The organism is uncultured Friedmanniella sp., assembly GCF_964244005.1.
Classification (GTDB): Bacteria; Actinomycetota; Actinomycetes; order Propionibacteriales; family Propionibacteriaceae; genus Microlunatus.
In genome coordinates, this window is record NZ_CAXTHG010000009.1 from 57,672 (window position 1) to 115,342 (window position 57,671).

At 71.5% G+C, this 57,671-nt stretch carries 47 protein-coding genes and 2 pseudogenes (2 of these 49 cut by a window edge); 37 read left to right on the forward strand and 12 right to left on the reverse strand.

The window, feature by feature from the left end:
* A protein-coding gene (locus tag ACFE76_RS07730) for a proline--tRNA ligase (RefSeq protein WP_375431240.1) crosses the window boundary here: on the forward strand, positions 1-433 show its final stretch. It extends 1,343 nt beyond the left edge of the window; only the last 433 of its 1,776 coding nucleotides appear in the window; its start codon lies beyond the left edge, outside the window; the stop codon is at positions 431-433.
* Positions 434-442: 9 nt separating this feature from the next.
* Positions 443-1,249, forward strand: a complete 807-nt coding sequence (locus tag ACFE76_RS07735) for a sulfite exporter TauE/SafE family protein (RefSeq protein ID WP_375431160.1) — start codon at positions 443-445, stop codon at positions 1,247-1,249.
* Positions 1,250-1,378: 129 nt separating this feature from the next.
* Here ACFE76_RS07735 and ACFE76_RS07740 read toward each other — a convergent pair whose 3' ends face one another.
* Positions 1,379-2,392, reverse strand: a complete 1,014-nt coding sequence (locus ACFE76_RS07740; protein WP_375431161.1) for a DUF4439 domain-containing protein — start codon at positions 2,390-2,392, stop codon at positions 1,379-1,381.
* 112 nt (positions 2,393-2,504) lie between these two features.
* Here ACFE76_RS07740 and rimP point away from each other — a divergent pair, with 112 nt between their 5' ends.
* From rimP to ACFE76_RS07785, 9 genes are all read left to right on the forward strand, one after another.
* Entirely contained in the window at positions 2,505-3,050 is a 546-nt protein-coding gene (gene rimP, locus ACFE76_RS07745; protein ID WP_375431162.1) for a ribosome maturation factor RimP, read from the forward strand.
* Positions 3,050-4,045, forward strand: coding sequence for a transcription termination factor NusA (gene nusA / locus ACFE76_RS07750; protein ID WP_375431163.1), 996 nt, complete (start codon positions 3,050-3,052; stop codon positions 4,043-4,045). The genes rimP and nusA overlap by 1 nt, the downstream gene beginning before the upstream one ends.
* Positions 4,046-4,059: 14 nt before the next feature.
* The gene (locus tag ACFE76_RS07755; RefSeq protein WP_375431164.1) at positions 4,060-5,232 is read left to right on the forward strand and encodes a glycerate kinase; all 1,173 of its coding nucleotides are present in this window, start codon (positions 4,060-4,062) and stop codon (positions 5,230-5,232) included.
* Between the two features lie 9 nt (positions 5,233-5,241).
* Entirely contained in the window at positions 5,242-5,511 is a 270-nt protein-coding gene (locus ACFE76_RS07760) for a YlxR family protein (protein ID WP_375431165.1), read from the forward strand.
* Positions 5,512-5,709: 198 nt separating this feature from the next.
* Positions 5,710-8,799, forward strand: coding sequence for a translation initiation factor IF-2 (infB, locus tag ACFE76_RS07765; protein WP_375431166.1), 3,090 nt, complete (start codon positions 5,710-5,712; stop codon positions 8,797-8,799).
* 229 nt (positions 8,800-9,028) lie between these two features.
* Positions 9,029-10,102 (forward strand): Fic family protein, encoded by a 1,074-nt coding sequence (locus ACFE76_RS07770; RefSeq protein WP_375431167.1) that lies wholly within the window; start codon positions 9,029-9,031, stop codon positions 10,100-10,102.
* A gap of 37 nt (positions 10,103-10,139) precedes the next feature.
* Entirely contained in the window at positions 10,140-10,610 is a 471-nt protein-coding gene (rbfA, locus tag ACFE76_RS07775; protein ID WP_375431168.1) for a 30S ribosome-binding factor RbfA, read from the forward strand.
* 35 nt (positions 10,611-10,645) lie between these two features.
* A complete protein-coding gene (gene truB / locus ACFE76_RS07780; protein WP_375431169.1) occupies positions 10,646-11,509 on the forward strand; it encodes a tRNA pseudouridine(55) synthase TruB in 864 nt (287 codons plus the stop codon).
* Positions 11,510-11,596: 87 nt separating this feature from the next.
* Complete coding sequence (locus ACFE76_RS07785; protein ID WP_375431170.1) at positions 11,597-12,490, forward strand: bifunctional riboflavin kinase/FAD synthetase; 894 nt, start codon at positions 11,597-11,599, stop codon at positions 12,488-12,490.
* Between the two features lie 14 nt (positions 12,491-12,504).
* Here the strand turns inward: ACFE76_RS07785 and ACFE76_RS07790 are convergent, their stop codons facing one another.
* Together ACFE76_RS07790 and ACFE76_RS07795 are read right to left on the reverse strand one after the other, a co-directional pair.
* Positions 12,505-13,014 (reverse strand): hypothetical protein, encoded by a 510-nt coding sequence (locus ACFE76_RS07790; protein ID WP_375431171.1) that lies wholly within the window; start codon positions 13,012-13,014, stop codon positions 12,505-12,507.
* The gene (locus ACFE76_RS07795) at positions 13,011-13,397 is read right to left on the reverse strand and encodes a PadR family transcriptional regulator (protein ID WP_375431172.1); all 387 of its coding nucleotides are present in this window, start codon (positions 13,395-13,397) and stop codon (positions 13,011-13,013) included. Before ACFE76_RS07795 ends, ACFE76_RS07790 begins: the two co-directional genes overlap by 4 nt.
* 113 nt (positions 13,398-13,510) lie before the next feature.
* Here ACFE76_RS07795 and ACFE76_RS07800 point away from each other — a divergent pair, with 113 nt between their 5' ends.
* From ACFE76_RS07800 to ACFE76_RS07825, 6 genes are all read left to right on the forward strand, one after another.
* Entirely contained in the window at positions 13,511-14,431 is a 921-nt protein-coding gene (locus ACFE76_RS07800) for an acetamidase/formamidase family protein (RefSeq protein WP_375431173.1), read from the forward strand.
* A 187-nt stretch (positions 14,432-14,618) separates the two neighbouring features.
* Positions 14,619-14,888, forward strand: a complete 270-nt coding sequence (gene rpsO / locus ACFE76_RS07805) for a 30S ribosomal protein S15 (RefSeq protein WP_375422848.1) — start codon at positions 14,619-14,621, stop codon at positions 14,886-14,888.
* A 312-nt stretch (positions 14,889-15,200) separates the two neighbouring features.
* Positions 15,201-17,396: a polyribonucleotide nucleotidyltransferase gene (locus tag ACFE76_RS07810; protein WP_375431174.1), complete on the forward strand. Its 2,196-nt coding sequence runs from the start codon at positions 15,201-15,203 to the stop codon at positions 17,394-17,396.
* An 82-nt stretch (positions 17,397-17,478) separates the two neighbouring features.
* On the forward strand, positions 17,479-18,726 hold the full coding sequence (locus ACFE76_RS07815; RefSeq protein ID WP_375431175.1) for a M16 family metallopeptidase: 1,248 nt from the start codon (positions 17,479-17,481) through the stop codon (positions 18,724-18,726).
* A gap of 23 nt (positions 18,727-18,749) precedes the next feature.
* Positions 18,750-19,490, forward strand: a complete 741-nt coding sequence (gene dapB, locus ACFE76_RS07820; RefSeq protein ID WP_375431241.1) for a 4-hydroxy-tetrahydrodipicolinate reductase — start codon at positions 18,750-18,752, stop codon at positions 19,488-19,490.
* Positions 19,490-20,224, forward strand: coding sequence for a DUF2993 domain-containing protein (locus ACFE76_RS07825; protein ID WP_375431176.1), 735 nt, complete (start codon positions 19,490-19,492; stop codon positions 20,222-20,224). The genes dapB and ACFE76_RS07825 overlap by 1 nt, the downstream gene beginning before the upstream one ends.
* Positions 20,225-20,287: 63 nt before the next feature.
* Here ACFE76_RS07825 and ACFE76_RS07830 read toward each other — a convergent pair whose 3' ends face one another.
* Positions 20,288-20,845: a GNAT family N-acetyltransferase gene (locus ACFE76_RS07830; protein ID WP_375431177.1), complete on the reverse strand. Its 558-nt coding sequence runs from the start codon at positions 20,843-20,845 to the stop codon at positions 20,288-20,290.
* 221 nt (positions 20,846-21,066) lie between these two features.
* Here ACFE76_RS07830 and ACFE76_RS07835 point away from each other — a divergent pair, with 221 nt between their 5' ends.
* Complete coding sequence (locus ACFE76_RS07835; protein ID WP_375431178.1) at positions 21,067-22,752, forward strand: ribonuclease J; 1,686 nt, start codon at positions 21,067-21,069, stop codon at positions 22,750-22,752.
* Between the two features lie 83 nt (positions 22,753-22,835).
* Here ACFE76_RS07835 and rpmB read toward each other — a convergent pair whose 3' ends face one another.
* Positions 22,836-23,021 carry a 50S ribosomal protein L28 gene (rpmB, locus tag ACFE76_RS07840; RefSeq protein WP_375422841.1) on the reverse strand — a complete coding sequence of 62 codons (186 nt, stop codon included), beginning with the start codon at positions 23,019-23,021 and terminating at the stop codon, positions 22,836-22,838.
* A gap of 145 nt (positions 23,022-23,166) precedes the next feature.
* On the opposite strand from rpmB, the gene ACFE76_RS07845 reads away from it, so the two are divergent.
* The 13 genes from ACFE76_RS07845 to ftsY all read left to right on the forward strand — a co-directional run bounded on the left by ACFE76_RS07845 (position 23,167) and on the right by ftsY (position 37,477).
* The gene (locus ACFE76_RS07845; protein ID WP_375431179.1) at positions 23,167-24,822 is read left to right on the forward strand and encodes a DAK2 domain-containing protein; all 1,656 of its coding nucleotides are present in this window, start codon (positions 23,167-23,169) and stop codon (positions 24,820-24,822) included.
* Positions 24,819-27,137: an ATP-dependent DNA helicase RecG gene (locus ACFE76_RS07850; RefSeq protein WP_375431180.1), complete on the forward strand. Its 2,319-nt coding sequence runs from the start codon at positions 24,819-24,821 to the stop codon at positions 27,135-27,137. Before ACFE76_RS07845 ends, ACFE76_RS07850 begins: the two co-directional genes overlap by 4 nt.
* Positions 27,134-27,838 carry a 16S rRNA (guanine(966)-N(2))-methyltransferase RsmD gene (rsmD, locus tag ACFE76_RS07855; protein ID WP_375431181.1) on the forward strand — a complete coding sequence of 235 codons (705 nt, stop codon included), beginning with the start codon at positions 27,134-27,136 and terminating at the stop codon, positions 27,836-27,838. Before ACFE76_RS07850 ends, rsmD begins: the two co-directional genes overlap by 4 nt.
* A gap of 34 nt (positions 27,839-27,872) precedes the next feature.
* Positions 27,873-28,370 (forward strand): pantetheine-phosphate adenylyltransferase, encoded by a 498-nt coding sequence (coaD, locus tag ACFE76_RS07860; protein WP_375431182.1) that lies wholly within the window; start codon positions 27,873-27,875, stop codon positions 28,368-28,370.
* Between the two features lie 69 nt (positions 28,371-28,439).
* Positions 28,440-29,009 (forward strand): hypothetical protein, encoded by a 570-nt coding sequence (locus ACFE76_RS07865; RefSeq protein ID WP_375431183.1) that lies wholly within the window; start codon positions 28,440-28,442, stop codon positions 29,007-29,009.
* A gap of 122 nt (positions 29,010-29,131) precedes the next feature.
* Positions 29,132-29,713 carry a DUF177 domain-containing protein gene (locus ACFE76_RS07870; protein ID WP_375431184.1) on the forward strand — a complete coding sequence of 194 codons (582 nt, stop codon included), beginning with the start codon at positions 29,132-29,134 and terminating at the stop codon, positions 29,711-29,713.
* A 40-nt stretch (positions 29,714-29,753) separates the two neighbouring features.
* Complete coding sequence (gene rpmF / locus ACFE76_RS07875; protein ID WP_375431185.1) at positions 29,754-29,945, forward strand: 50S ribosomal protein L32; 192 nt, start codon at positions 29,754-29,756, stop codon at positions 29,943-29,945.
* 59 nt (positions 29,946-30,004) lie between these two features.
* Entirely contained in the window at positions 30,005-30,685 is a 681-nt protein-coding gene (rnc, locus tag ACFE76_RS07880; protein ID WP_375431242.1) for a ribonuclease III, read from the forward strand.
* A 22-nt stretch (positions 30,686-30,707) separates the two neighbouring features.
* The gene (gene mutM, locus ACFE76_RS07885) at positions 30,708-31,568 is read left to right on the forward strand and encodes a bifunctional DNA-formamidopyrimidine glycosylase/DNA-(apurinic or apyrimidinic site) lyase (RefSeq protein WP_375431186.1); all 861 of its coding nucleotides are present in this window, start codon (positions 30,708-30,710) and stop codon (positions 31,566-31,568) included.
* Between the two features lie 41 nt (positions 31,569-31,609).
* The gene (locus ACFE76_RS07890) at positions 31,610-32,227 is read left to right on the forward strand and encodes a GtrA family protein (RefSeq protein ID WP_375431187.1); all 618 of its coding nucleotides are present in this window, start codon (positions 31,610-31,612) and stop codon (positions 32,225-32,227) included.
* Between the two features lie 92 nt (positions 32,228-32,319).
* The gene (gene smc, locus ACFE76_RS07895) at positions 32,320-35,889 is read left to right on the forward strand and encodes a chromosome segregation protein SMC (RefSeq protein ID WP_375431188.1); all 3,570 of its coding nucleotides are present in this window, start codon (positions 32,320-32,322) and stop codon (positions 35,887-35,889) included.
* Between the two features lie 152 nt (positions 35,890-36,041).
* Positions 36,042-36,233 (forward strand): hypothetical protein, encoded by a 192-nt coding sequence (locus ACFE76_RS07900; RefSeq protein WP_375431189.1) that lies wholly within the window; start codon positions 36,042-36,044, stop codon positions 36,231-36,233.
* Positions 36,234-36,295: 62 nt separating this feature from the next.
* Positions 36,296-37,477 carry a signal recognition particle-docking protein FtsY gene (gene ftsY, locus ACFE76_RS07905; protein WP_375431190.1) on the forward strand — a complete coding sequence of 394 codons (1,182 nt, stop codon included), beginning with the start codon at positions 36,296-36,298 and terminating at the stop codon, positions 37,475-37,477.
* A gap of 80 nt (positions 37,478-37,557) precedes the next feature.
* Here ftsY and ACFE76_RS07910 read toward each other — a convergent pair whose 3' ends face one another.
* The 5 genes and pseudogenes from ACFE76_RS07910 to ACFE76_RS07930 all read right to left on the reverse strand — a co-directional run bounded on the left by ACFE76_RS07910 (position 37,558) and on the right by ACFE76_RS07930 (position 40,723).
* The gene (locus ACFE76_RS07910) at positions 37,558-37,989 is read right to left on the reverse strand and encodes an organic hydroperoxide resistance protein (protein ID WP_375431191.1); all 432 of its coding nucleotides are present in this window, start codon (positions 37,987-37,989) and stop codon (positions 37,558-37,560) included.
* 111 nt (positions 37,990-38,100) lie between these two features.
* Positions 38,101-39,060, reverse strand: a complete 960-nt coding sequence (locus tag ACFE76_RS07915) for a hypothetical protein (RefSeq protein WP_375431192.1) — start codon at positions 39,058-39,060, stop codon at positions 38,101-38,103.
* An 84-nt stretch (positions 39,061-39,144) separates the two neighbouring features.
* On the reverse strand, positions 39,145-39,726 hold the full coding sequence (locus ACFE76_RS07920; protein WP_375431193.1) for a type 1 glutamine amidotransferase domain-containing protein: 582 nt from the start codon (positions 39,724-39,726) through the stop codon (positions 39,145-39,147).
* 35 nt (positions 39,727-39,761) lie between these two features.
* Positions 39,762-40,502: pseudogene (locus ACFE76_RS07925) on the reverse strand (SDR family NAD(P)-dependent oxidoreductase).
* Positions 40,503-40,579: 77 nt separating this feature from the next.
* Positions 40,580-40,723, reverse strand: coding sequence for a hypothetical protein (locus tag ACFE76_RS07930; protein ID WP_375431194.1), 144 nt, complete (start codon positions 40,721-40,723; stop codon positions 40,580-40,582).
* Between the two features lie 355 nt (positions 40,724-41,078).
* Between ACFE76_RS07930 and ACFE76_RS07935 the strand changes: the two genes are divergently transcribed.
* The 5 genes from ACFE76_RS07935 to drmB are packed head-to-tail and all read left to right on the forward strand — an operon-like array spanning position 41,079 to position 55,297.
* A complete protein-coding gene (locus ACFE76_RS07935) occupies positions 41,079-42,554 on the forward strand; it encodes a Fic family protein (RefSeq protein ID WP_375431195.1) in 1,476 nt (491 codons plus the stop codon).
* Positions 42,551-45,694 (forward strand): DISARM system SNF2-like helicase DrmD, encoded by a 3,144-nt coding sequence (gene drmD, locus ACFE76_RS07940; RefSeq protein ID WP_375431196.1) that lies wholly within the window; start codon positions 42,551-42,553, stop codon positions 45,692-45,694. The genes ACFE76_RS07935 and drmD overlap by 4 nt, the downstream gene beginning before the upstream one ends.
* A complete protein-coding gene (locus ACFE76_RS07945; RefSeq protein ID WP_375431197.1) occupies positions 45,691-49,695 on the forward strand; it encodes an Eco57I restriction-modification methylase domain-containing protein in 4,005 nt (1,334 codons plus the stop codon). The genes drmD and ACFE76_RS07945 overlap by 4 nt, the downstream gene beginning before the upstream one ends.
* Positions 49,695-53,435 carry a DISARM system helicase DrmA gene (drmA, locus tag ACFE76_RS07950; RefSeq protein WP_375431198.1) on the forward strand — a complete coding sequence of 1,247 codons (3,741 nt, stop codon included), beginning with the start codon at positions 49,695-49,697 and terminating at the stop codon, positions 53,433-53,435. Before ACFE76_RS07945 ends, drmA begins: the two co-directional genes overlap by 1 nt.
* Positions 53,432-55,297 carry a DrmB family protein gene (drmB, locus tag ACFE76_RS07955; protein ID WP_375431199.1) on the forward strand — a complete coding sequence of 622 codons (1,866 nt, stop codon included), beginning with the start codon at positions 53,432-53,434 and terminating at the stop codon, positions 55,295-55,297. The genes drmA and drmB overlap by 4 nt, the downstream gene beginning before the upstream one ends.
* A 20-nt stretch (positions 55,298-55,317) precedes the next feature.
* Here the strand turns inward: drmB and ACFE76_RS07960 are convergent, their stop codons facing one another.
* Positions 55,318-56,049, reverse strand: coding sequence for a hypothetical protein (locus ACFE76_RS07960; RefSeq protein WP_375431246.1), 732 nt, complete (start codon positions 56,047-56,049; stop codon positions 55,318-55,320).
* A gap of 54 nt (positions 56,050-56,103) precedes the next feature.
* Positions 56,104-56,373, reverse strand: a pseudogene (locus ACFE76_RS07965) (HIRAN domain-containing protein); the annotation flags it as partial.
* 119 nt (positions 56,374-56,492) lie between these two features.
* Between ACFE76_RS07965 and ffh the strand changes: the two are divergent.
* A protein-coding gene (ffh, locus tag ACFE76_RS07970; protein WP_375431243.1) for a signal recognition particle protein crosses the window boundary here: on the forward strand, positions 56,493-57,671 show its 5' portion. The gene runs 399 nt beyond the window's last position; the window shows 1,179 of its 1,578 coding nt (coding positions 1-1,179); its start codon is at positions 56,493-56,495; the stop codon falls past the right edge of the window.

Genomic DNA, 57,671 nt, shown 5'->3' on the forward strand with positions numbered 1-57,671 from the left:
CGTCACCGTGACCATGGGCTCCTACGGGGTCGGGGTCTCCCGGGCCGTCGCCGCGGTCGCGGAGAACACCTGCGACGAGCAAGGCCTCGTCTGGCCGCGCGAGCTCGCGCCGTTCGACGTCCAGCTGCTGGCGACCGGCAAGGACAGCGCCGTGCTCGAGACCGCGACCAACCTGGCCCGCCAGCTCGACGAGGCCGGCGTGAAGGTGCTGCTTGACGACCGCAAGGCGAGCCCGGGGGTCAAGTTCGCCGACGCCGAGATCATGGGCATGCCGACGATCGTGGTGGTCGGTCGCGGCCTCGCCGACGGCGTGGTCGAGCTGCGCGACCGGCGCAGCGGCGAGCGCCGGAACGTGCCCGTCGAGGACGCGCTGGGCGAGGTGGTCGCGGAGGTGCACGGTCGGCCCGACCTCGGCCGGCCCGACCTGGGCTAGCGCCCCCACGTGCCGGTCGTCGACCTGGGCGCGGTCGACCGGCCGCTGCTCACCGTGTTGGCGCTCGTCCTGGTGGCGTTCGCGGCCGGCTGGGTCGACGCAGTGGTCGGCGGCGGCGGGCTGATCCAGCTGCCCGCACTGCTGATCGGGCTGCCCAGCTCGGCGCCGCCGGCGTCGGTGCTCGGCACCAACAAGCTCTCGTCGGTCTTCGGCACCGCCGCCAGCTCGCTCACCTACGCGGTCCGGATGCGACCCGACTGGCGTACGGTGCTGCCGCTCGTGGTCGCGGCCGCCGCCGGGTCGGCCGGGGGAGCGGAGCTGGCCAAGCTCCTCCCGAAGGACGCGTTCACCCCGATCGTGCTCGTCGCTCTGGTCGGGGTCGGGCTGTACACCTGGCGCCGGCCGCAGCTCGGCCTGACGTCGGCCCGCAAGCACGCAGGCTCGGCCCACTACGGCCGGACCGCGGTGATCGGGCTCGGCGTCGGCGCGTACGACGGCTTCCTCGGCCCGGGCACCGGCTCGTTCTTCGTCATCCTGCTGGTCAGCGTGCTCGGCTACGGCTTCCTCGAAGCCAGCGCGAAGGCCAAGATCGCCAACCTCGCCACCAACCTGTCCGCCATCACCGTCTTCGCCCTGCACGGCTCCGTGCTCTGGACCCTCGGGCTGATGATGGGGGCCGCCAACCTGCTCGGCGGCCTGCTGGGCGCGCGGACCGCGCTGCGGCACGGCAACGCCTTCGTCCGCCGCGTGTTCCTGCTCGTCCTCGCCGGCCTGATCCTCAAGCTCGGCTACGACACGGTCCGCCAGCTCAGCTGACCGCGCTCTGAGCCTGGTCGTTGACACGCAACTCGGGTCGCTACCTCGTGGGGCATCTCCTTCCAGTGATCGATCCTGACGGGTAGTCGCGTCAGGATCGATCAGTCTGTGGGCCAGTCTCTCTACCGCTCAGTCGCGCCAGCCCGGCCACGGCAGCACCTCGGCCCCCCAGCGCTCGCTGCGGGCGACGGTGTCGGTGAGGACCTCCAGGGCCCGCCGGCGGTCGGCGGCCCGGGCGGCCGCAGCAAGCCAGAGCCCGCCGAAGGGCACCAGCGCGAGCTCGAGGTTGCGGATCAGCCGGGCGGCGGTCTTCGCGTCGCGCGGGGTGGGGTCGGGCACGTACGCCGGCTTGGCCGCTGGGACGTCGGCGCCGGCGGCGTCCAGCCGTTCGACGAGCTGTCCGAGCAGCAGCCGTCGGTCGCGCAGGCCGTCCACCGCCCGGTCGTGGGTGGCGCTGCCTGGCTCCAGCCGGCCCAGGGCCAGCTGGTAGCCGTACACGGCGGCGTGCAGCCCGGCCACCAGGTCGGCGACGGCGGTGGTGTCGGGCACGAGGGCCATCGGCTGGTGCCTGCGCGGCGCGGCCGCAGTGGGGGTGTCCGCCGCCGCGAGGGCCGCGGCGTAGCGGCTGCTCGCGACCGCCATCGAGCCCCAGAGCAGCGCCGTCAGCCCGCTCGAGCTCTCGGCGGCGCGGCGGTACTGGGCCGCCGCGGCGCGTTCGGCCGTGACCAGCCGCGCCAGGGTGGCCTTGCCGGTGGCCGCGACCGCCGGCGGCGGCTGGCCGACCGGTCGGCTGGCCGGGTCGGCGGCGGCCAGCGCGGTCGCGCGTTCGAGATGGGTGGCCCCGACGACGCGCAGCAGCGCGCGCCGGGCGGCGGACGGTTTCGGCGAGCCGGTGCGGACGCGCTCGGCGAGGTCGGCCAACCGCCGCTCGGCCACGGCCGCGACGGCCGACGCGCTCGGCTTGGCCGGAGTGGTCGGGCTGGCCGTGCCGCTACTCGACGGCGAGACCGGAAGACTGCCGCCCCGGATCGCCGGGTCGCTCAAGGTGCAGCCGGTGGTCAGCACGGCCAGGCCCGCGGCCAGCAGCGATCGCCGCGACCAGGAGTGCCCCAGCGAGTCGTCGTCCGCACGCGGGCTGAGCACCCGCCGACGGTATCCCACCGGCCGTAGCCGGTATGCTGGCGAACTGCGTTTCCCCGTCACGGGTCAGCGCACCACAACCGCTCGACACAACCGGATCGAAGGACGAGGACCCATGAGAGAGAGCCAGATCGCGGAGTTCGTGACGCCGATCCTGGCCCACTACGGCCTCGACCTCGACGCCGTCGAGGTGGTGCCGGCCGGCAAGCGACGACTGCTACGGATCGTCGTGGACGGCGACGGACCCACCGGGACCGGACCGCTGCTGGACGACATCGCCGAAGCCACCCGGGCGGTCTCGGCCGGTCTGGACGAGACGCCGGTGGTCGGCAGCGCGGCGTACACCCTCGAGGTCTCGTCCCGGGGCGTGAGCCGGCCGCTGGAGCTGCCGCGGCACTGGCGACGCAACGTCGGGCGACTGGTCGCGGTCACCACGACCGCGGGCGAGAAGCTCACCGGCCGGGTCACCTCGACCACGGAGACCAGCGCGCTGCTCGACGTCGAGGGCACTCCCCGCGAGGTCGCTCTGGCCGACGTGAGCAAGGCCCTGGTGCAGGTGGAGCTCAACCGACCGAAGAACCTCCTCGCCGCGGGCGAAGACGAGACCGCGGACGAAGACGAAGACCCCGAGCACGACGACGAGATCGAGGACGAGAACTGATGGACATCGACATCTCCGTGCTACGGCTGCTCGAGCGCGAGAAGGAGCTGCCCTTCGAGGTACTGGCTTCGGCCATCGAAGAGGCGCTGCTCACCGCCTACGACAAGACCGACGGCGCGGTCCCGGGCGCGCGCGTCGAGCTCAACCGCAAGAGCGGGCACGTCGGGGTGCTGGTGCCTGAGACCGACGAGCACGGCAGCCGGGTCGGTGAGTACGACGCGACCCCGGACGGCTTCGGCCGGGTCGCCGCGGCGACGGCGCGGTCGGTGATCTTCCAGCGGCTGCGCGACGCTGAGGACGAGCAGAAGTACGGCCACTTCGCCGGCGTCGAGGGCGACATCGTCTCCGGCATCGTCCAGCAGGGCCGCGACAGCCGTACGGTGCTGGTCGACCTGGGCAAGATCGAGGCGATCATGCCGCTGGCCGAGCAGGTGCCGGGGGAGCGCTACAGCCACGGCACCCGGCTACGGGTCTACGTCGTCGCCGTCCGCAAGGAGCTCCGTGGACCGCAGGTCGTCGTCTCCCGGACCCACCCCGGCCTGGTCGAGAAGCTCTTCGCCCTCGAGGTGCCCGAGATCGCCGACGGGACCGTCGAGATCAAGGCCGTGGCCCGCGAAGCCGGCCACCGCAGCAAGATCGCCGTCGTCAGCCACCACCGCGACGTGAGCGCCAAGGGCGCCTGCATCGGCCCGATGGGTTCCCGCGTCCGCGCGGTGATGCACGAGCTGAACGAGGAGAAGATCGACATCATCGACTTCCACGAGGACCCGGCCCGCTTCGTCGGTCAGGCCCTCTCGCCGGCGAAGGTCAGCTCGGTGACGGTCGTGGACGCAGCCGCGCGCGCCGCCCGGGTCGTGGTGCCCGACTACCAGCTCTCGCTGGCCATCGGCCGGGAGGGTCAGAACGCCCGGCTGGCTGCCCGGCTGACCGGGTGGCGGATCGACATCCGCTCCGACACCGAGGCCGTCCCGGCCGAGGCTGGGACCGAGGCCTGAGGGCCGGCCCGGCGGTGCCCAGCCGACGGTTCCGCGTCCTGGTCTGCCCAGACAAGTTCAAGGGCAGCCTGACCGCCGTCGAAGCGGCGGGTGCGATCGCGACCGGGCTGCGGCGGGCGATCCCGGACGTCGAGGTCGTCACCCTCCCGGTCGCCGACGGTGGGGACGGCACGGTGGCTGCGGTGGTGTCCGCGGGGTATGGGTACCGACAGGTCCGGGTGACCGGCCCGACCGGGGAGCCGGTCGACGCAGGGTTCGCGATCCGCGGCGGTACGGCGGTGCTGGAGATGGCCGAAGCGTCTGGACTGCGCCGGCTGCCGGGCGGCCGGCTCGCTCCGCTGACGGCGACCACGTACGGGACCGGTGAGCTGATCGCGGCGGCGGTGGACGCCGGCGCCGCCGAGATCATCCTGGGCCTCGGCGGCAGCGCCACGACCGACGGCGGCAGCGGGATGGCCCAGGCGCTCGGGGTCCGGCTGCTCGACCCGGACGGCGCCGAGCTGTCGGCCGGCGGGGCAGCGCTGGCGCGGCTGTCCCGGATCGACGTGTCCGGTCTGGACCCGCGGCTGGCCCGGGTCGCCGTCGTGCTGGCCAGCGACGTCGACAACCCGCTGACCGGTCCGAACGGAGCGGCTGCGGTCTACGGGCCCCAGAAGGGGGCCTCTGCCGAGGACGTGGCCGTGCTCGACGCCGCGCTCGCGCACTTCGCCGGCTGCGTCCAGCGTGACCTCGGGGTGGCCGTCAGCGAGATTCCCGGCGCCGGGGCGGCGGGCGGGACCGGCGCCGGCGCCCTCGCCTTCCTCGGAGCACACGCCGAGTCCGGCATCGGGCTGATCCTGCGGGCCGTCGGGTTCACCGGAGCACTGGCGGGCGCCGACCTGGTCGTGACGGGGGAGGGGTCGCTCGACGAGCAGAGCCTGGCCGGCAAGGCGCCCGTGGGGGTCGCGGCCGCGGCGAGCGCGGTGGGCGTCCCGGTGGTGGCCCTCGTCGGCCGGCTCCAGGTGTCTGCCGTCGAGCTGCACGCGGTCGGCATCCGGTCCGCCGCCGCCCTGCTCGAGCTGGAGCCCGACCTGGCGGTCGCCCAGCGCGACGCCGCGCCGCTGCTCAGCGACCTGGCCGAACGGCTCGGCCGGACGCTCGCCCCGCCACCGGCTGAGGACGACACCGCCTCCGCGACCGGCCACTAACCTGGGTCGGTGGCAACTCCGCGACGGACCTGCGTCGGCTGCCGGACCACCGAGGACAAGGACCGGCTCGTCCGGTTGGCCGCGGGACCGACGGTGGTGCTCGACCTCCGGCAACGGGCCCCCGGTCGAGGGGCGTACCTGCACCCCGGGCCGACGTGCCTCGCCCAGGCGATCCGCCGGCGGGCCCTGCCGCGGGCGTTGCGGCTCAGCGGATTCGACCCCGACCAGCTCGTCGGTCAGTGGGAGGCGGTCGCGGCGGTGGACGGCGACGCCACTTAGGCGATCAGGGCAGAAGTGGCTAGAGTTGACCACTGATCGCGCCGGTGAGGTGTGGTCACGCATGTCCAGCGTTCCTCGCGGACGCCGAACCAGAAAGTGGGCTCGCCCCATGACCACTCGATGAGATTCCCTCAGTGAGCATGCACGACAACTAACTGGTCCGGCGACGAATGACCCGGACCGCCTACAAGGAGAGCAGTGGCAAAGGTCCGCGTCTATGAGCTCGCGAAAGAGCTCGGAGTCGAAAGCAAGACCGTCCTCACGATGTTGAAGGACATGGGCGAGTTCGTCCGTTCCGCTTCGTCCACGGTGGAACCCCCCGTGGAGCGGCGGCTGAAGGAAAAGCTGTCCACCCCCGCGGCTGGCAAGGAGTCGGCCCGCCCGACGCCTGGCCCCTCGCGTGGTCCGGAGACCCGTCGTCCGACGGTGCCCTCACCTGGACCGTCCCGGCCGGTGCCCACCGCGGCACCCGCCACCCGCTCGGTGCCCACCGCGGCACCCGCCACCCGGCCGGCACCCGTTCCGACCGCCGCCGCGGCTCCGGCCGCTCCGGCCACGGCCGCCCCGTCCGAGGCTCCGCGCCAGCCGGCTCGTCCGGCCGCGAGCACCCCGGCCCCGGGTCCGGCCAGCCGGACGACGCCCGCCCCGGGTCCCCGTCCGTCCACCCCCCGCGCACCCGGCCAGCCCTCGGCCCGTCCCCAGACCAACGGCGACCGGACCAACGGCGACCGGACCAGCAGCGACCGGACCAGCAGCGACCGGACCCGCAGCGACCGGACCACCGGTCCGGCGACCGGCAGCCCGAGCGCCGGGACCCCGAGCGCCGGCACTCCGGCCAGCCAGGCCGCGTCCGCCACCCCCGCCGCTCCCACCCAGCGGCCCACCGACGGTCAGACCGGTACCCCCGGCCCCCGGCCCCGGCCGGGCTCGACCGGCGGCCTCCCCGGTGCTGGTGCACCCGGCAACCGCCGTCCCGGCGGAGCGCCGCGTCCGGGCAACAACCCGTTCTCGGCCTCCCAGGGCATGGGTACGGCCCGTCCGGCCCGGCCCACCGCTCCGGGCGCAAGCCCCGACGCCGCCCGTCCGGGTGGTCCTCGGCCGCCCGCCGGTCGTGGCGCCCCCATCCCGGGCAGTCGTCCGGGTGTGCCCGGCATGCCGCGCCCCAACCCGGCGATGATGCCGCGTCAGAGCTCGGGCCAGCTGAGCTCGCCCGGTGCCGCCGGCCCTCGTGGTCGCGGTGCACCCGCAGGTCCGGGCGGCCGTGGCCGTCCCGGTGCCGGTGGCCCTCCCGGCCGTAGTGGTCCCGGTGGCGGCCCTGGTGGTCCGCCGCCGAGCGGCCGCGGTGGCCGTGGTGGCCGCGGTGGTACCCAGGGTGCGTTCGGTCGCGCCGGAGGTCCGGTGCGTCGTGGCCGCAAGTCCAAGCGTCAGCGTCGGCAAGAGTTCGACCAGATGCAGGCGCCGGAGATCGGTGGCGTCCGCGTCCGCCAGGGTGACGGTCAGACCGTCCGGCTCGCTCGTGGCGCGTCCCTGACCGACCTGTCCGAGAAGATCAATGTCGACGTGTCGTCGCTGGTCCAGGTGCTGTTCAACCTGGGCGAGATGGTGACGGCCACGCAGACGGTGTCCGAGGACACCCTCGCGGTGCTCGCGACCGAGCTCAACTACAAGATCGAGGTCGTCTCCCCCGAGGACGAGGACCGCGAGCTGCTGGAGAGCTTCGACATCGAGTTCGGCGAGAACGAGGGTGGCGAGGACGAGCTCGAGGCCCGGCCGCCGGTCGTCACGGTGATGGGTCACGTCGACCACGGCAAGACGAAGCTGCTCGACGCGATCCGCAAGACCAACGTCGTGGCGGGCGAGGCCGGTGGCATCACCCAGGCCATCGGTGCCTACCAGGTCGCGACCGAGGTCGACGGCAACGAGCGCGCCATCACCTTCATCGACACCCCCGGCCACGAGGCGTTCACCGCCATGCGGGCCCGTGGGGCGAAGTCGACCGACATCGCCGTGCTGGTGGTGGCGGCTGACGACGGCGTGATGCCGCAGACGATCGAGGCGCTCAACCACGCGCTGGCTGCCGACGTCCCGATCGTGGTCGCGGTCAACAAGATCGACCGCGAGGGTGCTGACCCGACCAAGGTCCGCGGTCAGCTCACCGAGTACGGCCTGGTGCCGGAGGAGTACGGCGGCGACACGATGTTCGTCGACGTCTCCGCCGTCACCCGGGTCGGCCTGGACGAGCTGCTCGAAGCGGTCATCCTGACCGCGGACGCGGCGCTCGACCTGCGCGCCAACCCCGAGATGGACGGTCAGGGTGTGGCCATCGAGGCCCACCTCGACAAGGGTCGTGGCCCCGTGGCCACCGTCCTGGTCCAGCGCGGCACGCTGCACGTCGGCGACTCGATCGTGGCCGGAACGGGGTACGGACGCGTCCGGGCCCTGCTCGACGACCACGGCCAGAACGTCACCGAGGCGCCGCCGTCGTTCCCGGTCCAGGTGCTCGGTCTGACCGCCGTCCCAGGCGCCGGCGACAGCTTCATCGTCGTCGACGACGACCGGATGGCCCGGCAGATCGCCGAGCGGCGTGCGGCCCGGCTGCGGATGGCGGCCCAGGCGGCCGGCACCCGGCGCAAGACGCTGGACCAGCTGTTCGACTCGCTCGAGAAGGGCGAGGAGCAGGAGCTGCGCCTCATCCTCAAGGGCGACGGTGCTGGTTCGGTCGAGGCGCTCGAGGACGCGCTCGCCAAGATCGACGTCGGCGACGAGGTCAGCCTGCGGGTCATCGACCGCGGCGTCGGTGCGATCACCGAGACCAACGTCAGCCTGGCGGCGGCGTCGAACGCGGTCATCGTCGGCTTCAACGTCCGTCCGCAGGGCAAGGCGACGGAGCTGGCCGACCGCGAGGGTGTGGACATCCGGTACTACTCGGTCATCTACGCCGCGATCGACGAGATCGAGGCTGCGCTGAAGGGCATGCTCAAGCCGATCTACGAAGAGGCCCAGCTCGGTCAGGCGGAGATCCGCGAGATCTTCCGCTCGTCCCGCGCCGGCATCATCGCCGGTTGCATGGTCATCGGTGGCTCGATCCGGCGCAACGCCAAGGCCCGTCTGCTGCGTGAGGGTGTGGTCATCACCGAGACCACGATCAGCTCGCTGCGCCGGGAGAAGGACGACGCCACCGAGGTCCGGGAAGGGTTTGAGTGCGGCCTCACGCTGCACAACTACTCCGACATCCGGACCGGCGACATCGTCGAGACGTACGAGATGCGCGAGAAGGCTCGGAGCTAGTCAGCTGAGGACGGGCGGGGCCGCCGATGGGCGGCCCCGTTCGTTACTTCCGACCGTAGTTCTTATCACTTAGCAAATCAGCTGATAATTTCGCTGCATGAGCTTCTCAGGTCCGCCGGCATCGACGTGGCCCGCGATTGGCTACGAGAAGCTGTGGGACAGCAGGAGCTCGAACCTCGCCGTCAGCCGGTCCGATCAACGACGGGCGTACGGGACGTACGAGGCTGCTGTGCCAGCCACCATCGCCCAGCTCGACTACCGTGCGCCGGCCGAGCTCGCGGCCGCCGTCGAGGACGCGGCTGCCGAGCTCGCCCGGTACGACGCCGAGATGGCCACGGGCCCCACCCCTCTCGACGCGATCCTGCTGCGGAGCGAGTCGGCTGCGTCGTCCCAGATCGAAAACCTCACCGCCTCCGCCCGGAGCATCGGGCTCGCCGAGCTCGGTGATCCCAGTCGGGTCAACGCGAGTCTGGTCGTGGCGAACGTGCAGGCCATGCGGTGTGCACTCGAGCTGGCCCAGGACCTGACCCCCGACACGGTCATGGCGATGCACCGAGCCCTGCTGGTGGAAAGCGCGCCAGACATCGCCGGTGCTTGGCGGGCCGAACCGGTCTGGGTCGGCCGGTCCGGACTGAGCCCGCTCGGCGCCGAGTACGTGGCGCCGGACGCAGGACGGGTCCCGGGCTTGATGGAGGACCTGATGAGCTACGCGCGCCGGGTCGACCAGCCGGTCCTGGCCCAGGCCGCTCTGTCCCACGCCCAGTTCGAGACCATCCACCCGTTCCCTGATGGCAACGGGCGTACTGGCCGGGCGCTGCTGCACTCGATGCTGCGGCACCACCGGCTCAGCCGGCACGTCACGGTGCCCGTCTCCGCGGGTCTGCTCGCCGACGTGTCCGGCTACCACGACGCGCTGACGGACTACCGTGCCGGCAACCCGGACACCATCGTGCAGCTGACCGTCGACGCGACCTTTCGGGCCATCAGCAATGGCCGCGTCCTCGCCGCGCAGCTCGCGACGGTCCGCGCGAACTGGCGGGCAGCGATCATTGCGCGTCGCGACTCGGCGGTCTGGGTCGCGGCCGACCTCTTCCTGGACCGACCCGTGCTCGACGCCGTCGAGGTTGCCCAGGCGCTGGGCATCGCGGTACCCAACGCCCACCGTCACCTTGCGCGGCTGACCGAGGCAGGGGTGCTCACCCCGTTTTCCCTCTACCGGCGGGGTCGGGCGTGGCGCGCGGATGCGGTACTGGAGGCCTTGGACGCCTTCGCCGCCCGGGCTGGGCAGCGCAGCCGGTCCTGACTGGCACAATAGAAGGCTGTCGTCTGAGGAGGAAGTCATGGCATCGCCACGCGTGCTCAAGCTCGCCGACCAGATCAAGGTGATCGTGGCGGAGATGCTGGAGCGCAAGATCAAGGACCCCCGCCTCGGTTTCGTCACCGTGACCGACGTCCGGCTCACCGGCGACAGCCGCGAGGCGACCGTGTTCTACACGGTGCTCGGCTCCGAGGAGGACCGCGTCGGTACGGCCGCCGCGCTCAAGTCGGCCAGCGGGCTGATCCGCTCCCAGGTCGGCAAGCAGCTGGGGATGAAGTTCACCCCGACCGTGGCCTTCATCGCCGACGCCATCCCCGAGACGGCTCGTCAGCTCGACGACCTGCTCGAACGGGCCCGCGCCGTCGACGCCCGGGTCGCCGAGGTCGCCAACGGCAAGACCTACGCCGGCGACGAGGACCCGTACAAGCACGACGAGCCCGAGACCGACGACCTCGCCGAAGGCGTCCCCGACAGCAGGGACCTCGACCGCTGAGCAGCCGCAACAGTACGGGGCCGTCCGGGCTGGTCGTGGTGGACAAGCCGGCCGGCCTGACCTCCCACGGTGTGGTCGCCCGGGTCCGCCGGATCCTCGGCACCCGCAAGGTCGGCCACGCCGGCACGCTCGACCCGATGGCCACCGGCGTGCTGCTGGTCGGGGTCAACCGCGCCACCCGGCTGCTCGGCCACCTGATGCTGACGACGAAGACCTACACCGCCACCCTCAGGCTCGGCGTCGGCACTCTCACCGACGACGCCGAGGGGGAGGTCGCGGCGACCCCTGGCGTCGGGGACGTCTCGCCGGACCAGCTCGAGGCCGCCATGGCGATCTTTCGCGGCGCCATCGCCCAGGTCCCGACCGCGGTGTCGGCGATCAAGGTCGACGGCGTCCGCTCCTACGCCAAGGTGCGGGCCGGCGAGAGCGTCGAGCTGACGGCCCGACCCGTCACGGTGCACCGCTTCGCCCTGCTCGACCGCCGCGCCGTCACCGTCGACGGGGTCGCCTGCCTCGACCTCGACGTGGTCGTGGTCTGCAGCTCGGGCACCTACATCCGCGCCCTGGCTCGCGACCTCGGCGCCGCCCTCGGCTCGGCCGGCCACCTGACGGCGTTGCGCCGGACTCAGGTCGGACCGTTCGGGCTGGACGAAGCCTCGACGCTGACCGACCAGACCGAGACCCTCGAGCTGCTCAGCATGACCGAGGTCGCGCGTCGCTGCTTCCCGGTGCTCGTGGTCGACGCGGCGGACGAGGCGTCGGTCCGGGTGGGCCGGGCGCTGCCCGACCGTCCGCTGGCCGCCGACCTGGTTGCGCTGCTCAGCGCGGAGGAGGAGTTCCTGGCCCTCTACTCTCCGCGCGGCGACGGCGCGGTCCCCGAGGCCGTGTTCTGCGGCTGAGCGGCAGGCGAGGCGTTCTCGGTCGATGGTTAACTGGGCGCCGGAGGCGGACCGCCTCCCTCGTCCGCGCGTGAGAAAGGTGCACCGATGGCCGGCGACCCGGTGGTCGTGATCGGCAACTTCGACGGCGTCCACCGTGGCCACGTCGAGCTGCTGCGCACCGCGCGGGCCGCGGAACCCGGAGCGCCGCTGGTGGCGGTCACCTTCTGGCCGCACCCGATGTCGGTGGTCCGCCCGGACCAGGCCCCGTTGCTCCTGACCACGCTCGAGGCGCGCGTCGCGCTGCTCGAGCAGGCCGGGGTGGACCGGGTGGTGGTCGTGGACTTCACCGCCGAGGTCGCCAGCTGGAGCCCCGCGGAGTTCGTCGAACGCGTCCTCGACCCGCTGCACCCGCGCCGGGTCGTGCTCGGAGAGAACTTTCGCTTCGGCTTCCGCGCCGCCGGCACGGTGGCGACCCTGGCCGAGCTCGGCGCCGGCCGGTTCGTCGTCCAGCCGGTCGGGCTGGTCACCGACGGCGCCCTGCCCAGCTCGTCCACCCTGATCCGGCACGCGGTGCTCGAGGGCGACTTCGGCCGGGTCCGCGAGCTCAGCGACCAGACGTTCCGGTCCACCGGCGTGGTCGTCCAGGGTGACCAGCGGGGCCGGCTGCTCGGCTACCCGACCGCGAACGTCGCCGTCGCTCCCGGCATGGTCGTGCCTGCTGACGGCGTCTACGCCGGCTGGGTCACCCGGCTCGACGGACCCGCACCGCGCTGGCCGGCCGCCATCTCGGTCGGCACCAACCCCACCTTCGACGGTCTCGAGCGCCGGATCGAGGCCTACGTCCTCGACCGCGACGACCTCGAGCTCTACGGGGTCGAGATCGCCATCGACTTCTACGCCCGGATCCGCGGCCAGGTCCGCTTCGCCGGGATGGAGGCGCTGATCGAGCAGATGCACCACGACGTCGAGCAGATCCGGCACGTGCTGCAGGTGTCGTGACCGCCTTGGCTGGCTCAGCCCCTGGCGAACAGCGCCAGCACCCAGATCAGGCCGAGCAAGCCGGCGAACATCAGCGCGATCTGCGCTCCCATCGCGGCCCGACCGCCACGACGCGGTCCGCGGCGGGGATCGACGACGAAGTTGGCGGGCAGCAGCCAGAACAGTCCCGCCAGCACGGCGGCGCCGCCGAGCATGACCAGCCAGCCGGGCAGCCCGAGGTAGCGCTCGCCCTCGAGGACGTGCAGGAAGCCACTGGCGAGAAGCCAGCCGCCGAGACCGCCGACCAGGGCGATCAGCACGTTGCTGGGGCTGAGCAGCCGGCGCGGACGCTGCTCACCGAACTGCGACGCGTACGCTCTGGCCGGCCCGAACGCCTGCTCGGGCGGTTCGCCGGCCTCGGCGGCGTGCGACTCGACCTCGGCGACGATCTGCCCGATCCGGGCGCCGTCGACGTCGCGCAGCTGCAGCCACATGGTGAGGTCACGGGTGTACCGACGGGTGGCGCGGATGCTGACGGTGGTCATCGGGTCTCCTCGATCGTCGTGGAACGGACCGTGCTGTTCTCGGGTGGACGACCGGCGGCCAGCAATGCGCCGACGCGCCCCGTCCACCGGTTCCAGTCCTGCTGGCGCTCGCGACGGGCGGCCCGTCCGGCCTCGGTGATCTCCACCAGCTTGCGGCCCGGCCCGCCGAGGCCCTCGACCCAGCGGGTCGAGGTGAAGCCCTGCTCTTCGAGCCGGGTGAGCACGGGGTAGAGCGTGCCGCCCTTGACCTCGCCCAGTCCGGACTTCTGGAGGTGCCGCGCGACCTGGTAGCCGTGGGTCGTCCCCAGGTCCTCCACGGCCGCGAGGACGCACAGCTCGAGGGCCGCGCGAGTCCACGAGGTGGGCCAGCTGTCGTCGTCCATGACTAGATCCTAGATCAAACTAGTCAGTTAGACAACCTAGTCCGGGGGAGCTCGGTGGAGGTCAGGGTGCGGCAGGCTGGGACCCAGCGACCGGACGACCGCAGGAGAGCCTCGTGACCATCCGACTTGACCCCACGATCGAGACCACCGCCGACGTCTTCTCCGCCGCGCACGCCCCGGTCCTGACCATCGACCCCGGCGACACGCTGATCGTCCGCTCCCTCGACGCGTCGGGCTACCTGGAGCCGCAGCAGCACCCCGGCCAGGAACAGCACAAGCTGCGGCCGCAGAGCCGGGGGCACTGCCTGACCGGTCCGATCGCGGTCCGCGGCGCCCGTCCCGGCCAGCGGCTGGCCCTGCGGCTGCACGCGCTGCGACCCGACCCCTGGGGCTGGACCGTCGCGGCAGCGCTGGACACCCCGGTCAGCCGGCGGCTCGGCCTGGTGGAGGGCCCGCCGTCGTGGTTGCTCTGGCAGCTGGACGCCGACGCCCGTACGGGTCGGGAGAGCCGCGGGTTTGTGCGCGACCTGGCGCCGTTCCTCGGTGTGATGGGCGTCGCTCCCGCCGAGCCGGGGGAGCACTCCACCATCGCGCCCCGCGCGGCCAGCGGTGGGAACATCGACTGCCGTGAGCTCGTCGCCGGCTCCACCCTCTATCTGCCAGTCGCCGTTCCGGACGCGCTGCTCTACCTGGGCGACGGGCACGCCGCCCAGGGTGACGGCGAGGTGGGCGGTACGGCCATCGAGTGCGCGATGACCACCGAGCTGACCGTCGACCTCGTCGACGACCGGCCGCTGACCCAGATCCACGCCGAGACCCCCGCGGGCCTGATCACGTTCGGCTTCGACGCCGACCTCAATCTGGCCGCGGGGGACGCCCTGGACGCCATGGTCGGCTGGCTGGCCCTGCGGTACGAGGTCGACCGGGCCACCGCGCTCGCGCTGGCCAGCACCGCTGTCGACCTGCGGATCACCCAGATCGCCAACCAGACCTGGGGTGTGCACGCCCTGCTGCCCGCCGACGGCCTACGCTGAGCCCAACGAGCCGAGCCGACGAGCCGAGCCGACAAGTACCGGCGCGATTCGGCCATCCGGGCGCCCGCTGGTAGATTGAGGGCGCCGTTCTAACGGCCGCGGACTTCCAAGAGCTCCCCACCACACCGCGTGAACCCCTCATCGGGCCCGGGGGGCGCCGCGCAACGGGAAACCGAGAGGAGAGCACGTGCCATTTGACGCTGCCATCAAGAAGCAGACCATCGAAGAGTTCGCGACCAGCGAGGGCGATACGGGTTCTCCCGAGGTCCAGGTCGCGGTTCTCACCCGGCGCATCGCGCACCTGACCGAGCACCTCAAAGAGCACAAGCACGACCACCACAGTCGTCGTGGCCTGATGCTCCTCGTCGGTCAACGCCGCCGGTTGCTCAACTACGTGGCCAAGACCGACATCAACCGGTACCGCTCGCTGATCGAGCGGCTCGGCTTGCGTCGCTGACGCTGCAGGAGCGGTCCTCCTCGCCCCACCGGGGCCAGCAGGGCCGCTTCGCTGTTTCCACAACTGAATAGACGAACTCACACCTGAGATCGCATCCCACCCGGCACGTCATCGGAGTGTCTCGGTCCTCGGTAGTGGTTTTCGGGTCCCGCCCAGAAGGCGCCGCAGAGATGTCTGCTCGACCCGCGAACCTCGATCGAAGACCGGGCTCCATGCCGTGGTCGGCCTGTCACCGGGGGTGACTGGCCCGGGGTGGGCGATGCGGTCCACATCCGGCGCAGCCGTCCGCGGCGCGCCACAGAAAGGATTCCCGTGGAGGGACCTGAACTGCACTACACCGAAGCCGTCATCGACAACGGCGCCCTGGGGCGCCACGTCGTCCGTTTCGAGTCGGGCCTGCTGGCCCGACAGGCCGCCGGCTCGGCCGTGGTCTACCTGGACGAGGACACGATGCTCCTCTCGGCGACGACCGCCCAGAGCAAGCCGCGCGACGCCATCGACTTCTTCCCGCTCACCGTCGACGTCGAAGAGCGGATGTACGCGCTCGGGCGCATCCCCGGCTCCTTCTTCCGTCGCGAGGGCCGCCCGTCCGAAGGCGCCATCCTCACCTGCCGGCTGATCGACCGCCCGCTGCGCCCCAGCTTCGTCAAGGGGCTGCGCAACGAGGTCCAGGTCGTCGTCACCGTGATGGCGCTGAACCCCAACAAGACCTACGACGTGGTCGCGATCAACGCGGCGTCGATGTCCACCCAGCTCGCCGGCCTGCCCTTCACGGGGCCTGTCGGCGGCGTCCGCGTCGCCTTGATCGGTGACCAGTGGGTCGGCTTCCCCGACGTCGATCAGCTGCACCAGTCGACCTTCGACATGGTCGTCGCCGGCCGCGTGACCGCCGACGGCGACGTCGCGATCATGATGGTCGAGGCCGAGTCCACTGCGCAGACGTGGGACCTCGTGCGCTCCGGCAAGACGGCCCCGACCGAAGAGGTCGTGGCGTCCGGCCTCGAGGCGTCCAAGCCGTTCATCAAGGCCCTGTGCGACGCGCAGGCCGAGCTGGCGGCGCACTTCCCGAAGACGACCGCGGAGTTCCCGATCTTCGCCGACTACGCCGACGACGTGTTCGCGGCCGTCTCCGAGTCCGCCTCCACCGAGCTCGCCTCGGTGATGTCGATCGCCGACAAGCAGGACCGCGAGTCCGCCACCGACGCGCTCAAGGCCACGACGGTCTCCGCGCTGGCCGAGCAGTTCGCCGGCCGCGAGAAGGAGATCTCCGGCGCGTACAAGGCTCTGACCAAGAAGCTCGTCCGGCAGAAGATCCTGACCGACCACGTACGCATCGACGGCCGCGGCCTGACCGACATCCGCACGCTGTCCGCTGAGGTCGGCGTGCTGCCCCGGGTGCACGGATCGGCGCTGTTCCAACGCGGCGAGACCCAGATCCTGGGCGTCACCACGCTGAACATGCTGGGCATGGAGCAGAAGCTGGACACCCTCGCCCCCGAGACGTCCAAGCGCTACATGCACAACTACAACTTCCCGCCCTACTCCACCGGGGAGACCGGCCGGGTCGGCTCGCCCAAGCGGCGCGAGATCGGTCACGGCGCGCTCGCCGAGCGGGCGCTGGTGCCGGTGCTGCCGACGCGTGAGGAGTTCCCGTACGCCATCCGTCAGGTCTCCGAGGCGCTCGGCTCGAACGGGTCCACCTCGATGGGCTCGGTCTGCGCCTCGACGCTGGGCCTGCTGAACGCCGGGGTGCCGCTGCGCGCGCCGGTCGCCGGCATCGCCATGGGCCTGGTGTCCGACACCGTGGACGGCGAGACGCGCTACGTCGCGCTGACCGACATCCTCGGGGCCGAGGACGCCATGGGTGACATGGACTTCAAGGTCGCCGGCACGCGGGACTTCATCACCGCCCTGCAGCTGGACACCAAGCTCGACGGCATCCCCGCCTCCGTGCTGGCCGGCGCGCTGACCCAGGCCAAGGACGCCCGGAACACCATCCTGGACGTCATGTACGAGGCGATCGACGCCCCGGACGAGATGAGCCTGTTCGCCCCGCGGATCATCACCATCCAGATCCCGGTCGACAAGATCGGCGAGGTCATCGGCCCGAAGGGCAAGGTGATCAACCAGATCCAGGACGACACCGGCGCCCAGATCTCGATCGAGGACGACGGCACCATCTACGTGGGTGCGGACTCCGGCGACAAGGCCGAAGCCGCCCGCGCGCTGATCAACGCCATCGCCAACCCGACGATGCCCGAGAAGGGCGAGCGCTACCTGGGCACGGTCGTCAAGATCACCGCCTTCGGTGCGTTCATCTCCCTGCTCCCGGGCAAGGACGGGCTGCTGCACATCTCCAAGCTGCGCCCGCTCGCCGGCGGCCAGCGGGTCGAGAGCGTCGAGGACGTCGTCAGCGTCGGTCAGAAGATCCAGGTCGAGATCAACGAGATCGACGACCGGGGGAAGCTCTCGCTGATCCCGGTGGTCGAAGAAGCGGTCTCCGTCTAGGTTGACCAGCTCCTCTTCGGGCTCAGGCTCGGCCGGCTCCCGCAGCCGCTCCGCACGGCGTCACTCCTTCGTGGGTGGCGCCGTGCGGCGTACCACCATGCCGAACGGCCTGCAGGTCGTCACCGAGCACATGCCGGCCAGCCGGACGTTCTCGGTCGGGGTCTTCGTGGGTGTCGGGTCGCGGGACGAGACCCGTGCGCTGCACGGGGCCTCGCACTTCCTCGAGCACGTGCTGTTCAAGGGCACCCTCCGGCGCAGCGCCGAGGAGATCTCGGCCGCGGTGGAGGCGGTGGGCGGTGAGCTGAACGCCTACACCACCAAGGAGTACACCTGCTTCTACGCGCGGGTGCTGCGTTCGGACGCCGCGCTGGCCGTCGACGTGCTGAGCGACATGATCAGCGCCTCGCGGATCACCGCAGCCGACGTGGACGCCGAACGGGCGGTGATCCTGGACGAGATCGCCATGCACGCCGACGACCCCGGTGAGGTGGTCTCCGAGCTGGTCAGCGACCGCATCTTCGCCGGCTCCGGCCTCGGCCAGGCCGTCATCGGCTCACCCCCTTCGATCGAGGCGCTGAGCCGGGACCAGATCGTGCGGCACTGGCGGCGGCACTACAGCCCCGCCTCGCTGGTCGTCGCCGCCGCTGGTCACGTCGACCACGACCAGCTGGTCACCCAGCTCGCCGGTCTCGACGCCCGCCCCTCGCCCGCCACGCCGCGCGTCCGGCGGGGGAGCGCGCCCAGCCCGCAGCCGGGCCTGGTCAGCGAGCACCGCCGGGTCGAGCAGGCCAGCGCCGTCCTCGCCTATCCCGGGGTCGGCATCTTCGACGACCGCCGCTACCCGATGGGCCTGCTCTCCCTGGTGGTCGGCGGCGGGATGGCGTCCCGACTCTTCGTCGAGGTGCGCGAACGGCGCGGGCTGACGTACGGGATCGACGCCGGCGACACCTCCTACGCCGAGGCGGGGCTGTGGAGCGTCGACTGGCAGTGTGCCCCCAACCGGCTGGCGGAGATCATCACGCTCGTCCAGGCGACCCTGGCCGAGGTCGCCGAGCACGGCGTCACCGACGCCGAGCTGGCCCGCGCCCAAGGCCAGATGCGCGGCCAGACCGTGATCTCCTACGAGAGCCCGGGCAGCCGGATGAGCCGGCTCGGGGCCAACACGCTGGCCGGTGACGACCGGACGCTGGCCGAGGTGCTCACCCGCTTCGACGCGGTCACCGCCGCTGAGGTGCAGGCCGAGGCCGCGCTGCTGTTCAGCCAGCCGGCCGTGCTCGGCCTCGTCGGACCGCGGATTCCTGCGCGGGTACTGAAACACTGGAGCGCGTGAGCAGCGAACGCAAGGGGGATCCGGTGACCCGGGTAGCAGTCTTCGGGGCGCGGGGCCGGATGGGTGCCGAGGTCTGTCGGGCGGTCGAGACCGCTGCGGACCTCGAGCTCGTCGCGGCGGTGGACGTCGGGGACGACCGAGCCGTCGCCGCGACCGCCGAGGTGGTCGTCGACTTCACCCACCCCGACGCCGTGATGGCCAACCTGGCCTGGTGCGTCGAGCACGGCATCTCGGCGGTGGTCGGGACGACCGGGTTCGACGACGAGCGGCTCGACCGGCTCCGGGGGCTGCTCGCCGCCCGGCCGGAGGTCGGCATCCTCGTGGCGGCGAACTTCTCCGTCGGCGCGGTGCTGCTGATGCGCTTCGCCGAGCAGGCGGCCGCCTTCTACGACAGCGTCGAGATCATCGAGCTGCACCACGCGGGCAAGGCCGACGCCCCCTCCGGTACGGCGGCGATGACGGCCCGGCGGGTCGCCGCTGCGCGGTCCGCTGCCGATCTGCCGCCCTCGCCCGACGCAACCGCGCACGAGCTCGCCGGCGCGCGCGGCGCCGACGTGTCCGGTGTCCGGGTGCACAGCGTCCGGCTGCGGGGTCTGGTCGCCCACCAGGAGGTGCTGCTCGGGGCCGAGGGCGAGACGCTGACCCTGCGGCACGACTCGCTCGACCGGGTCTCCTTCATGCCCGGCGTGCTCGCGGCCGTCCGCGCGGTCGGGTCGCGGCCCGGGCTGACGGTCGGCATCGAACCGGTCCTCGGGCTCACCTGATGGCCGCCAAGCGGCGCCGCAACGCCGCGGGGGTCGGACTGCTCGTGTTCCTGCTGCTCGGTGTCCTGGTGGCCGTCGGGCTGTTCGCGGCCGACCGGTACGCCCTCGGACGGACCGAACGGGAGTCCGCCGCCCAGCTGCGGGGCCAGCTCGGCACCCCCACGGTCCCGACGGTGGAGGTCGAGGGGTGGCCGTTCCTCACCCAGGTGCTCGCCCGGGACCTCAAGCGTGTGCACGTGGTCGCCGACGGCATCGGTGCCGCACCCACCGCCGCCAGCGGCAGCACCGTCCGGGTCAGCCGCGCTGACCTGGTGCTCACCGACGTGACGAGCTCGGACTGGTTCCAGACGATGACCGCCCAGCACGTCGAGGGCACGGCCCTGATGGAGTACGCCGAGCTCGGCTCGCTCTCCAGCGTCCCGCTGACCTACGCCGGCGACGGCCGGCTGCGGGTCGAGCAGTCGACCTCGTTCTTCGGGGCCTCGGTGACCGCCCTGGTGACCGGGACGCCGCGCCTCGACGTCGACGCCCAGACGATCATCCTGGCCGACCCGACGATCTCCGTCGCCGGGATCGAGCTGCCTGAGGCCACCGCGGCCGCGCTGCTGCGCGCCCTGGTCAAACCGATCCCCGTCACCGGCCTGCCCTTCAACCTCACCCTCAGCTCGCTGGCCGCCGAGGACGACGGCCTGCACGCCGGCCTCGAGGGCAACAAGGTCGACTTCCACCGCTGACCCTTACCCCACGGGCCCTGAGCTTGTCGAAGGCCTCGAAGAGGTTGCGCCGATCAAGCCCGGCTAGCCGTCCGCCAGGTCGGTGTGCAGCCGGACCTGGGTGAGCCGGACGGCCTCGTCGTCGGTACCGATCTCGCGGCTGCTGCCGTCGGGCACCCAGCCGGCCGCCCCGAGAAAGCCCCGCAACGCCTGGTCGTCCTCGCCGACCCACCACCGGGCGTGGCGGAAGCCGTCGGCCCGCAGCGTGTCGGCGCAGGCGTTCAGCAGCCGCGAGCCGTGGCCCCGGTGCCGGGCGGGCGGGTCGACGGCGAACTCCTGCACCTCGCCGTCCGCCGCCTCGTCGGCGTCAGGGTCCTGGCCGGGGACGGTGGTGGCAAAGCCGACCACCCGGGCGTCCGCGATGGCTACGAGCACCCGGTAGCGCGCCTTTGGCGGCCGGCTGATCGCCTGTCCCCACGCCTGCGTCATCTCCTCAGCCGACACCCCGCCGAGCACGGTGGCCGCCACCTCAGCAGACAGCTCGCTGCTCCAGACCCGCCGCTGGAGGTCCGCGACGGCCGCAGCCTCGGCGGGCCAGGCGAGTCGGACAGAGTCGGCGAGGGGGCCGGGGGTGGTCGTCACGACGGCGATGCTAACCGTTGAGCTCGCGTGTGAAGCAGATCACCTCTGGGCTCGGTAACGAGACCGGGAGCTGACGCGATGTAGTAGCTGAGTCCCGCGGCTTCCTGAACCCCCGAGCAGGTAACCGCGGGACTTCTTGCTGTCCGGAGGTCGCCAGTGGTCATCTGGCGACGAGCGCTGAGCGCGCTTTCGGCGTGTTGTCCCCTGTAACGTAGACGCTCGTGGCCGCCAGCAGCTTGAAAAATCCCCCGCCCCTTGCCGACAACGCCCTCCGCGTGATCCCGCTCGGCGGGCTCGGCGACATCGGCCGCAACATGACCGCGCTGGAGTACCGGGGCCAGCTCCTGCTGATCGACTGCGGGGTGCTGTTCCCCGAGGAGGCCCATCCCGGCGTGGACCTGATCCTGCCCGGCTTCGAGGTGATCGCCGACCGGCTGGACGACGTCGTCGGGCTCGTGCTGACCCACGGCCACGAGGACCACATCGGAGCGGTGCCCTACCTGCTGCGCCAGCGTAACGACATCCCGCTGATCGGCTCCAAGCTGACGTTGGCTCTGCTGAGCGAGAAGTTCCGCGAGCACCGGATCCGCAACGTCGACCGACGCGAGGTCGGCGACTCCGAACGGATCACCGTCGGCCACTTCGACCTCGAGTTCCTGGCGGTCAACCACTCCATCCCGGACGCGCTCGCCGTGGCCGTCCGGACCCCGGCTGGCACGCTGCTGCACACCGGTGACTTCAAGATGGATCAGCTGCCCCTGGACAACCGGACCACCGACGTCCGCGCGCTCGCGCGGCTGGGCGAGGAGGGTGTCGACCTCTTCCTCGTCGACTCCACCAACGCCGAGGTGCCCGGCTTCACCACCCCCGAACGCGACATCGCTCCGGCGTTGGAGCGGGTGTTCAGCCGCAGCCGGCAGCGGGTCATCGTGGCCTGCTTCGCCTCGCACGTGCACCGCGTCCAGCAGGTGATGGACGCCGCGTCCGAGCACGGCCGCAAGGTCGTCTACGTCGGCCGGTCGATGGTCCGCAACATGGGTGTGGCGCGTGATCTCGGCTACCTGAAGGTGCCGGCCAACACCCTGATCGAGATGCGCGACATCGACAGGTACCGGCCCCAGGACGTCGTCATCATCTCCACCGGGTCCCAGGGCGAGCCGCTGTCGGCCCTCTCGCGGATGGCCAACCGCGAGCACCAGGTGATCTCGCTGAAGCCCGGCGACACCGTCGTCCTGGCCAGCTCGATGATCCCCGGCAACGAGAACGCCATCTACCGCGTGATCAACGGCCTGACCAAGCTCGGCGCCAAGGTGGTGCACAAGGGCAACGCGATGGTGCACGTCTCCGGTCACGCCAGTGCCGGCGAGCTCTTGTTCTGCTACAACATCGTCAAGCCGCGCAACGTGATGCCCGTGCACGGGGAGAGCCGGCACCTGATCGCGAACGCCGACCTGGCCGTCGCCACCGGCGTACCTCGCGAGCGGACGATCATCGCCGAGGACGGAGCGGTGATCGACCTGCAGAACGGTCGCGCCCGCATCGTCGGCAAGGTCGACGCCAGCTACATCTTCGTCGACGGCTCCACGGTCGGCGACGTCTCGGAGGCGGCCCTCACCGACCGCAAGATCCTGGGCGAGGAGGGCTTCATCTCGGTCGTGACCGTGGTCAACACCCACTCGGGCAAGATCGTCAGCGGCCCCGACATCCACGCCCGTGGCTTCGTGGAGGGCGACGCGGTCTTCGACGACGTCCGTCCGCTGATCGCCGAGGCCATCGAGTCGGCCCTGGCCGAAGGCGTCGACGACGCCTACCGGCTGCAGCAGGTCGTCCGCCGCCGCCTCGGCAAGTGGGTCAACGACACCCACCGCCGCCGCCCGATGATCATCCCCGTCGTCATCGGGGCCTGACCCCGCGCGGGCTCCGCGGGGAGCTGGTTGGGGGACGCCGAAAACCCGCCCTCCGGGAGGAGAGCGGGTTGCGGTCGATCAGGTCAGCGGGTGACCTTGCCGGCCTTGATGCAGGAGGTGCAGGCGTTCAGCCGCTTGGGGGCTCCGGAGACGATCGCCCGGACGCGCTGGATGTTGGGGTTCCAGCGTCGGTTGGTCTTCTTCTTGGACCAAGGGACGTTGTGGCCGAAGCCCGGTCCCTTGCCGCACACGTCGCATACCGCTGCCACTGGAGTTGCTCCCGTACTTGTCAAAATCTGGTGCCGCCCGGGGGCGACGTCGGTGGATCGCCCGTAGCGGGCAACCGGAACAGAGTACCCGACCGCGACCAGCGCGGGCCAATCGAGCCGGACGCCTGCCTACTAGGGTGTTCGCGTGTCCGAGTCCGTCCGTCCTGCGCCACCGCGGCCGTTGGCCGACGCCTCAGGCGTGTGGTCGGTGTTCGACGCGTGGCTGCGCCGGGCGAGTGCGGTGATCGGTGAGTCGACCGAGGCGCTGAACGCGCTCAACGTCTTTCCCATCTCCGACGCCGACACCGGCTCCAACCTGCAGCTCACCCTCGCCGGCATCGCCCGGGCCGTGCCCGACGTCAACCGGTCCAGCATCGACGCCGTCGTCCAGGCGGCGATCCTCTCCGCGCACGGCAACTCCGGTGCCATCGTCGCCGAGATGTTCTCCAGCGTCTGCCGCAGCCTGCAGCAGCCCAGCGTGAGCATGGCCGTCGGTGGCGCCGGGGACCGGATCGCGCTGCTGCTACGTACCGTCGCCGACGCCGCCCGCCGCGCCGTGGCCCAGCCCGTGGCCGGCACCATCCTGACCGTCGCCGCCGACGCCGCCGTGGCAGCCGAGCAAGCGGCGCTGACCAGCCCGGACGACGCGCTCGCCGTGGCCCGGGCCGCCCAGACCGAGGCCCGGCTGGCCCTGCAGCGGACGCCCGACCAGCTGGAGGTGCTGGCCGAGGCTGGCGTGGTCGACGCGGGCGGCCAGGCGTACGCGCTGCTCGTGGACGCGCTGGTCGAGGTGCTCGGCGGGGAGCCGGCCGTCCCGATCACCGCCGGTGCTCCGGCCAGCCCGGTCCGCTCGACCGGTGGCGACCCCGAGTACGAGGTGATGTACGCCCTGCACGGCGCCGAGCCCGAGGCGCTGATGGCGCTCAAGCAGAAACTGTCAGACCTCGGTCATAGCGTCGTCGTCGTGGGGGAGAGCGGGGCCAGAGGGGACAGAGCTGGCGGGATGGGGCCGGGCGTGGCCCAGGTGCACGTGCACCTCGGCGACCCGGGTGCCGCGGTGGAGGCGGCGCTGGGTCTCGGCCGGCTGTCCCAGGTGCGGATCACTGTGCTCGAACCGGTGGGCCCGGCTGTCCGGTCGGTGATCGCCGTGGTTCCCGGGCGAGGTCTGGCCCGGGCGGTCGTCGCGTCCGGAGCGGTCGCGGTGCTGACCGTCGATGACCAGCCGCTGGCGGAGCTGCTCGGGGCAGCGCTCGGTGACGCCGACGGCGACGTGGTGGTCCTGCCCAACGACCCGGTGGCCCTGGCCGCCGCGCGCCGCCTGGTCGCCGCTCGCCGGGCCGAACGCCGACCGACCCGTCCCCACCGACGGCTCGCGGTGATCCCGACCCTGACCCAGGTCCAGGGGCTGGCGGCGCTCGCGGTGCACGACCCGGACGCCGACTTCGACGCTGTCGTCACGGCGATGAGCGCCGCCGCCGGGCACGCCCGCCACGGCGCCGTCACGGTGGCCGAGACCGAGTCCGACACCCGTACGGGACGCTCGTTCCCCGGAGACGTCCTCGGGGTCGTCGAAGGCAACGTGGTCGAGGTCGGGGCCAGTGTGGTCGAGGTCGCCTGGCGGGTCGTCGAGCGGCTGCTCGCCGCGGGCGGTGAGCTGCTGACGGTGGTGCTCGGCGCCGACGCCACCCTCGAGCTGGCCGACGAGCTGACCAGCCGGACGCGGGAGCGGGCGGCCGGCGTCCAGGTCCAGGTGATCGACGGCGGCCAGCCCGGCTCCGTCGTGCTGGTGGGGCTGGAGTGACCCCCCCGTCGACGAGCCCTCCGGCCACCGGGGCGAGCAGCGCCGCGGTCAGCCCCTGGCGTACGGACACCTACCGCCGGCTGGCCGCCCGGCTCGACTCGGTGCTCGGGGACAGGACGGCCAAGCAGTTCGAGGCCCTGAAGGTACGCACGGTCGACGACCTGATGCACCACCTGCCACGCCGCTACTTCTCCGCCGCGGAGCTCAGCGACCTTTCCGCGCTCCAGCCCGAGCAGGAGGTGGCCGTGGTCGCCGAGGTCGTCGACACCCAGGCGTACAACCTGCCCAACGGCACCTACCGGACCACCAAGAAGCCGCGGCTCGAAGCCGTGATCACCGACCGGCGGGGCTCGCTGACCCTCACCTTCTTCGGGGCTGCCCATCTCATCTCGCACTGGCAGAAAGACCTGGTCCGGGGCGCCCGCGGCATCTTCGCGGGCAAGGTGAAGGAGTTCAACGCCAAGCTGCAGCTCGCGAACCCGGACTTCGTGATCCTGGACGACGAGGGTCGCGTCGTCGGCGGCGCCAAACGCAACGCTGACCTGGCCGGCGCCGTCCGCTTCCCGCTGGTCGGGCTCTACCCGATGGCCGGCAAGCTGCGGACCTGGACCATCGCGGCCTGCGCTGGCCTCGTGCTCGACCACCTCGAGGGGCTGGCCGACCCGCTGCCGGACTGGGTTCGAGCCGAGGCGGAGGTGGTCGACCTGCTGACGGCCTTCCGTGCGCTGCACCAGCCCACCGACCGGTCCGAGATCGAGGCCGGCCGCGACCGGCTGCGTTTCGACGAGGCGTTCGCCCTGCAGCTCACCATGGCCCGGCGCCGCGCGGACGCGGCCGCCCACGGGGCGGTGCCTCGACCTCGCCGTAGGGGAGGGCTGCTCGACGCCTTCGACGCCCGGCTGCCGTTCACCCTCACCGCTGGCCAGGTCGAGGTGGGCGAGGAGATCATGGCCGAGATCGCCCTCGACCACCCGATGCAGCGGCTGCTGCAGGGTGAGGTCGGGTCTGGCAAGACCCTCGTCGCGTTGCGGGCGATGCTGGCGGTGGTCGAGGCCGGCGGCCAGGCCGCGCTGCTCGCCCCGACCGAGGTGCTCGCCGCTCAGCACCACCAGACGATCACCCGGATGCTCGGCGACCTCGCCACGGGCGGGACGCTCGGCGCCGCCGACCACGCGACCGCCGTCACCTTGATCACCGGCTCCCAGAACGCCGCGGCCCGGCGGGCGGCGACTCTGCAGGCGGCGTCCGGCGAGGCCGGCATCGTGGTCGGGACGCACGCGCTGCTGGGCGCGGGTGTGCAGTTCGCCGACCTCGGCCTCGTCGTGGTCGACGAGCAGCACCGCTTCGGGGTCGAGCAGCGGGCCGCGCTGAGCGCCAAGGCGACGGCCCGGCCGCACGTGCTGGTGATGACCGCCACGCCGATCCCCCGGTCGGTGGCGATGACGGTGTTCGGCGACCTCGAGGTGTCGACGCTGCGGGAGGTACCGGCGGGTCGCGCCGACGTGACCACGGTGGTGGTCGACACCCGACGCCAGCCGACGTGGGTCGAGCGGGCCTGGCGGCGGATTACCGAGGAGGTCGCCGCGGGCCGGCAGGCCTACGTGGTCTGCGCCCGGATCTCCTCGACCGCGAGCGCCAAGCCGGACGACCTCGAGGTGCTGCCCGACGTGCCCTTCCTGACCGATCTCAGGGCTGAGGAGCTTCCGCCCGCGGCGGCGGTGGAGGACCTGTTCGCCGAGCTGTCCACCGGTCCGCTCGCCGGTCTCGCGGTGGAGATGCTGCACGGCCAGCTCGCCGCCGAGGACAAGGACGCGGTGATGCGGCGGTTCGCGGCGGGCGAGACCGACGTCCTAGTCGCGACCACCGTGATCGAGGTCGGCGTCGACGTGCCGAACGCTTCGGTGATGGTCGTCTGCGACGCCGACCGCTTCGGCATCTCACAGCTGCACCAGCTGCGCGGCCGGATCGGACGCGGTGGCCACCCGGGCGTCTGTCTGCTGCTGAGCGGGGTGCCCGCCGACAGCCTCGCCGGTGAGCGGCTCGCGGCCGTCGCGGCCACCCGGGACGGGTTCGCGCTGGCCGAGGTCGACCTCGAGCAGCGCCGGGAGGGTGACGTGTTGGGCGCCAGCCAGTCCGGGCACCGGTCGAGCCTGCGGCTACTGCGGGTGCTGACCGACGCCGACGTCATCACCGTGGCCCGGGACCTCGCCGAACGCTGCGTCACCGCCGATCCCGACGTCACCGACCCGGGCCTGGCTGACATGGTCGCCCTGGTCGAGCGGCAGGCGGCCGGCGACTGGCTGGAGCGGACGTGAGCCGGATCATCGCCGGCTCGCGCGGCGGCCGCCGGCTGTCCGTACCGGCCGGGTCGCGCACCCGGCCCACCACAGACCGGGTGCGCGAGGCGCTCTTCTCCGCCGTTGCCGCCTGGGCCGGGACGGCGGACGCCCCCGCCGACCAGTCGCTCGCGGGCCTCGCCGTGGCCGACCTGTACGCCGGGTCCGGCGCCGTGGGGCTGGAGGCCGCGAGCCGTGGGGCCGAGCCGGTACTGCTCGTCGAGTCCGACCGGCGGACCGCCCAGCTGATCGGCCGCAACGCTGCCGAGCTGGGGCTCGGGGTGCAGCAGCAGAGCGTCCGGGTCGAGCAGCTGGTGGCCGCCGGGGCGCCCAGGCCCTTCGACGTGGTCTTCCTCGACCCCCCGTACGACCTGGCCGCCGCTGCAGTCGAGGCCGTGCTGGCCGACCTGGTCGCGCACAGCTGGCTCGCCCCGGACGCGCTGGTCGTCGTGGAACGCAGTCGGCGAGGCGACGCCGTGTCCTGGCCGGCAGGGGCGGGGGAGACCTGGACGAAGAGCTACGGCGAGACCGTGCTGCACTACGCCATCTTTCCTGGGGCGATCTTTCCTGGGGCCATCTTTCCCGGGGCCATCTTTCCCGGGGCGACCTCTCGCGGGGCGACCTCCCCGGCTGCGACCTCCCCGGCTGTGACCACCGAGGTCTGGACACCTCTGTCGTGAGGCCCGGACCCCGCCGACGCTGGAGGAGCACCCCATGACGCGCGCAGTCTGCCCCGGCTCGTTCGACCCGGTCACCCTCGGCCACCTCGACGTGATCGGCCGGGCGGCGGCGATGTTCGACGAGGTGGTGGTCGCGGTCGGTGACAACATCTCCAAGCGCGGCTGGTTCTCCCCGACCGAGCGGGTGGCGATGCTGCGCGAGGCCTGCGCGGCCTGGCCGGGCGTCCGGATCACGCTCTTCGGTGGCCTGCTGGTCGACTTCTGCCGGGCCGAGGGGATCGGAGTCGTGGCCAAGGGCGTCCGGTCCTCCGCCGACGTGGCCTACGAGCTGTCGATGGCCCAGATGAACCGCCGGCTCACGGGTCTCGACACCGTCTTCTTGCCCACGGCACCTGAGTGGTCGTTCCTGTCCTCCTCCCTGGTCCGGGAGGTGGCGGGCCTCGGCGGGGACGTCACGCCGTTCCTCTCCCCGGCCGTCGCCGACCAGGTCCAGCGCCGGGCGGCGGCCCGACGCGAGCCGACGGCCGGTTAGCATGGCTGCTGAGATCTGCGCCACCAGGTGGCACGTGGGGGCGTGCTGTCGTCGTGCTTGAGGAGTGCCATGTCGGACCGGACCACCACCACGGTCAAGCCCACGTCATCGAAGCCCCCGTCGCCGAAGCCCGCGCCGGTCAAGCCCACCGCCGAGGAAAAGCTGGCGCAGCTGCGCGAGCTCGTCCTGAGCGCCCGGGCCATGCCGATGTCGGCGTCCTGCGTGGTCAACCGAGGGGACGTCCTCTCGGCCATCGACGAGGTCATCGACCACCTCCCGGACGAGATCAGTGACGCGCAGCGGGTGATCGACCGGTCCTCGGCCAAGATCGCCGAGGGCGAGGCCGAGCGTGAGCGGATCGTCGCCGAGGCCAAGAACGAGGTCAGCCGGCTGGCCCGCGAGAGCGAGATCGTCACGACCGCCGAGGGCATGGCCGCCCGGATCTTGAGCGACGCCGAGCACGAGGCGGCGGCGCTCCGCAAGGAGACCGACCTGTTCATCGACTCCCGGATGGCGGGTTTCGAGTCGGTGCTGCACAAGACCTCCAGCCAGGTGAAGACGGCGCGGGCGCGGCTCGCCGAGCGCAGCAACCTCGACCCGGCGCGGACGCCCGCTTCGCCGACCACCCCGGCCGGCTGAGGACGGCGTGCCAGACTGGGCGCGGCGCCGGATCGCGCCGGGTTTGGTTGCCGGTCGCCCGGGACGGTAATGTTGGACGTCGGTCATGACGCTGTCAGGACTGCTGGCTTGGAAGGATCGCGATGAGCTCGCCGCATCGCCCGTTGGACCGCCGTTCCGGCTTGGTCCTCGACACCCGTGAACTGGGTCGTCGCGCGGGTGGGATGAAGGTGGTTCAGGCGACCGCTGAAGCTCCGGCAGATCTCGGCATTGCCGTGATCGGGGTACCACCCGGATCTCCGGTCGAGCTGGACGTACGGCTCGAGTCGGTGGTCGAGGGAGTGCTGGTCACCGGCATCGCCACGGTCGAGGTCCGCGGGGAGTGCGTGCGGTGCCTGGGTGAGGTCTCCGACTCGATGGAGATCGACATCCAGGAGCTGTTCGTCTATCCCGGGAACGAAGCCGAGGAGGACGAGGCCAGCAGGCTGGAGGGCGACCTGCTCGACCTCGAGCCGCTGCTCCGTGACGGTGTGGTGCTCGATCTTCCGTTCCGTCCGCTGTGCCGGGAGGACTGTGAGGGGCTGTGCGTCGAGTGTGGCGCCAACCTTAACCTCGTTCCCGACCACACGCACGAGGCGTCGCTCGACCCCCGGTGGGAAAAGCTGCGCGACCTCGAGGACGAGGCGGACGGAACCTACGATGTGCAGAGCCAGTTCCAGGGTTAGAAGATGTGCCACCTGAGGGTGGAGAAGCGAGGAGATCACCGTGGCCGTTCCCAAGAGGAAGATGTCGCGCAGCAACACGCGGCACCGCCGCGCGCAGTGGAAGGCCACGGTGCCGACGCTGGTGACGTGTGCCAACCCGGCTTGCCGCGAGAAGCACCTGCCCCACGTCACCTGCCCGTCCTGCGGTCAGTACGGTCCGCGCGCGGCTCGCCGCCAGGTCCTCGCGTCCTGATCCAGACGGAGGCAGGCTCTGGCCATCAATCGGTGGTCGAGCTGCTGGACCAGCTCGGGATGGATGTCGGTCCCGAGCTGATGACGCGTGCGCTGACGCACCGCTCGTTCGCGTACGAGCAGGGCGGTCTGCCCACCAACGAGCGGCTGGAGTTCCTCGGCGACTCCGTCCTCGGGCTCGTCGTCACCGAGCACCTCTACACCACCTATCCGGACCTTTCCGAGGGCCAGCTCGCCAAGCTGCGGGCCGCGGTGGTGAACTCGCGTGCCCTGGCCGAGGTCGCCCGCGGCCTTGACCTCGGGGCGCTGGTCCGGTTGGGCCGCGGCGAGGAGGCCACCGGTGGACGGGACAAGTCCTCGATCCTCGCCGACACCACCGAGGCTGTGATCGGGGCTGTCTTCACCGAGCACGGCATCGAGGCTTCCCGGGTCTTCGTCCACCACCTCTTCGACGCGCTGATGGTCGACGTGGCCACCCGCGGCGCCGGGCTGGACTGGAAGACGAGCTTGCAGGAACGCGCGTCGCTCGCCGGTCTCGGCGTCCCCGTGTACGAGGTCGGTGAGTCCGGCCCCGACCACGCCAAGACGTTCCAGGCCATGGTGGTGCTCGACGGTCACAGCTACGGCCCCGGCGCCGGCCGGAACAAGAAGGAAGCCGAGCAGAACGCGGCCGCGATCGCGTTTGGCGCCATCAAGGACTCACCCGCCGCCGGCAGCACCGCCGCCGCCGCGGCTCACTGATCCTGACCAGTGACCCTGCCGCGTGCCTGAGCTGCCCGAGGTCGAGACGGTCCGGCGCGGCCTGATCGCCGGCACCCTCGGTCGACAGATCGTGGCCGTGGACGTCCTGCACCCGCGCCCGGTGCGGCGGCACCTGCTGGGCCCCGAGTCGTTTGCTGCGGAGCTGGTCGGTCGGACGTTCGCCGAACCCCGGCGCCGTGGCAAGTACCTGTGGCTGCCGTTCACCGACGGCGACGCACTGCTGGCCCACCTGGGCATGAGCGGACAGTTCCGGCTGGACGCCGCGACCGCCCCGCTCGCCCCGAACACGCGGGTGCTGATCACCTTGGCCGACGGCGACCCCCAGCTGCGGTTCGTCGACCAGCGGATGTTCGGCGGCCTCTCGATCTCTGCCGGCGGCGCGGACCTGCCGGCCGAGGTCGCCCACATCGGCCGCGACCCGTTCGACCCTGAGTTCGACCTGGCCGCCGCGGTCACGCGGCTGCGGCGCAAGCGCACCGGGATCAAGCGGGCCCTGCTCGACCAGCAGCTGGTCTCGGGCATCGGCAACATCTACGCCGACGAGGCCCTCTGGTTGGCCCGGCTGCACTACGCCCGGGCCACGTCGACCCTGCCGAGAGCGCGGGCGGTCGCGGTGCTCACCGCCGCCGGCGACGTGATGGCCACTGCACTGGGCCAGGGCGGCACCTCGTTCGACACGCTCTACGTCAACGTGAACGGCGCCAGTGGCTACTTCGACCGCTCACTGGCGGTCTACGGCCAAGAAGGTCGTCCCTGCCCACGCTGCGGAACGCTCGTCCGCCGCGAGCCGTTCATGAACCGCTCGGCCTTCCGCTGCCCCCGCTGTCAGCGCACTCCCTCCGGCGCGGCGTACGCCGGCTGACCCTGGTCGGCGCCGGCACCGGCGGTATCGTGAAAGGCATCGTGGAGCGTCTCAAGCACTATCTGTTCGTCCGGCACGGTCACAACTGGGTCTTGCTGTTCCGGTTCGGCCTGGTGGGCGGTTCGGGTGTGCTGGTGAACCTGTTGGTCAGCATCCTGCTCAAGCGCAGCGGCCCGCACTTCGACGACGTGTTCCTCAACCTGCCGCTGACGTCGTTCAACGTCCGCTGGTACCACGTCTACTCGATGCTCGCCTTCTTGGTCGCCAACCTCTGGAACTTCCAGCTGAACCGGCGGTTCACCTTCCGCAGCGCCAAGCACAGCGGCTGGTGGCGCGAGTACGCACCGTTCCTCGCGGTCGGGCTGGCGGCTCAGCTCGTCGGGCTGGGCATCCTCACCCTGCTGATGCACCCGGGCTCGTTCCTCTCGCTGCCCTCCGACGTCTTCGACAACTCCAGCGGGCTGCGCACCAAGTTCTACTGGGCCCAGCTGATCGTGATCGCCATCACCGTGCCGATCTCGTTCGTGCTGAACAAGGTGTGGACCTTCTCCGCGGTCCGCGGCGGCGAGCACCCCTCGCTGGCGGAGGAAGCGCAGGCGGAGGAGGCCGAGGCCCGGATCCCCGGCCCGACCAGCAGCTCAGGCTCGACACCCGGCTGAGATGTGCCGGCCGGTCCGGCCGGACGCTTAGGGTGAGGGGGCCTTCCCGCGCCATGATCCGTTGTCCTCGGGCTGCCTAGAGAGAGGCGTACGTGCATCTCAAGAGCCTTACCCTGCGCGGCTTCAAGTCCTTCGCCTCGGCGACCACCCTGGCCTTCGAACCGGGCATCACCTGTGTGGTCGGGCCGAACGGGTCGGGCAAGTCGAACGTCGTCGACGCCCTCAGCTGGGTGATGGGGGAGCAGGGCGCGAAGTCGCTCCGCGGCGGCAAGATGGAGGACGTCATCTTCGCCGGCACCTCTGGCCGCAGCCCGCTGGGCCGCGCCGAGGTCGCGTTGACCATCGACAACTCCGACGGCGCGCTACCGATCGACTACGCCGAGGTCACGATCAGCCGGACCATGTTCCGCTCCGGTGGCTCGGAGTACGCGATCAACGGCACCGCAGCCCGGCTGATCGACGTCCAGGACCTGCTCAGCGACTCCGGGATCGGCCGCGAGATGCACGTCATCGTCGGCCAGGGCCAGCTCGACGGCATCCTGCAGGCCACGCCGGAGGGGCGGCGCGGCTACATCGAGGAGGCGGCCGGCGTCCTCAAGCACCGCAAGCGGAAGGAGAAGGCACTCCGCAAGCTGGAGGCCTGCGAGGTCAACCTCAACCGGCTGTCCGACCTGATCAACGAGATCCGGCGGCAGCTCAAGCCGCTCGGCCGGCAGGCCGACGTCGCCCGACGAGCCGCTGTGATCCAGGCCGACCTCCGCGACGCCAAGGCGCGGCTGATCGCCGACGACCTCGTCCAGGCCACCCTGGCGCTGGAGTCCGAGCTGGCCGACGAGCGGGCGCTCAAGCAGCGCCGGGTCGAGGTCGAGCAGGCGCTCGAGGACGCCCGCGAGCGTGAGCTGGCGGCCGAGGAGAACGTCCGGCAGTCGGCGCTGGCGCTGAACGCCGCTCAGGAGACCTGGTACGCCCTCGCGGCCCTGCGCGAACGGGTCGCCAGCACGATCTCGATCGCGCGCGAGCGCGTCCGGCACGCCGACCGCGACCCCGGCGAGGTCCGGGCCGGCCGCGACCCCGACGAGCTCGACCGCGAGGCGGCCGCGGTCGCCGCCCAGGAGCGTGACCTCGCCGTGCAGGTGAGCGCCAAGGCCGAGGCCCTGCGGGACGCCTCGGCTGCCCGCGCCGACGTCGAGGACGACCACCGTAGGGAAGAGGCCCGGCTTGCCGGACTGCTGCGTGCGGCCGCGGACCGCCGCGAGGGGCTGGCTCGGCTGGTCGGTCAGGTCAACGCGCTCCGTAGCCGGTCCGAGGCCGCCGGCGCCGAGATCGGCCGGCTGAGCGGGGCGTCGGCCGCCGCGACCGAACGGGCGGAGACGGCCCGGCTGGCGTTCACGTCGCTGGAGACCCGGGTGGCCGGGCTGGACGACGGCGAGCTCGGGCTGGACGCCGACCACGAGGCGGCCGTCGAGGCTCTGGACGCCGTGACTGCCGAGCTGGCCGAGCTGCGCCGGCAGGAGGTGGCCGCCACCTCCGAGCGCGCGGCTCTGGTGGCGCGCCTCGACGCCCTGCAGGTCGGGCTGCAGCGCAAGGACGCCGCCGCAGCCCTGCTCGCCGCCGCGGGCGAGGTGGCCGGGCTGCTCGGTCCGGTCGCCGGACTGCTGACCGTCGAACCCACCTACGAGGTCGCCGTGGCCGCCGCCCTGGGCCGGGCGGCCGACGCCGTGGCCGTCACCGGGCTGGACGCGGCCGTCGGGGCGTTCGGCCACCTGAAGACCGAGGACCTCGGTCGGGCGGACCTCTTGCTGGCCGGCCCGGCGGTCGACGAGACCGAGTCCTGGCCCGTCCTGCCGGAGGGGGCGCGGTACGCCGTCGAGGTGGTCGACGCTCCGGCCGAGCTGAGCGTTGCGGTTCGGACCGTGCTGGGCCGGGTGGCGGTGGTGGCTGACCTGCCGGCGGCGCGGGCGCTGCTCGCCGACCTTCCCGACATCGTGGCCGTGACCCGGGACGGCGACGTGCTGGGCGCGGTCCGCGCCGCCGGCGGCTCGTCGGCCCAGCCCAGCCTGCTCGAGGTGCAGGCGGCGATCGAGGACGCCGAGCAACGGCTGGCCGCCGCGACCCACCAGGTCGAGCGGCTGCGCTTTGCCGCCAGCGAGCTCGACGAGCGGTACCGGGCGGCGGAGCAGGGCGTCGAGATCGCGCTGGCCAAGCTGCACGAGTCCGACGCCGCGATGGCGGCGATCGCCGAGGAGCTGGGCCAGCTGAGGAGCACGGCGACCTCGGCCTCGGGGGAGGCGGACCGGCTGCGGCAGGGAATCGTCCAGGCCGAGGCCGCGCGCGACCGCGACCTCGCCGGGTTGGCCGACCTCGAGCAGCGGCTGGCGTTGGCCGAGCAGAGCGAGGGCGAGCCCGAACCCGACCCGGCGGAACGTGACCGGCTCGCCGAGGCGGCCCGGACGGCTCGGTCGGCCGAGATGGACGCTCGGCTGGCCCTGCGCACGCTGGAGGAGCGGTCCCGGTCGCTGGCCGGTCGGGCGGACGCGCTGCGCCGCGCGGCCGAGCACGAGCGGCAGGCGCGGGCCAAGGCGGCCGCGCGCCGCGAGCGGATGCTGGCCGAGGCCCGCGCGGCGGCGACCGTGCAGACCGCCGGGGCGTACCTGGCCGCGCAGCTGGAACGGTCCCTCGGCCTGGCGGCGACGGCGCGGGCTGCGGCCGAGGCCGACCGGACGGCTGCGGACACCGCGCTGCGGGACGTGCGGGCCGAGGCCCGGCGGCTGGGTGGCGACTTCGAGCACCTGGTCGACGCCGTGCACCGCGACGAGCTGGCTCGAGCCGAGCAGCGGATGCGGGTGGACGCGCTGGCCGAGCGGGCGATGACCGAGCTCGGCCTGGAGTCCGCCGCCCTGGTCCGCGACTACGGTCCAGACCAGCTGGTGCCGGTGCTGGCCCGCGAGGACGGGACCGCGCTGGGCCCAGACGACGAGCCGCCGTCCCCCTTGCCGTACGTCCGGGATCAGCAGCAGGCCCGGCTGCGCAAAGCCGAGAAGTCTCTCGGCGTCCTCGGTCGGGTCAACCCGCTGGCGCTGGAGGAGTTCGACGCCCTCGCTGAGCGGCACCAGTTCCTCGCCGAGCAGCTGGAGGACCTGCGCCAGACCCGGCGCGACCTGCTGGACATCATCACCGACGTCGACGCCCGGGTGGAGCAGGTCTTCGCCGAGGCGTACGCCGACGTCGAGGTGGCCTTCGAGCGCGTCTTCGCCCGGCTGTTCCCGGGCGGTGAGGGCCGGCTGGTGCTGACCGAGCCCGGCAGCTGGCTGACCACCGGCGTGGACGTGGAGGCGCGGCCGGCGGGAAAGAAGGTGAAGCGGTTGTCGCTGCTCTCCGGCGGCGAACGCTCCCTCGTGGCGGTGGCGTTCCTGGTCTCGCTCTTCCTCGCGCGGCCGAGCCCGTTCTACATCCTGGACGAGGTCGAGGCGGCGCTGGACGACACGAACCTCGGCCGGCTGCTGGAGATCTATGAGGAGCTGCGCGAGAGCAGCCAGCTGCTGGTGATCACCCACCAGAAGCGGACGATGGAGATCGCCGACGCCCTCTACGGGGTCACGATGCGCGGCGACGGGGTCTCCGCGGTGATCTCGCAGCGGCTGCGCGAGAGCTCGGTGGCCTGACCGCTACCTCCTCGCACGCGGCGGCGACCGTTACCGGATCGAGAGCGACGCGACCGTCGACCTCCGCGGTGCTGCGGGTACGCGGTGTCAGCATGTGAGTGCATGACAGTCCCCTTCCCCGGGCTCTGCTCGACTGTCGAGAGGCACCTCCTGTGATCGCAATCGTCGTCGCCATGATCGTCACCCTTGCCCTGGTGGGCGGGGTCGTCGGTCTCGTCCTGATGGGCATCGAGGGCCGGTGGAAAGAGCGCGCGCCGCGCCTCGCCGACCGCTTCGCTCGTGCCGCCCAGCACCTGAACGGGGACGGCCAGCCGCCCAAGGCCCTGAGCCGAAGCCACCCCTGACGCGCCGTCCGCGTTCGGCCCGAGCGAGTCGGGCGGCGCGCGGCCGCCTCTAGGATGTGCCGGTGGATCCGGTAACTCTGTGGATTATCGTCGGCGCCATCATCCTGGCCGCCTTCGTGGCGGTCGGCGTGATCGCGACCCGCCGGCGGGCGGCGCTGCTGCGCGCTCGGGAGACGCCGCAGCTCCCCGGTCAGCCGGGAGCGCCCGCCGACGCCGACGGTGACGTCGACCTGCTCGAGCGGCCGGGACCGGGCGCAAGCACCGGGGTAGCGCCGGACGTCGAGGTCGTCGAGCCCGAGCTCGTCCCGCTCGACCGGCCGGACAGCCGGGAGAGCCGGCTGGCTCGGCTGCGACGTCGGCTCTCGGGCTCCAACACTGCGCTGAGCCGTGGCCTGCTGATGCTGATCAGCCGGGACCGGATCGATGAAGAGACCTGGGAAGACTTCGAGGACGCCCTCATCACCTCCGACCTGGGGGTCGGCCCGACCACCGAGCTGGTCGAGTCGCTCCGGGCCAAGCTGCGGGTCGACGGGGTGGCCGACCCCGTACGGGCGCGGGAGATCCTGCGGACCGAGCTGGTCCGGCTGGTCGACCCGACGCTGGACCGCACGCTGAACACCGCCCGTGGTGACGTACCGGCGGTGATCATGGTCGTCGGGGTGAACGGGACCGGCAAGACGACGACGGTCGGCAAGCTCGCGCGGGTGCTGGTGGGGGAGGACAAGGACGTGGTCCTCGGCGCCGCCGACACGTTCCGCGCCGCGGCCGCTGACCAGCTGGCCACCTGGGGCGACCGGGTCGGGGTGCCGACCATCCGCGGGGCCGAGGGCGCCGACCCGGCCAGCGTGGCCTTCGAGGCGGTCAAGGCCGGCATCGAGCAGGAGGTCGACGTCGTGCTGATCGACACCGCCGGGCGGCTGCACACCAAGACCGGGCTGATGGACGAGCTCGGCAAGGTCAAGCGGGTGATCGAGCGTCAGGCGCCGGTCGGTGAGGTGCTGCTGGTGCTCGACGCGACCACCGGCCAGAACGGTCTGACCCAGGCGCGCATCTTTCGCGACGTCGTGAACGTCACCGGCATCGTGCTGACCAAGCTCGACGGCTCGGCCAAGGGCGGCATCGTCGTCCAGGTCCAGCGCGAGCTGGGCGTCCCGGTCAAGCTGGTCGGCCTGGGGGAAGGCGTCGACGACCTCGCGCCGTTCGACGCCGAGGTCTTCGTCGACGCCCTCCTCGACCAGGGCTGACCCCAGCCTTTTACCCCCCCCGACTTGTCAGCGTCTGTGGCTGCTCTGGCCGCCACTGACGCTGACAAGTCGGGAACGGGTCAGGCGGCGACGGCCTTGACGGTGGCCGGGACGTTGCCCCGGGTGGCCTTGGAGTACGGGCAGACCTGGTGGGCCGCGTCGGCGAGCTCTTGGACCTGAGCCAGCTCGAGCCCGGGGATGGCCACCGCGATGTCGGCGGTGATGGCAAAGCTGTCGCCCTCGGGGCCGAAGCCGATGTCGACCGTGACCTGCGCGGCGGACGCGTCCAGCTTGGCCTGCTTGGCGACCATCATCAGGGCACCGTTGAAGCAGGCGCTGTAGCCGGCGGCGAAGAGCTGCTCGGGGTTGGTGCCGGTGCCGGGGCCACCCATCTCCTTCGGCGCCGTCAGGGTGAGGTCGAGGATGCCGTCGCTGCTCACCGCGTGGCCCTGGCGGCCTCCGGTGGTGGTGGCGGAAGCGGTGTAGACGATCGTGGTCGGTGTGTTGGTCATGTCGTGCGCAACCGTGGCCAGCGCGGTCCTCTTCCCGGTGCGGTCCACCTAACTGCTGAGAAAGCCCTACGGATCAGCGCCGATCGGGCAAGTGCTTCCTGCAACTGGTGCTCAGACCTTCGACATGCGGTACCCGGCAGACCGCGCTGCGCTCTGGGTGGTGAAGCAGTCCTCGGGTTTGGTCACGTCGTAGAAGCGCTGACCCGGCAGGTGGTAGATCATGCTCGACGCGTTGCCCTTGATGGGGGCCCAGGACGGGCAGTTGTAGGCGCTGACGGGGTCGGTCCGCGAGGGGCGCTTGCCTTCCTTGATGCGGAGCTTCTGCGTCTTGGTCTTGGTCAGCTTCTTGCTGGTGACCTTCACGCGGTACGTGGTTTTCACCTGATCGGTGCGCACAAGGTCGTGGTCGAAGAACACGGGGATAGGCAGGACGTCGCCGACGAACGACGGGGTCTCGGTCACCGGCATGGGTTCCTCCCCAGCGACGCCGACGGCCCAGCCGCCGAGCCCGTCAGACACGGCGGAAGCCTGAGCCGGCTGAGCTCCGGTGTAGCTGGCACTTGTGCACGAGAGAGCCAGCGAGTACGCGGTCGGGTCGACAACGGGTGTCTCTCCAGGGTCAACGGGCGTCTCTCCCGGGTCAGCCGGCGGGGTGACGACGGGTGTCTCGCTGGTGATGGTGCACGACGCGTCCGTGGACGTGTAGGCCGGCAGCTCGACGACCTCGGTCGGGGTGGTGCGGGTCTTGGTGACCATCTTCCAGGTGTGGTAGCTCACCTTCGTGGTCACCTGGTAGCGACCGGCCCGGAGCTTGGCGGAGGCCTTGCCCTTGACGACGGTCTTCTTCCCCTTCTTCACGGTCAGCGTTCGCACCGTGTCGACGACGTTCCCCTTCGTAGTCACCGACGGTTTGACGGTTACCTTCTTGTGCCACTTCGCCTTCTTGCCGGCGATGGTGTGGATGGTGACTGAGGGCGACGTCGCAGCGGAGGCGCTCGGGCTGGAGCCGAGCATCAGGGCCAACGTGAGGAGGACAGCGGACGCGAGGGCGGTGGGGGTAGGTCGAGACACCTCGGAACCGTACGGATGCCTGGCGCCCATCCTGCGATATGCCGGGCATTGTTACCGTTCCGTGTTCACGCAGGCGGGCTGTACTCAGACTGCGCTGACCGTCTTGGCGCTGCTGACGCCGTGGTTGACGGCCTCGAGCAGGGCGTTGTTGAAGGCCGGGATGTCCTCGGGGTTGCGGCTGGTGATCAGGTTGCCGTCGACGACGACCTTCTCGTCGACCCACTCGGCGCCGGCGTTGCGGAGGTCGGTCTGCAGGCTCGGCCACGAGGTGAGGGTGTGGCCGCGGACGACGTCGGCCTCGATCAGCGTCCAGGGGGCGTGGCAGATCGCGGCCACGGGCCGTCCGGACTCGACGAACTTCTTGATGAAGGCGACGGCCGTAGCGTCCAGTCGGAGCGCGTCGGGGTTGGCGACTCCGCCCGGCAGCACCAGGGCGGCGAAGTCGTCGACCTGCACCGAACCGACGGTGACGTCGACCCGCTGGGTCCCGGCGTGGTCGAGGTGCTCGAAGAGCTGGACGTCACCGGCCTCGAGGCTCAGCAGCACCGGCTCGTGGCCGGCGTCGCTGACCGCGGCCCAGGGCTCGACGAGCTCGGCCTTCTCCACTCCTTCGGCAGCGACCAGGAAGGCGATCCGCTTGGCGGGGGTGGTGGTGTTCTCCGGCATGTGCCCACGGTAACCGGCGCTCCAGACGGCCCGCGTCAGAGCACGTGGCCGCCGTTGACGGTGATCCGCTGGCCCGTGACGAACGCGCCGGCGTCCGACGCGAGATAGGCGACGAGGTTGGCCACGTCGTCCGGTTCGCCCATCCGCCGGAGCGGGACCTCTGCCTCGTAGGCCGAGGTGTCGGCGCCAGCGTGCCGCTCGACGGGGATCTAGCCGGGCTGGACGAGGTTGACGGTGATCTGGTCGGGCCCGAGCTCCTTGGCCCACACCTTGGTCAGGCCGACCTGGGCGTTCTTGGCCGCGACGTACGCCGACCAACCGGGGGCGGCTCGGTCGGCGAGGTCGGAGCCGATCAGGATCACCCGGCCTCGGCCGAGGCGGCGCATCGACGGGAGGGCGGCCTGGACCAGGAGGGTCGGGCTGAGCACGAAGAACTCGAGCTGGTCGAGGTACGCCCGCCACGTCACGTCTTCGAGCCGGGCCTCGGGCTGCGGACCGGTGGCGTTGGCCACCACGACCTCGACCGGTCCCAGGCGTTCGCTGGCGGCGGCAACGAGCCGCGCCACGCCGACCTCGTCGGTGGCGTCGCCGTGAAAGGACTCCGCCGTCCCGCCCGCGGCCCGGATGTACGCGACGACCGCGTCCGCCGCGGGCCCGTCGGAGCGGTAGTTGACCGCGACCGACCAGCCGTCGGCGCCGAGCCGCCGTGCGATCGCGGCACCGAGGCCGCGCGAGGCGCCGGTGATCACGCAGGTCCGACGTTCAGCGGAAGGCATGGCCTCAGGCTAGGCCGAGGGGCTGCCGGTCCCCCCAAGGCCCGGCAGCCCCAGCTCTCGTGTGGTGGCCTGATCCTTCACCTGGCACCGCGGTCGTCCATCCGGTTCGCGGTGACGGTCGTGCCCTTCTGGGTGGCGACGACCCGGACCCGGTCCTCCACCTTCACACTGGCGATGGTGGCGGCCAGCTTGTCGGCCACGACCTTGGTCTTGGTGCTCACCCGGGTCGGTCGTGGTGAAGCCGTCGGCGCTCCGCACGGTGATCGAGGTGCCGCTCACATCCTGCACGGTGCCGCGCTGGAAGTCGACGACCCGGTGTTTCTTGCCGGCCAGGGTCACCACGCCGTGCAGCGCACATGCGGCGAGGAGCGTCGTGGAAGTCTTCACGGGAGTCCTTCTGCTAGGCCAGCCCGACGTGTTCCGGGCCCGCGACCCATCGTGGGCGGCCATCGGCAGAATCGGCCGATCCGCCCCAAGCCTTCAGGAACCCTTCAGCCAGGCCGCGCACCAAAGGCTCGAGTATGCATCGACCGGGGGACCTCACGACCGGAGTGCGTTGCACCTACAGTTCTCGGCATGGCTCCCCCCGGTCAGTGGCGGCGCATCGAGGCGCTGCCCACCGATGTGTTCCGCCAACGGTCTCCGCGGTTGGCGTCGTTGGCGACGCAGTGGGCGACGGAGCGTGCGTTCTTGCAGGAGCAGGGCGCGGAAGGTCGTCTGATCGAGCAGATGAAGAACCGGATGGCGGTGGAGACGGGCGTCATCGAAGGCCTCTACACCCTGGACCGGGGAGTCACGGAGACCTTGATCGCCGAAGGCTTCAGCTCCTCCCTCATCTCCCACGCCGACACCGACCGCGACCCGCAGCTCGTGGTCGCCATCCTCCGCGACCAGCGCACGGCGATCGACTTCGTCTTCGAGCTGGTGAAGTACCAGCGAGGACTCTCGACCTCGGTGATCAAGGAGATGCATGTCCTGCTGACCAAGCACCAGCCGACCACCACCGCGATGGACCAGTTCGGCAACCTGCATGAGGTGCCACTGCTCAGCGGTGACTGGAAGACCGTGCCCAACAACCCCACGCGACCGGACGGCGCGGTGCACCTCTACTGTCCGCCGGAGCAGGTCTCCTCCGAGATGGACCGGCTGTTGGACCTGTACAACCAGTACGCCTCAATCGGGGTCGCGCCGGAGGTCCTGGCCGCCTGGCTGCACCACCGCTTCACCGAGATCCACCCGTTCCAGGACGGCAACGGGCGGGTCGCCCGGCTGCTGGCGAGCATCGTCTTCATCAAGGCCCAGTGGCATCCCCTGGTGGTGCTGCGGGACGATCGACCCGCCTACATCGACGCGCTCGAGGACGCGGACGGCGGGAAGCTCCAGCCACTCATCCAGCTCTTTTCCAGCTGGCAGACGCGGGCCTTCGTGATGGCGCTCGGCGCGAGCCAGGCCGCCCAGAAGCCGCTTGAGACCCATCTCGAGGACGTGCTGGCCGGTCTCCGCGAGCGGCTGACCGCACAGGACGCTCCCACCCGGACCTCGACGCTCGACGACGTCGCGGACGTCGTGATGGCCGTGGCGGAGCGGGCCTGCGAACAGATCGCCCTCCGCATCACCGACAGCCTGGGGACAGCGCTGCCCGGGCTCAGCGCCACAGCGACGGTCAACACCCCGGACAAGGCGCAGGCGTACAAGGGGCCGCGGATCGAGCTCGCCCGCAGTGGTGGCTACTTCGCCGACTTCACGCGTGGCTCCCGCTGGGCTCGGGTGATGATCCGTCCGTCGCCGTCTTCACCCACCACGACCCTGCTCGTCGCCTCAAGTGCGTTGGGCAGCAGTCTGGGGAGCCTGGCGGTGGTCTGTGGGCTCATCACCACCGACCCCGGCACCGACCGGGCGCAGACCACCAGGGTCTGCGAGGACTACTTCGTCGCCACCATGACCGACATCGAGTCCGACGACAACAAGCGCCGCCTCCAGCAGCAGTTCGAGGAGTGGGTGACGGCGAGCCTGGTGATCGGTCTGGCTCAGTGGCAACGGGATCTGGGATGACGACTACGAGTGTCGGCCGAGACACCGCGCCCGTCGCGGGGTCCCTGGTACGCGTCCGAGGCACCCGTTGGGTGGTCGCGGCCGTCGAGGCGGGGGCGGACCCGCTGGTCGAGCTCAGCAGTGTCGAGGACGGCCGCTACGGCGAGACGCTGCGGGTGGTCTGGGGCGTCGAGGTCGGCGCGTCGGTGATCGACGCCGGGGCGCTGCCACAGCCTGACACCTTTGACCCGCCCGACAGCATGGCCGCCTATCTCGACGCCGCCCGTTGGGCGAGTGCCACCTCCGCCGATGTCTACCATCTGCAGGCGCCTTTCCGGGCCGGCGTGGCCATCGAGGACTACCAGCTCGAACCGCTGGCGCGGGCGCTGCTGGCCCCGCGGGTCAACCTGCTGCTGGCCGACGACGTGGGTCTCGGCAAGACCATCGAGGCCGGCCTGGTCGCCCTCGAGCTGCTGCTGAGGCACCGCGCTCGCACGGTGCTGATCGTCTGTCCGGCCGGCCTGACCAGCAAATGGCAGGACGAGATGGCCGAGAAGTTCGGTCTGGACTTCACCTTGATCAACGCCGACGAGTGCGCACGCCTGCGCCGGGTCCGCGGCGCGGCCGCCAACCCGTTCCGCAGCCACCGGCTGATGATCGTCTCCCTGCCCTGGCTCCGGACGGCTCGCGCCCAGCGGCTGCTCGCGGAGGCGCTGCCCACCGACGTCGACCCACGTCGCCGCACGTTTGACCTGCTCATCCTCGACGAGGCCCACCACGTCGCCCCGTCCGCCCCCCAGCAGCGCTACGCCGTCGACTCCCAGCAGACCAAGCTCATCCGCAGCCTCGTGCCGCACTGCGAGCACCGGCTCTTCCTGTCCGCCACCCCGCACAACGGCTACTCGGAGTCCTTCCAGGCCCTGCTCGAGCTCGTCGACGACCAGCGGTTCAACCGGGCGGCTGCTCCGGACCCCGTCAGCCAGCGCGAGACCGTCATCCGTCGGCTCAAGGCCGACGTCACGGCCGCGGGCCAGGCCTTCCTGCCGCGTCGCAACGCCATGATCGAGGTCGACTACACCGACGACGAACGGCGCGCGTACGACCTGCTGGCCGACTTCGTCGCGCTGCGCCGCCGGAACCGTCGCCTTCGCCGCTCGGGCCATCGCACCGACGTCGTGGCGCTGCTGCTCAAGAAGCGGCTGTACTCCTCACCGGCAGCCCTCGCCTCGACCGTCGCCGTGGTCCGCGCCGGTCTGCAGCGCGGCACGTCCAGCCGTCCAGCCGTCACCGGCTCGTCCGCCACGACGACCGACGAGGACGACTGGACCGACGACGCCTGGGCCGAGGAGTTCCTCGACGCCGACGACGAGCGCGACACCTGGAGCGACGACGAGCGCGACCGCGGCGAGCTCGCGGCACTGCGTCGGGCCGAGGTCGAGACCGTCGCCGAGGGCGGTGCCGATGCGGCCCAGCAGAGCGTCGGCCTGCTCGACGGACTGGCCGTGTGGGCCGCGCCGTACGCGCACCGCGCCGACAGTAAGGCTGCGGCGCTGATCGGCTACCTGCGCGCCGTCTGCCTGGCCGGCGATGTCTGGCTCGACGAGCGGGTCGTCGTGTTCACCGAGTACCGCGACACCCAGCTGTGGCTGGAGGATCTGCTCCGCCGCGAGGGTCTGACGCTCGATTCTCGGGTGGCGCTGCTGCACGGGGGAATGGACGACCGCGAGCGCGAGGCGCTGCGGCGCCGCTTTCAGGCGCCGCCCGGGAACGACCCGGACACAAGGCTCCGCATCCTGATCGCCACCGACGCCGCCGCGGAAGGCATCGACCTGCACTGGCACTGCCACCGGCTGGTGAACTACGACATTCCCTTCAACCCGAACCGGCTCGAGCAGCGGATCGGCCGGATCGACCGCTACGGGCAGACCGAGCCGCCAGAAGTCCGGCACTTCGTCGGCGCTGGCTGGCGGGGTCGCGGCGGCCTCGACGGCGACACCGACTTCCTCTCCCGCATCGCCCAGAAGGTCGCCCGGGTCGAGACCGATCTCGGCTCGGCCAACCCGGTACTGAGCCGCGCCGTGCAGCAGGTGATGCTCGGCCACCGCCCTCCGACCGAGGACGGTGAGCTGGCGGCGCCGGCGAGCCGAAGCCGACTGGCCGGCGATGCCGGGGTGCGCGAGCAGGTCGCCAGGCTGCGGGCGCAGCTGGACGCCACCGTCGCCGACCTCGGCCTCACGCCGGACCGGGTACGGCGGCTGGTGAGCGCGGCGCTTCGACTCGCGCGGCAGGCTCCGCTCACCGCGGCGCTCGACCCCGACCCGGTCTGGACCGTCCCGCCGCTAACCGGTGCCTGGGCCCGGGCCACCGCCGGCCTGTCGGACCCGCTGCGCCCGGAGGTCTGGCGGCCCGTGACCTTCGACGCCGAGGTGGCTCGCCAGCGCCGCGAGGACGTCGTCTACGCCCACCTCAACCACCCGTTGGTCGCGATGGCGATGAGCCTGATGACGGCCGCCGCCGCGTCGGGCCAGACCGACCTGTCCCGGATCACGGTCGTAACGACTGACCATCCGCAGGTCACGGAGCCGTTGGCCGTGGTCTACGCCCGGTTCCTCGTCGTCGGTGGCGACGCGATCCGGCTGCACGAAGAGGTGCTGCACGCCGGCGGCTGGGTCCGCGCCGGGGGTCGGTTCGCGCGGGTCGAGAACCTCACGCTGCTGGCCGAGGTGGCGCAGCGGGCGCTCGGCGCCGGACAGCCGGCGTCGGCGGGGGCCGAGCGCGACCTCGTCGCCGCCTGGCCGGGCACCGAGGGTGGGCTGACGGCGGCTCTGGAGTGGCGGGTACGGGCGCGCCGCGACCAGGTGCGTCGGGCGCTGGTGACCCGGCGGCAGGCCGACCTGGAGCGGCTCGACAGCAACTTCGCGCGCTTCGAGGCCACCCTGCGCACCGCGCTGGCCGAGCCCGACCAGGCTGAGCTGCCGCTGACCGATCCGGCGGAGCTGGCCCAGTCTGAGCGGGACCAGCGCGCGATGGCTAAGCGGTTGGCCGTGCTGCCCCGTGAGCAGCGCGCCGAGGCGGCGCGGATCGAGGCCCGCTTCGACCGTATCGAAGACCACACCTTCCCCCTCGGCGTGGTCTTCGTCGTGCCCGAAGGTGCTCGGTGAGCCGCGCTGCCGGTCGGGGGCGACCGGGTCGGCCGCCGCACGTGGACGGACGGGACCAGCACCGGGACTGGCTGTCGCTGGTTGAGGTCGACGGTCCGTTCCTGACCCTGCCGGTGCTGCTGCGGGTCTGGCCGACCCTGGACGCGGTGGACACCGATACCCGGGAGCGACTGCGGGACGTGCTCGCCTACGCCGAGACCAAGCCGCGGGCCTGGATCGAGTACGTGGTGGCGGAGCTGCTCGGCTGGGAGGGCTTAGCCACCTGGGCGCCGGTCGGGCTCGACTGGCGCGAGCGCGACCACGAGGTCGACGTACGGTGCGACTTCGCCTGGCCGGGCACCGGTCAGGAGCGGCCCTACCTTCTCGGCTACGTCGTCGACTCCCGAGCGGATCCTCGCGGCCGGGTCCCGGAAGACGACTGGCCGGCGACCTGGACCGACCGGGCCGCTGTAGCCTGCCGCGGGCTGGGCGTGCCGCTGGCGCTGGTGACCAACGGCCGGCTGTGGTGCCTGGTCTGGGCGCCGGCTGATGGCCCCGGCGCGGTCGTCACCTTCGACACGGCGACCTGGGACGACTCGGCCGACCGTGTCGTCGTCCGCGCCTTCACCTCGTTGCTGCACCGGTCCCGCTTCACGTCGGTGCCGCCCGAGCAGATGCTCGACGCCCTGCTGCGGGAGAGCCTGGACGCTCAGGAGGACATCACCCTCGAGCTCGGTCGCAACGTCCGTCGCGCGGTGGAGCTGGTGGTGGAGTCGTTGGGCCGGTGGGACGCCCGCGAGGCCGGGCTCGGCCGACGTGGCCTCGGTGACGTCGAGCCGCACGAGGTGTACGGCGGCGCGGTGACGCTGCTGATGCGGCTGATGTTCCTCTTCTTCGCCGAGGAGCGCGGCCTGCTGCCCGCCGACAACCCGGTCTACGCCGACGGCTACGGGGCGTCCACCCTGTGCGAGCGGCTGGAGATCGAGGCGGTCGACACCGGTGAGGAGGCGCTCGAGCACCGCAGCACCGCCTGGTTGCGTCTGCTGGCCACCTCGCAGGCGGTGCACGGTGGGGTCGACGCCCAGGGCTTCCGGCTGCCCGCCTACGACGGTTCGCTCTTCAGGGCCGAGGCGCACCCGTGGCTGGCCGGCGTGACGATCGACGACCGGACGATGCTGCACGTGCTGCGGTCCGTCCAGTACGTGGTGATCCGACGGGAACGGCGCCGGGTCAGCTTCCGCTCCCTCGAGGTGGAGCAGATCGGTTACGTCTACGAGGGTCTGCTGGCCTACGACGCTGAACGCGCTGCCCAGTGGACGCTCGGGCTGGTGGGCAAGGCAGGTCTGGAGGAAGAGGTGCCGCTGCCCGAGCTGGAGCGACGACGGGGCCGGCACACCGACCCCGACACCGGCGTGGTCGACACCGCGGCGCTGGCGGCCGAGCTGGCCGAGGACTTCAAGACCTCGGGCATCGGCACGGCGAAGCGGTTGGCCGGGCTGCTGGCTCCGTTGCCGTCGGCCGAACAGGCCCGAGCCCTGCCGCGACTGCTGGCCGTCACCGAGGGAGACCGCGGTCTGGCCGAGCGCGTCCTGCCGTTCGCCGGGCTGGTCCGCGACGACCTCCGCGGTCTGCCCACGGTCATCCAGGCGGGTTCGCTGTACGTCACCGCCAGCGCTGGCCGGGCCCAGAGCGGTACGCACTACACGCCCAGCCCACTCGCTCGCGAGGTCACCGAGCGCACGCTGTGGCCGCTCGTCGACCGCGAGCAGCCATCCACCGGCCAGGTGTCCTCCAGGGCGATCTTGCGGCTCAAAGTAGCCGATATCACGGTGGGATCCGGCGCTTTCTTAGTGGCGGCGTGCCGGTTTCTCGGCGATCGGTTAGTCGATGCTTGGGCTGACGAGGGCGATCCTGAGGCGGAGGAGTATCTGCGTCGGACAATTGGTGGCGAGGCGCTTACCCTGGACGGCAGTTTGCCGCCAGTCATCAGTCGGGCCCGCCGCAGAGTCATCTCTCACTGCCTGTACGGAGTAGACGTAAACCCAATGGCTGTGGAGATGGCCAAATTGTCGCTCTGGCTGGTCTCCATGCAGCCGGACCAGCCCTTCACGTTCTTGGACGATCGGATCGTGGTGGGGGACTCGCTACTGGGTGTAAGCCGGCTCGATCAGTTGGACGCACTTCACCTCGACGCGGCTGCGGGGCGACAGATCCACGAGCGGTGGAGGGGAGATCCCGTGGCAGGGGTGCGACTTCTGCTGGCCGACCACGCGGCCGAGCGGGAGCGGATCGCCGACCTGCCCGGCTCGTCACTGGCCGAACTCGCGACCAAACGAGAGCGGTTGGCCGTGCTGACGCGGCAGCAGTGGCGGGTCGGCCTGATCTCCGACCTGGTCGTGGCTGGCTCACTCGCTTACGCGAGTCGGGGACCAGCCGGGCTTGCGCAGGTCTCGAAGGACCTCGCGAGCTTGGTGGACGGGCTGGTGGAGGCGGGCAGCGACTCTGCGACCGCGGCCCACCTCCGGGAGCGGGTCGGTAGCTGGCTCGGCGCCGACCTACCCCCGACCGCTGACCCACGAAAACCCCTTCACTGGCCGCTGGAGTTCCCCGAGGTCTTCGGCGAGCACGGCGGCTTCGATGCGGTGGTGGGTAACTCTCCCTACCTCGGCGGGAAGAAGATCACCGGCGTACTCGGAACGGCCTATCGCAACGAGCTCTTGCACACGGTGGGTCGCTCGGTGCGCGGCAACGCCGACCTAGTCGCTTACTTCGTGCTCCGGGCTCATCAGCTGCTTAACGAGCGTGGCCGGACCGGACTGGTCGCCACCAACACCCTTGCCCAGGGAGACACCCGGGAGGTCGGACTGGATCAGCTCGTCGCCGACGGCGTGACCATCGTGGCTGCGACCAAGAGCGAGCCGTGGCCGGCCAAGGGGGCCGTGCTGGAGTACTGCGCGGTCTGGACCTCCCGGCCGCCGGTGGCCGACGAGACGCGTTTGCTGGACGGGCGGCCGGTCGCCAGCATCACGTCCGCCCTGGACGCTGGCTCCCGGGCTTCCGGTCCGGTGCACCGGCTGGCGGCCAACAGCGGTATTGCGTTCATCGGCTCTCTGGTGTTGGGGATGGGCTTCACGATGGAGCCCGACCGGGCTCGACAATTGATCGCCGCCGACCCGCGCAACGCCGAGGTGCTGTTCCCCTACCTCAACGGCGAGGACCTGAACTCCCGGCCCGACTCTTCCGCCCGACGTTGGGTGATCAACTTCCACGACTGGTCGGACGAGCGAGCCGCCTCCTATCCAGCACCGTTTGCGCAGGTCCGATCCGATGTGAAGCCGCAGCGAGACCTGAACAACAAGCGCAACTATCGAGAACGATGGTGGCAATATGGCGAGAGGTGCCCCGGGCTATATCGAGCGTTGGGCATCCAGGAGCAGGCGGTTGCCATCACCCTGGTCAGCAAAGTCGTCATGCCGGTTCTAGTGCCCGCCCGTCAGGTCTTTGCGCACAAGCTTGCAATCTTCGCCAGAAACGATAAGGCGCTGCTCGGCTTACTTTCCAGCTCCCCGCACTACTGGTGGGCTATCCGACGAAGCTCGACGATGAAGGCCGACCTGAACTACTCGCCTACCGACGTGTTCGAGACCTTTCCCCGGCCGGAGCTGACCGAGGAGGTCCGCGCTCTAGGGGACCGGCTCGACCGCGAGCGGCGCGAGTTGATGCTGGCCCGGCAGGCCGGGCTGACCGCGACGTACAACCTGGTGCACGACCCGTCCTGCGTCGACGCCGACATCGTCGGTCTGCGGACCCTGCACCGCGACCTCGACCTGGCCGTGCTGGCGGCCTACGGCTGGTCGGACCTCGACCCGGGGCACGACCACCACCCGACCCGGCAGGGAGTCCGCTGGACGGTCGACGAGACCACCCGGCAGGAGATGCTGGACCGGCTGCTGGAGCTCAACCAGGAGCGGTTCCGGGCCGAGCAGGCGCCACCGGTGACGACACAGGAGGAGCTGGTCTGATGGTCGATGTTTCCGCACCACCCGCGACCGAAGGCCTCGACTGGCGGGTGCCCCAGGAGTTCGTGCCGGCCAGCTCCTACGAGGTACGGGACGTCGTGCAGGACTACGTGGTCCGCGACCTGCTGGGGCCCTGGGACGGTGCGCACGAGTCCTGGCACCCGGTGACCCATCCCGGTACGCCGCGCGACCCCCTCGACCGCTACCTGGTCGGGATGCTCGGTCCCAAGAAGGTCGACCAGGTCGAGGAGGAGTCGACCGACCTCGAGCTGGGGGCGACGGTCAGCCACGAGACCGACCTGCCCGAGGCCGTCAACCCGCGGACGCTCGGCAAGCTGTGGGTCTCGTCGATGGGGCTGTCGTTCCAGGTCGCTGCCGCCCCCGACGGCCCCGACCGGCTGGTCGTCGAAGTGGACGCCGCCCGCTACGTGCCGGGTGCGGCCGAGCTGACCGACGCGGGCAAGACCGTCCACCCGGTCACCCGGCAGCCGTTGCACTGGAGCGTCGAGCTCGACCTGAGCCGCCGCGACGCCACGCTCGGGCTGGCAGACCCGACCGCCGACGGGCCGGGGGCGGCGTCGGGAACCGTCAGTGAGCGCGCCGATCCGGACGGCCTTGCCCTGCGCTGCCAGGTGCGCGACCACCACGGGCGACGGGTCGTCCGGTTGACGCTGGTCAACGACCAGCCGGCTGAGGTGACCCCGAAGTACCGGAACTGGCTGTTCCAGGCCGCCCTCACCGTCACCGCCCTCGACGGTGCCGAACCCGTGTTCTTGCCCGGCGGCGACAGCAGCGCCGTCCACCGGGACCCGGAGGAGGCGCACCTCGCCCTGCTGTACGCGCACGACCCACCGTTCGCCACCGGCCACAACGTGGCGGCGTGCGTCGACCGACATCCCGGTGAGTTACGGGCGTGGCGGCTGCGGACGTCGTGGGTGCCGGTGGTGGACGTCCCGGCGGTCACCGCGCAGCCGGTCGCCGGCCTGCAGACCTCGATGGCCAGGCTCGCGGCGCTGGCCGACCGGGCCGACCCGTCCGAGCTGGTGCAGAGCCTGCGGCCGCTGGTCAGCGGGTACGGCCGCTGGCTCGACGGCCGAGACACCGACGCCGCCGCGCTCGCCGCGCCGTGGCCGCAGATCGGGAACGGCGCCGTGAGCAGGGCCCGGCAGGCCGAGCGCCGGCTCGAGGCGGCACTCGCGCTGCTCGCCAGCTCGGCACCGGCGCGTCGCTGCTTCGCCTTCGCCAACCGCGCCATGGAGCAGCAGCGGCTCAACAGCGTGGTCGCGCTCCGGCGTGAGCACGACCCGACGCTCGGCTACGCCGAGGCGCTGGCCCAGGTCAGCGCCGGGGCCGGCGCGGTCGAGCATGCCTCCTGGCGGCCGTTCCAGCTGGCGTTCGTGTTGCTGAACCTGCCCGCACTCACCGACCCTGACTCGAGCGAGCGTACCGACGACGTCGACCTGTTGTTCTTCCCGACGGGCGGCGGCAAGACCGAGGCCTACCTGGGGCTGGCGGCCTACACGTTCGCGATCCGACGGCTCCAGGGTGTCATCGGCTCCGGGCCTCAGGCGCGTGACGGTCGCGCCGGGGTCGCGGTGCTGATGCGCTACACGCTGCGCCTGCTCACCGCCCAGCAGTTCCAGCGGGCCGCGGCGCTGGTCTGCGCCGCCGAGGTGCTGCGCCGCGAGGACCCCGCGACCTGGGGGGACGAGCGGTTCAGCATCGGCCTCTGGGTGGGGATGTCGGTCTCTCCCAACTGGTACGCCGACGCCGCCACCAGCATCGCCAACGCCCGCGAGTCGGGCCGGCGCGGCCAGCCCGTCCCGGTGCTGCAGACCACCCAGTGCCCATGGTGCGCGGAGCCGTTGCAGGGCGAGCGCGACCTGCACGCCGACGACGTCACCCGGCGGGTCCGGGTCTACTGCCCGCGCGGCGAGGGCCCTTCGACAAGCCCAGGGAACGGGGGAACAGGCTCAGGAAACGGAGGGTCGGGCCCCTGCCCCTTCTCGCGGCGAGAGAGCCCCGACGGCCTGCCGATCATGACCGTGGACGAGGAGGTGTACCGCGAGCCGCCGAGCCTGCTGATCGCCACCGTCGACAAGCTGGCCCAGCTGCCGTGGTACGGCTTCGCCGGCCTGCTGTTCGGCCGGGTCTCTGCCCGCTGTCCACGGCACGGCTACCGGCACCTCGACCTCGACCAGCGGATCGGCTGCGGCGGACGGCACGCCGCCACTGGCCCGTACCCCGCCGTGACCAGCCAGCCGGTCACCCGGCTGCGACCCCCGGACCTCGTCATCCAGGACGAGCTGCACCTCATCTCCGGCGCGCTCGGCTCGACCGTCGGGCTGTTCGAGGGCGCGGTGGAGGAGCTGACCACCTGGACGACGCCCAGCGGTGGCCGTTGCACGCCGAAGATCGTCGCCTCGACTGCGACCACCAAGCGGGCCGCCGAACAGGTGCGGCAGCTCTTTGCCCGGAACCTCTCGGTCTTCCCGCCCCAGGTCCTGGACTCCCGCCGGACCTACTTCTCCGACGAGCAGCCGGTCACACCGGTGAGTCCCGGCCGTCGCTATCTCGGCCTCTGCGCCCACGGCACCCGGCTCAAGGCGGCCGAGATCCGGCTGGCCGAGATCCTGCTGCTCGCCGGGCAGGCCGCGCTGGACACGTACGGCTCCGCGGCCGACCCGTACGCCACACTCGTGGGCTACTTCAACTCCACCCGAGAGCTGGCGGGCATGCGCCGCTACCTCGACGACCAGGTCGTCACCCGGATGCGGCGCCCCTGGCGACCCGGCCTGCCCGCCCGCGCCACTGCCGACCTCAAGATCACCGAGCTGACGAGCCGGATCAGCTCGGGCTACATCGCCGACGCCCTCCGCCAGCTCACGGTGCCCTTCGACCCCGAGACCGGCACCAGTGCCCGACGGACGGCCATCCGGGCCGTGATCAAGCAGCTGGCCGGAAGGCGCCCCGACGACCTGAGGGACGAGCGGGCCACCGACGTTGCCCTGGCCACTTCGATGCTGCAGGTTGGCGTCGACGTCGGTCGGCTCGGGCTGATGGTGATCACCGGCCAGCCCAAGAACGTGGCCGAGTACATCCAGGCCAGCAGCCGTGTCGGCCGTGAGCGCGACCGGCCCGGGCTGGTGATCGCGCTGTACAACTGGACCAGACCTCGCGATCTTGCCTACTACGAGTCTTTCGAGCACTCCCACGCCACGCTGTACCGGCAGGTGGAGGCGCTGTCGGTGACCCCGTTCGCGCGCCGCTGTCTCGACCGGGGTACGGCGGGCACGTTGATCGCCGCGGTCCGCAACGCCACGGAGGAGTGGTCGACCGACGTGGCCGCCCAGACCGTGCCGCTGGGGTCAGCGGCCGTGGCGGCCCTGCGGACGCGGATGCTCGACCGGGCTCGCCGCGCGGCCGGCGAGCAGGCGGAGGACTACCTTGCTGCCGCCCTCGACCGCGTGTTGAGCCGGTGGGGCAACGAGCAGGCGTTGCCCGCCGCGCCGACCGGCTACACGAAGGTGCGGCGACAGCTCGTCGACTACCGGCCGCTGATGAAGCGGGCCGGCGAGGGCGCCTGGAACGACCTCACGGTGGCGCGTTCGATGCGCGAGACGGAGAACGACATCAGCCTGCTGCTACCGCCCTCACCACAGATCTTCGAGGCGAGTGCGTCGGCGCCAGCCTGGTCCGCGTTCGGGTCGAACACCCCGCCCGGGGACGGGAGCGCTTCGTGAGCACCCCGTACCGCCGCCGGGTTGGCTCCTCGCGGCCGAGTCACCTGATGTTCACCGGTGGGGTCGGGGGGCTGGTCGAGCTCCCCAACTTCACCGTCTTGGTCCAGGGTCTGGAGGAGTGGAACTACAGCCGGGTGCTGGGCACCGATCCGGTGATCCATGAACCGCGGGTGCTGGCCGCAGCCCGGTCGCGGCTGGGTACGACCGAGGTCAAGGAGCTGCGCAACGCCCCCTGGATGGAGGGGCAGTCCAGCGACCCGAACTCACCGGCCAACCAGGTCGGCGTGCCGGTGGTGCCCTTCCCCGCGTGGTTCCGCTGTACGTACTGCGACCTGCTCGGGTCGCTGGAGTCGGGCGCTTTCACCTTCACCAACAAGGTGGCCAGCCGGCCTTTCGAGGCTCAGTTCGCCCACACCAGCTGTGCGCGCCGTGACCGTTTCGCGGTGCCGGCTCGTTTCCTGGTGGGCTGCCTGCGGGGTCACCTCGACGAGTTCCCTTACTCCTGGTGGGTGCACAAGGGCGGTGCCTGTCCCAAGCATGCCTACCCGGCGTTGAAGATGCGCGACTTCGGGCGCGAATCGGCGGCCACCGTTCGGATCGAGTGCGTCTCCTGCGAGGCCACCAGGAACATGCAGGAGGCCCAAGGCGAGGCAGGAAAGGCCAATCTCCCGCAGTGCCGCGGCCGACACCCGCACCTCGGCCAGTACTCGGAGTGCCCTGAGCAGGCCCGGCTGCTCGTCCTCGGCGCCTCCAACCAGTGGTTCGGGGCCAGCGTCGACGGCTTGGCGGTACCGCCGCCCCAGGCCAGTGAGCTGGAGGCGGTGCTCGAGCTGTTGTGGGAGCCCCTGAGCATGATCACCTCGTACGAGGTCATGGTCTACGCCCATGGCGCCCAGTTCGCCGACCAGCTGGGCCGTTGGCCGTTGGACGAGGTGTGGGCCGCCGTCCAGACCAAGCGGGCGCGAGGGCAAGGCGCCGAGACCGCCGCCGACGCCGGTGATCTGTTGTCTCCGGAGTGGGAGCTGTTGACCTCGGAGCCGCCGCAGCCGACCGCCGACTTCGCCATCGTCTCCCAGCCGGCTCCGCCAGCGGCCGCCGGCGTGCTCGCCGACGTCCGTCAGGTCGAACGGCTACGCCTGGTGCGCGCTCTGGTCGGCTTCACCCGCTTCGACGCGCCCGACCCCGACGACCCCGAGCTGGTGATCGAGGCCCCGCTGTCCGGTAGTGCCGCTCCGACGTGGCTGCCCGCGACCGAGGTGCGCGGCGAAGGACTCTTCGTGAGGCTCGACGAACAGGCGCTCGAGGCGTGGGAAGCGCGAGCTGTCGTGCCGTGGCTGGAGCGCCAGCACCGGGACGCGTTCGCCACCTTCCGCCTCAACCGCTACTCCGACCGGTTGCAGCTGCCGCCCGGGCACGACTGGTCCCGCGGGTGGCCGGGGCTGCGCTACTACCTGGTGCACTCCCTCGCCCACATTGCCCTGCGCGCCATCTCGCTCGAGTGCGGCTACGCGGCCGCGAGCCTGGCCGAACGCATCTACGCGGATCCGACGAAGAACATGGCCGGCTTCTTGATCTACACCGCTGTCCCCGACGCCGAAGGAACCCTGGGTGGGTTGGTCAGCCTCGGTGAGCCGGACCGGTTCCAGCAGGTGCTGGAACGCGCTCTGGCCGACGCCCGGGCCTGCTCGTCGGATCCGATCTGCGCCGAGACCGCGCCGGCGCCGGGGTCGGACGCCACGTACGCCGCCTGCTGCCACGTGTGCACGTTCTTGTCCGAGACCTCCTGCGAGCGCGGCAACCGGTTCCTCGACCGTCGGCTGCTCGTCGACATTGGCTGGCCGGAGCTCGCCCTGTGGCCCTGATCAACCGGCGTGCGTGCCGTTCAGCTCAGGCGCCAGAATGCCCAGTCAGCAGGGGCCGGCGGGAATTCCGGCGGTGGTGCCCATCCGACCGGTGGCTCCCAGCCGTCGGGCGGTTGGGGCCACTGCGGCGGTACGTGGAAGGTGATTCTGGTCGGCTTGGGCGGCACCTGAGCGTGCACGGCCTGCGGCCCCGGCTCGAGCGGAGGCGTCCGCGTGGACTGGTCCGGTCGGTCCTCGCTCGACCTGGCCGCTGTTCCTGCCCAGCTCGGATCGAGCTCGTGTGCCCGAAGAGCGTGGATGGCGATCTCGGCTTTGAGACGGTTGCCGGTGATACGCGCCCGGGCCGCAGTCTGCTGACCTGAAGCTGCCACGTGCTCCACTGCGGGTAAGAACTCGGCGCTCATCTTCGGTGTCAGGCTCCCCGCAACGCGGCCGTCCAACCGAACCTCGAGTACCTCGCGCGTTGATCGCGCAAGCTGCTCGGTGATCGGGTGCAGGGTTGCGTAGGCCCAGCAGTTTCCTTCGACGTTCAGGAGCGGCGTGATCGCCTCGAGGTGCTGGTCCTCACCGGTGACCTGGACGGCCCTCCCGTACGGCAGAAGCTGATGAGGTGCCGACGGGGGCAGGTTCACGGGTACGCAAAGATGCGGCTCGTCCACGACAAGGCGCACTGAGGCAGAGAAGGTGGTCTCGGTCTGCTCGCGTCCGCGCCGGTCGTAGTCAACGACGTGCGTGTATTCGTTGCCCCACACCGTGCACTGCGCCTGGGGTAGCAGGCCGGCCCGCAGCAGCTCGGTGAGGACGGGGGCGTACCGGGCCGCGTCGGCGCGGGGCAGGTAGCCGACGTGCGAGTCGCGGACCAGGACCGCGACGGCGTTGCGGTCGTGGGGGTTGGTGCGGCTCTGGTCGCAGAGTAGCGACCTCCTCAAGCTCCACCCCTCGCTCGGGAATCTGGCGGGGGAACAGGGCCCGCAGCTCCTACTGGTGGTACGACTCGCCCGCCACCTCGAGGCGGGCCCAGCCGCCCTGGCTCCACAGGAGAAACGGCTGAAGTACCTGCTCGGCTGGCTGCTCACGCTTCACGTCCTGCACCTTAGGTGAGGTCGCTCACAGGCGCGGCAGATTCGGGCGGTCCGGCCTGTGTGCCAGCCGGATAGGGTGGTTGGGTCTGTCCATCAGCTGGAGCGAGGCTCACGTGTTCGACACCCTGCAAGACCGCCTGGCCGCGACGTTCAAGACGTTGCGCGGCAAGGGTCGGCTGTCCGACGCCGACATCGACGCCTCCGCGCGGGAGATCAGGGTTGCGCTGCTCGAGGCTGACGTCAACCTGGCCGTGGTCAAGGACTTCGTGGCCGCCGTCAAGCAGCGGGCCCGCGACGAACAGCTCTCCGGCGCCCTCAACCCGACCCAGCAGATCATCAAGATCGTCAACGACGAGCTGGTCGACATCCTCGGCGGCGAGACCCGGGTGATCCGCTTCGCCAAGCGGCCGCCGACGGTGATCATGCTCGCCGGTCTGCAGGGTGCCGGCAAGACGACCCTGGCCGGCAAGCTGGCGCTCTGGCTCAAGAACGAGGGCCACTCGCCCTTGCTCGTCGCCTGCGACCTGCAGCGGCCGAACGCGGTCAACCAGCTGCAGGTGGTCGGCCAGCGTGCCGGCGTCCAGGTGTACGCACCCGAGCCCGGCAACGGGACGGGGGATCCGGTCGCCGTGGCCAAGGCGTCCATCGCCGAGGCCGAGCGCCGGCTCTTCGACGTGGTCATCGTCGACACCGCCGGCCGGTTGGGCGTCGACGCCGAGCTGATGCAGCAGGCCGCCGACATCCGGGACGCGGTCAACCCGGACGAGATCTTGTTCGTCGTCGACGCGATGATCGGCCAGGACGCGGTCAACACCGCCAACGCGTTCGCCGAGGGCGTCGGCTTCGACGGCGTCGTGCTGACCAAGCTGGACGGTGACGCCCGCGGTGGCGCCGCACTCTCGATCGCCCGGGTGACTGGCAGTCCGATCATGTTCGCCTCCAACGGCGAGCAGCTGAAGGACTTCGACGTCTTCCACCCCGACCGGATGGCCAGCCGCATCCTCGGGATGGGCGACATGCTCACCCTGATCGAGCAGGCCGAGAAGACCTTCGACGCCGACCAGTCGGCCAAGGCTGCCGCCAAGCTGACGTCCAAGGGCGGCGGGGAGTTCGGCCTCGCGGACTTCCTGCAACAGATGCAGATGGTCCGCAAGATGGGCCCGCTCTCCAAGATCTTCGGGATGCTGCCCGGGATGGGTGAGATCAAGGACCAGATCAACAACATCGACGAGCGCGACGTCGACCGGATTGAGGCGATCATCCACTCGATGACGCCGAAAGAGCGCGACGAC

Bases quoted from the DNA above. Each gene is read 5' to 3' on its own strand.
- rimP (WP_375431162.1), top strand. From the start codon at position 2,505: ATGAGAGAGAGCCAGATCGCGGAGTTCGTGACGCCGATCCTGGCCCAC.
- nusA (WP_375431163.1), top strand. From the start codon at position 3,050: ATGGACATCGACATCTCCGTGCTACGGCTGCTCGAGCGCGAGAAGGAG.
- rbfA (WP_375431168.1), top strand. From the start codon at position 10,140: ATGGCATCGCCACGCGTGCTCAAGCTCGCCGACCAGATCAAGGTGATC.
- ACFE76_RS07785 (WP_375431170.1), top strand. From the start codon at position 11,597: ATGGCCGGCGACCCGGTGGTCGTGATCGGCAACTTCGACGGCGTCCAC.
- ACFE76_RS07790 (WP_375431171.1), bottom strand. From the start codon at position 13,014: ATGACCACCGTCAGCATCCGCGCCACCCGTCGGTACACCCGTGACCTC.
- ACFE76_RS07795 (WP_375431172.1), bottom strand. From the start codon at position 13,397: ATGGACGACGACAGCTGGCCCACCTCGTGGACTCGCGCGGCCCTCGAG.
- ACFE76_RS07825 (WP_375431176.1), top strand. From the start codon at position 19,490: ATGGCCGCCAAGCGGCGCCGCAACGCCGCGGGGGTCGGACTGCTCGTG.
- coaD (WP_375431182.1), top strand. From the start codon at position 27,873: ATGACGCGCGCAGTCTGCCCCGGCTCGTTCGACCCGGTCACCCTCGGC.
- ACFE76_RS07865 (WP_375431183.1), top strand. From the start codon at position 28,440: ATGTCGGACCGGACCACCACCACGGTCAAGCCCACGTCATCGAAGCCC.
- ACFE76_RS07870 (WP_375431184.1), top strand. From the start codon at position 29,132: ATGAGCTCGCCGCATCGCCCGTTGGACCGCCGTTCCGGCTTGGTCCTC.
- rnc (WP_375431242.1), top strand. From the start codon at position 30,005: ATGGATGTCGGTCCCGAGCTGATGACGCGTGCGCTGACGCACCGCTCG.
- ACFE76_RS07910 (WP_375431191.1), bottom strand. From the start codon at position 37,989: ATGACCAACACACCGACCACGATCGTCTACACCGCTTCCGCCACCACC.
- ACFE76_RS07920 (WP_375431193.1), bottom strand. From the start codon at position 39,726: ATGCCGGAGAACACCACCACCCCCGCCAAGCGGATCGCCTTCCTGGTC.
- ACFE76_RS07935 (WP_375431195.1), top strand. From the start codon at position 41,079: ATGGCTCCCCCCGGTCAGTGGCGGCGCATCGAGGCGCTGCCCACCGAT.
- drmD (WP_375431196.1), top strand. From the start codon at position 42,551: ATGACGACTACGAGTGTCGGCCGAGACACCGCGCCCGTCGCGGGGTCC.
- drmA (WP_375431198.1), top strand. From the start codon at position 49,695: ATGGTCGATGTTTCCGCACCACCCGCGACCGAAGGCCTCGACTGGCGG.